Annotated in this window: 53 protein-coding genes (2 of these 53 only partly in view); 33 read left to right on the top strand and 20 right to left on the bottom strand. The window is 67.5% G+C overall.

Annotated features, from left to right (window positions below):
• The 6 genes in view from cyoB to KW843_RS04815 are tightly spaced (at most 8 nt apart) and all read left to right on the top strand, a layout consistent with a single transcriptional unit that may run on beyond the window.
• On the top strand, positions 1 to 680 hold the final stretch of the coding sequence (gene cyoB, locus KW843_RS04840) for a cytochrome o ubiquinol oxidase subunit I (RefSeq protein WP_218293948.1). It extends 1327 nt beyond the left edge of the window; 680 of the gene's 2007 nt are visible here — the last part of the coding sequence; its start codon lies off the left edge, out of view; the stop codon is at positions 678 to 680.
• Positions 673 to 1317: a cytochrome o ubiquinol oxidase subunit III gene (gene cyoC / locus KW843_RS04835; RefSeq protein WP_218293947.1), complete on the top strand. Its 645-nt coding sequence runs from the start codon at positions 673 to 675 to the stop codon at positions 1315 to 1317. Before cyoB ends, cyoC begins: the two co-directional genes overlap by 8 nt.
• Positions 1318 to 1319: 2 nt before the next feature.
• A complete protein-coding gene (gene cyoD / locus KW843_RS04830) occupies positions 1320 to 1739 on the top strand; it encodes a cytochrome o ubiquinol oxidase subunit IV (protein ID WP_218293946.1) in 420 nt (139 codons plus the stop codon).
• A gap of 4 nt (positions 1740 to 1743) precedes the next feature.
• The gene (locus KW843_RS04825; protein ID WP_218293945.1) at positions 1744 to 2559 is read left to right on the top strand and encodes an SURF1 family protein; all 816 of its coding nucleotides are present in this window, start codon (positions 1744 to 1746) and stop codon (positions 2557 to 2559) included.
• A complete protein-coding gene (locus KW843_RS04820) occupies positions 2540 to 3865 on the top strand; it encodes an ATP-binding protein (RefSeq protein ID WP_218293944.1) in 1326 nt (441 codons plus the stop codon). Before KW843_RS04825 ends, KW843_RS04820 begins: the two co-directional genes overlap by 20 nt.
• Positions 3866 to 3873: 8 nt before the next feature.
• A complete protein-coding gene (locus tag KW843_RS04815) occupies positions 3874 to 4425 on the top strand; it encodes a response regulator transcription factor (RefSeq protein ID WP_218293943.1) in 552 nt (183 codons plus the stop codon).
• 39 nt (positions 4426 to 4464) lie between these two features.
• On the opposite strand, the gene KW843_RS04810 is transcribed toward KW843_RS04815, so the two are convergent.
• Positions 4465 to 5259, bottom strand: coding sequence for a sulfite exporter TauE/SafE family protein (locus KW843_RS04810; protein WP_218293942.1), 795 nt, complete (start codon positions 5257 to 5259; stop codon positions 4465 to 4467).
• 194 nt (positions 5260 to 5453) lie between these two features.
• Here KW843_RS04810 and KW843_RS04805 point away from each other — a divergent pair, with 194 nt between their 5' ends.
• On the top strand, positions 5454 to 6344 hold the full coding sequence (locus tag KW843_RS04805) for a LysR substrate-binding domain-containing protein (RefSeq protein WP_218293941.1): 891 nt from the start codon (positions 5454 to 5456) through the stop codon (positions 6342 to 6344).
• 125 nt (positions 6345 to 6469) lie between these two features.
• Here KW843_RS04805 and KW843_RS04800 read toward each other — a convergent pair whose 3' ends face one another.
• From KW843_RS04800 to KW843_RS04780, 5 genes are all read right to left on the bottom strand, one after another.
• The gene (locus KW843_RS04800; protein WP_218293940.1) at positions 6470 to 9061 is read right to left on the bottom strand and encodes an ankyrin repeat domain-containing protein; all 2592 of its coding nucleotides are present in this window, start codon (positions 9059 to 9061) and stop codon (positions 6470 to 6472) included.
• A gap of 192 nt (positions 9062 to 9253) precedes the next feature.
• On the bottom strand, positions 9254 to 11839 hold the full coding sequence (gene acnB, locus KW843_RS04795; RefSeq protein WP_218293939.1) for a bifunctional aconitate hydratase 2/2-methylisocitrate dehydratase: 2586 nt from the start codon (positions 11837 to 11839) through the stop codon (positions 9254 to 9256).
• A gap of 126 nt (positions 11840 to 11965) precedes the next feature.
• On the bottom strand, positions 11966 to 12580 hold the full coding sequence (locus KW843_RS04790) for a hypothetical protein (protein WP_218293938.1): 615 nt from the start codon (positions 12578 to 12580) through the stop codon (positions 11966 to 11968).
• Between the two features lie 32 nt (positions 12581 to 12612).
• Positions 12613 to 13680, bottom strand: a complete 1068-nt coding sequence (locus KW843_RS04785) for a CoA ester lyase (protein WP_255594538.1) — start codon at positions 13678 to 13680, stop codon at positions 12613 to 12615.
• Positions 13681 to 13693: 13 nt separating this feature from the next.
• Positions 13694 to 14680, bottom strand: a complete 987-nt coding sequence (locus tag KW843_RS04780) for a malate dehydrogenase (protein WP_218293937.1) — start codon at positions 14678 to 14680, stop codon at positions 13694 to 13696.
• Positions 14681 to 14894: 214 nt separating this feature from the next.
• On the opposite strand from KW843_RS04780, the gene KW843_RS04775 reads away from it, so the two are divergent.
• From KW843_RS04775 to KW843_RS04735, 9 genes are all read left to right on the top strand, one after another.
• Positions 14895 to 15683 carry a GntR family transcriptional regulator gene (locus KW843_RS04775; RefSeq protein WP_218293936.1) on the top strand — a complete coding sequence of 263 codons (789 nt, stop codon included), beginning with the start codon at positions 14895 to 14897 and terminating at the stop codon, positions 15681 to 15683.
• Positions 15684 to 15817: 134 nt separating this feature from the next.
• Entirely contained in the window at positions 15818 to 16252 is a 435-nt protein-coding gene (gene sdhC, locus KW843_RS04770) for a succinate dehydrogenase, cytochrome b556 subunit (RefSeq protein ID WP_218293935.1), read from the top strand.
• 65 nt (positions 16253 to 16317) lie between these two features.
• Positions 16318 to 16683: a succinate dehydrogenase, hydrophobic membrane anchor protein gene (gene sdhD / locus KW843_RS04765; protein ID WP_124515511.1), complete on the top strand. Its 366-nt coding sequence runs from the start codon at positions 16318 to 16320 to the stop codon at positions 16681 to 16683.
• Positions 16684 to 16708: 25 nt separating this feature from the next.
• A complete protein-coding gene (sdhA, locus tag KW843_RS04760; RefSeq protein WP_218293934.1) occupies positions 16709 to 18517 on the top strand; it encodes a succinate dehydrogenase flavoprotein subunit in 1809 nt (602 codons plus the stop codon).
• A 25-nt stretch (positions 18518 to 18542) separates the two neighbouring features.
• Positions 18543 to 19247 (top strand): succinate dehydrogenase iron-sulfur subunit, encoded by a 705-nt coding sequence (locus KW843_RS04755; protein ID WP_218293933.1) that lies wholly within the window; start codon positions 18543 to 18545, stop codon positions 19245 to 19247.
• A gap of 30 nt (positions 19248 to 19277) precedes the next feature.
• Positions 19278 to 19607: a succinate dehydrogenase assembly factor 2 gene (locus KW843_RS04750; RefSeq protein WP_218293932.1), complete on the top strand. Its 330-nt coding sequence runs from the start codon at positions 19278 to 19280 to the stop codon at positions 19605 to 19607.
• A 63-nt stretch (positions 19608 to 19670) separates the two neighbouring features.
• Complete coding sequence (locus tag KW843_RS04745) at positions 19671 to 20981, top strand: citrate synthase (protein ID WP_218293931.1); 1311 nt, start codon at positions 19671 to 19673, stop codon at positions 20979 to 20981.
• Between the two features lie 257 nt (positions 20982 to 21238).
• Entirely contained in the window at positions 21239 to 21700 is a 462-nt protein-coding gene (locus KW843_RS04740; RefSeq protein ID WP_218293930.1) for a MerR family transcriptional regulator, read from the top strand.
• Entirely contained in the window at positions 21642 to 22043 is a 402-nt protein-coding gene (locus KW843_RS04735) for a carboxymuconolactone decarboxylase family protein (RefSeq protein WP_218293929.1), read from the top strand. Before KW843_RS04740 ends, KW843_RS04735 begins: the two co-directional genes overlap by 59 nt.
• 56 nt (positions 22044 to 22099) lie before the next feature.
• Here KW843_RS04735 and KW843_RS04730 read toward each other — a convergent pair whose 3' ends face one another.
• On the bottom strand, positions 22100 to 23110 hold the full coding sequence (locus KW843_RS04730; RefSeq protein WP_218293928.1) for a GlxA family transcriptional regulator: 1011 nt from the start codon (positions 23108 to 23110) through the stop codon (positions 22100 to 22102).
• Between the two features lie 216 nt (positions 23111 to 23326).
• Here KW843_RS04730 and KW843_RS04725 point away from each other — a divergent pair, with 216 nt between their 5' ends.
• The 3 genes from KW843_RS04725 (at position 23327) to KW843_RS04715 (ending at position 27206) form a co-directional block, all read left to right on the top strand.
• Entirely contained in the window at positions 23327 to 24448 is a 1122-nt protein-coding gene (locus KW843_RS04725; protein WP_218293927.1) for an S-(hydroxymethyl)glutathione dehydrogenase/class III alcohol dehydrogenase, read from the top strand.
• Positions 24449 to 24538: 90 nt separating this feature from the next.
• Positions 24539 to 25405: an S-formylglutathione hydrolase gene (gene fghA, locus KW843_RS04720; protein ID WP_218293926.1), complete on the top strand. Its 867-nt coding sequence runs from the start codon at positions 24539 to 24541 to the stop codon at positions 25403 to 25405.
• 34 nt (positions 25406 to 25439) lie between these two features.
• Positions 25440 to 27206 carry a phosphoethanolamine transferase gene (locus KW843_RS04715; RefSeq protein WP_218293925.1) on the top strand — a complete coding sequence of 589 codons (1767 nt, stop codon included), beginning with the start codon at positions 25440 to 25442 and terminating at the stop codon, positions 27204 to 27206.
• A gap of 72 nt (positions 27207 to 27278) precedes the next feature.
• Here KW843_RS04715 and KW843_RS04710 read toward each other — a convergent pair whose 3' ends face one another.
• Entirely contained in the window at positions 27279 to 28454 is a 1176-nt protein-coding gene (locus KW843_RS04710; RefSeq protein ID WP_218293924.1) for a PA0069 family radical SAM protein, read from the bottom strand.
• Positions 28455 to 28512: 58 nt separating this feature from the next.
• Positions 28513 to 29412, bottom strand: coding sequence for a LysR family transcriptional regulator (locus KW843_RS04705; protein WP_218293923.1), 900 nt, complete (start codon positions 29410 to 29412; stop codon positions 28513 to 28515).
• Between the two features lie 92 nt (positions 29413 to 29504).
• Here KW843_RS04705 and mdlC point away from each other — a divergent pair, with 92 nt between their 5' ends.
• From mdlC to KW843_RS04685, 4 genes are all read left to right on the top strand, one after another.
• Positions 29505 to 31127, top strand: coding sequence for a benzoylformate decarboxylase (gene mdlC / locus KW843_RS04700; protein ID WP_218293922.1), 1623 nt, complete (start codon positions 29505 to 29507; stop codon positions 31125 to 31127).
• Positions 31128 to 31222: 95 nt separating this feature from the next.
• Positions 31223 to 32224 carry a tripartite tricarboxylate transporter substrate binding protein gene (locus KW843_RS04695; RefSeq protein WP_218293921.1) on the top strand — a complete coding sequence of 334 codons (1002 nt, stop codon included), beginning with the start codon at positions 31223 to 31225 and terminating at the stop codon, positions 32222 to 32224.
• A 141-nt stretch (positions 32225 to 32365) separates the two neighbouring features.
• On the top strand, positions 32366 to 32779 hold the full coding sequence (rnk, locus tag KW843_RS04690) for a nucleoside diphosphate kinase regulator (RefSeq protein WP_218293920.1): 414 nt from the start codon (positions 32366 to 32368) through the stop codon (positions 32777 to 32779).
• A gap of 73 nt (positions 32780 to 32852) precedes the next feature.
• A complete protein-coding gene (locus KW843_RS04685; protein ID WP_218293919.1) occupies positions 32853 to 33233 on the top strand; it encodes a hypothetical protein in 381 nt (126 codons plus the stop codon).
• Between the two features lie 65 nt (positions 33234 to 33298).
• Here the strand turns inward: KW843_RS04685 and KW843_RS04680 are convergent, their stop codons facing one another.
• Entirely contained in the window at positions 33299 to 34417 is a 1119-nt protein-coding gene (locus KW843_RS04680) for an acyltransferase (RefSeq protein WP_218293918.1), read from the bottom strand.
• Between the two features lie 188 nt (positions 34418 to 34605).
• On the opposite strand from KW843_RS04680, the gene KW843_RS04675 reads away from it, so the two are divergent.
• The 3 genes from KW843_RS04675 to KW843_RS04665 are packed head-to-tail and all read left to right on the top strand — an operon-like array spanning position 34606 to position 37589.
• Positions 34606 to 35199 carry a GbsR/MarR family transcriptional regulator gene (locus tag KW843_RS04675; RefSeq protein WP_218293917.1) on the top strand — a complete coding sequence of 198 codons (594 nt, stop codon included), beginning with the start codon at positions 34606 to 34608 and terminating at the stop codon, positions 35197 to 35199.
• A gap of 4 nt (positions 35200 to 35203) precedes the next feature.
• The gene (locus KW843_RS04670) at positions 35204 to 36571 is read left to right on the top strand and encodes a cytochrome ubiquinol oxidase subunit I (RefSeq protein ID WP_218293916.1); all 1368 of its coding nucleotides are present in this window, start codon (positions 35204 to 35206) and stop codon (positions 36569 to 36571) included.
• 16 nt (positions 36572 to 36587) lie between these two features.
• The gene (locus KW843_RS04665) at positions 36588 to 37589 is read left to right on the top strand and encodes a cytochrome d ubiquinol oxidase subunit II (protein WP_370628452.1); all 1002 of its coding nucleotides are present in this window, start codon (positions 36588 to 36590) and stop codon (positions 37587 to 37589) included.
• Between the two features lie 94 nt (positions 37590 to 37683).
• Here KW843_RS04665 and KW843_RS04660 read toward each other — a convergent pair whose 3' ends face one another.
• The 8 genes from KW843_RS04660 to KW843_RS04625 all read right to left on the bottom strand — a co-directional run bounded on the left by KW843_RS04660 (position 37684) and on the right by KW843_RS04625 (position 47063).
• Complete coding sequence (locus tag KW843_RS04660) at positions 37684 to 38820, bottom strand: ABC transporter substrate-binding protein (RefSeq protein WP_218293914.1); 1137 nt, start codon at positions 38818 to 38820, stop codon at positions 37684 to 37686.
• 210 nt (positions 38821 to 39030) lie between these two features.
• Positions 39031 to 39984, bottom strand: a complete 954-nt coding sequence (locus tag KW843_RS04655; protein WP_218293913.1) for a nitronate monooxygenase family protein — start codon at positions 39982 to 39984, stop codon at positions 39031 to 39033.
• A gap of 137 nt (positions 39985 to 40121) precedes the next feature.
• The gene (locus tag KW843_RS04650) at positions 40122 to 41912 is read right to left on the bottom strand and encodes an acyl-CoA dehydrogenase (protein WP_218293912.1); all 1791 of its coding nucleotides are present in this window, start codon (positions 41910 to 41912) and stop codon (positions 40122 to 40124) included.
• A 70-nt stretch (positions 41913 to 41982) separates the two neighbouring features.
• Positions 41983 to 42915 (bottom strand): electron transfer flavoprotein subunit alpha/FixB family protein, encoded by a 933-nt coding sequence (locus KW843_RS04645; RefSeq protein ID WP_218293911.1) that lies wholly within the window; start codon positions 42913 to 42915, stop codon positions 41983 to 41985.
• A complete protein-coding gene (locus tag KW843_RS04640) occupies positions 42916 to 43665 on the bottom strand; it encodes an electron transfer flavoprotein subunit beta/FixA family protein (RefSeq protein WP_218293910.1) in 750 nt (249 codons plus the stop codon).
• A 220-nt stretch (positions 43666 to 43885) separates the two neighbouring features.
• Complete coding sequence (locus KW843_RS04635) at positions 43886 to 45214, bottom strand: mechanosensitive ion channel family protein (RefSeq protein WP_218293909.1); 1329 nt, start codon at positions 45212 to 45214, stop codon at positions 43886 to 43888.
• Between the two features lie 11 nt (positions 45215 to 45225).
• Positions 45226 to 46017 (bottom strand): enoyl-CoA hydratase, encoded by a 792-nt coding sequence (locus KW843_RS04630; RefSeq protein WP_218293908.1) that lies wholly within the window; start codon positions 46015 to 46017, stop codon positions 45226 to 45228.
• A 140-nt stretch (positions 46018 to 46157) separates the two neighbouring features.
• A complete protein-coding gene (locus tag KW843_RS04625) occupies positions 46158 to 47063 on the bottom strand; it encodes a histone deacetylase family protein (RefSeq protein WP_255594536.1) in 906 nt (301 codons plus the stop codon).
• A 108-nt stretch (positions 47064 to 47171) separates the two neighbouring features.
• Between KW843_RS04625 and KW843_RS04620 the strand changes: the two genes are divergently transcribed.
• From KW843_RS04620 to KW843_RS04590, 7 genes are all read left to right on the top strand, one after another.
• Positions 47172 to 48092, top strand: coding sequence for a MoxR family ATPase (locus tag KW843_RS04620; protein WP_218294447.1), 921 nt, complete (start codon positions 47172 to 47174; stop codon positions 48090 to 48092).
• 1 nt (position 48093) lies between these two features.
• Complete coding sequence (locus KW843_RS04615) at positions 48094 to 49140, top strand: DUF58 domain-containing protein (RefSeq protein WP_218293907.1); 1047 nt, start codon at positions 48094 to 48096, stop codon at positions 49138 to 49140.
• Between the two features lie 112 nt (positions 49141 to 49252).
• Entirely contained in the window at positions 49253 to 51280 is a 2028-nt protein-coding gene (locus KW843_RS04610; RefSeq protein WP_218294446.1) for a DUF3488 and transglutaminase-like domain-containing protein, read from the top strand.
• 233 nt (positions 51281 to 51513) lie between these two features.
• Entirely contained in the window at positions 51514 to 52590 is a 1077-nt protein-coding gene (gene mltB, locus KW843_RS04605; RefSeq protein ID WP_218293906.1) for a lytic murein transglycosylase B, read from the top strand.
• A gap of 299 nt (positions 52591 to 52889) precedes the next feature.
• Positions 52890 to 53888 carry an ABC transporter ATP-binding protein gene (locus KW843_RS04600; RefSeq protein ID WP_218293905.1) on the top strand — a complete coding sequence of 333 codons (999 nt, stop codon included), beginning with the start codon at positions 52890 to 52892 and terminating at the stop codon, positions 53886 to 53888.
• Positions 53889 to 53893: 5 nt separating this feature from the next.
• Positions 53894 to 54655, top strand: coding sequence for an ABC transporter permease (locus KW843_RS04595; RefSeq protein WP_218294445.1), 762 nt, complete (start codon positions 53894 to 53896; stop codon positions 54653 to 54655).
• Between the two features lie 113 nt (positions 54656 to 54768).
• Positions 54769 to 55005 (top strand): lytic murein transglycosylase, encoded by a 237-nt coding sequence (locus KW843_RS04590; RefSeq protein WP_370628451.1) that lies wholly within the window; start codon positions 54769 to 54771, stop codon positions 55003 to 55005.
• Here KW843_RS04590 and KW843_RS04585 read toward each other — a convergent pair.
• Positions 54945 to 56033: an LLM class flavin-dependent oxidoreductase gene (locus KW843_RS04585; RefSeq protein ID WP_218293904.1), complete on the bottom strand. Its 1089-nt coding sequence runs from the start codon at positions 56031 to 56033 to the stop codon at positions 54945 to 54947. The genes KW843_RS04590 and KW843_RS04585 overlap by 61 nt on opposite strands.
• A gap of 154 nt (positions 56034 to 56187) precedes the next feature.
• A protein-coding gene (locus KW843_RS04580; protein ID WP_218293903.1) for an ABC transporter substrate-binding protein crosses the window boundary here: on the bottom strand, positions 56188 to 56198 show its 3' end. Its footprint extends 934 nt past the window's final position; 11 of the gene's 945 nt are visible here — the last part of the coding sequence; its start codon lies off the right edge, out of view — the gene reads right to left on this strand; its stop codon occupies positions 56188 to 56190.

The following is a 56198-nucleotide window of genomic DNA, read 5'->3' as shown; positions in this document are numbered from 1 at the left end:
TCGCGGGCATCAACTACTGGTACCCCAAGGCCTTCGGCTACAAGCTGGACCGCACCTGGGGCGTGCGCTCCTTCTGGCTGTGGGTGGTGGGCTTCTGGGTGGCGTTCGGCCCGCTGTACGTGCTGGGCCTGATGGGTGTCACGCGCCGTGCCAACCATTTCGAAGACCCGTCCCTGCAGATCTGGTTCGTGATCGCAGCCGTCGGCGCGGCCATGATCGCGGCCGGCATTGCCTGCTTCCTGATCCAGATCGTGGTGAGCTACCTGAAGCGCGAAGAGCTGCGCGACCACACGGGCGACCCCTGGGACGCGCGCACGCTGGAATGGGCCACGTCCTCGCCCCCGCCCGACTACAACTTCGCATTCACGCCCGTGGTGCACGAGATCGACGCGTGGTGGGACATGAAGAAGCATGGCTACCAGCGCCCCCTCGCCGGTTTCCAGCCCATCCACATGCCTGCCAATACCGGATCGGGCGCCGTGATCTCGGCCCTGTCCCTGGTGCTGGGCTTCGCATTGATCTGGCACATGTGGCTGCTCGCAGGCGTGTCGTTCGCGGCCGTGGTCCTGGCGGCCATCATCCACACGTTCAACTACCAGCGCGACTTCCACATCCCGGCCTCCACCGTGGCCAAGACGGAAAACCACCGCACCCAACAACTGCGTGCCAGCCATGTCTGATATCCGATACACCCCCGGCGCGGCAGGCGCCGCCAGCGCGGCGCTCGCGCCGCGCGACTACCACCTGGCGCACGAGCCCCATCCCGAGAACGGCACGGCCCTGGGCTTCTGGCTCTACCTGATGAGCGACTGCCTCATCTTCGCCGCCCTGTTCGCCACCTACGGCGTGCTCGGCCGCAGCTACGCGGCCGGCCCCACCGGCGCGCAGCTGTTCGACCTGACGCTGGTGGCCATCAACACGGCCTTCCTGCTGCTGTCGTCCATCACCTTCGGCTTCGCCATGCTGCGCAAGCAGCTGGGCGACGCCAAGGGCACGCTGCTGTGGCTGGCCGTGACGGGTTTCTTCGGCCTGTGCTTCCTGGGCCTCGAACTCTATGAGTTCGCCCACCTGATCCACCAGGGCGCCACGCCCCAGCGCAGCGCCTTCCTTTCGGCCTTCTTCACGCTGGTGGGCACCCACGGCCTGCACGTGACCTTCGGCCTCGTATGGCTGGTGGTGCTGATGGTGCAGATCGGCAAGCATGGCCTGATCCATGAAAACAAGCGCCGCCTGATGTGCCTGTCGATGTTCTGGCACTTTCTGGACGTGGTCTGGATCGGCGTCTTCACCTTTGTGTACCTGATGGGGGTGCTGTAACCATGAGCGCGCAACACACACACGCACACGATGCCCACGGCCACGGCGATCACCCCCATGAGGTGGGGCCGCACAGCAGCCTGCGCGACTACACGATCGGCTTCGTGCTGTCGGTCGTTCTCACGGCCATCCCCTTCTGGCTGGTCATGGCCAAGGTGATCGCCGACCGCAACACCGCCGTGCTGGTGCTGGGCGCCTTCGCCGTGGTGCAGATCCTGGTGCACATGGTGTATTTCCTGCACATGAACGGCAAGGTCGAGGGGGGATGGACCCTCTTGTCCACCATCTTCACCGTGGTATTCGTGGCCATCGCCATCAGCGGCACGCTGTGGGTCATGTTCCACATGAATGCCAACATGATGCCCGCGCACCCCACTCCCACGCCGCCGGCGCACGAAGCGCCGGGGCATTCGACGCCCTGACACCTTGACGCCAGAGCCCTCCCCCGCGCACGCGCCCTTCGCCCGGCGGCGGCTCCGCCAGGCGGCCCTCGTGCTCGTGGGCATCGCCCTGTTCTCGGCATTTGCCGCCCTGGGCACGTGGCAGGTCCAGCGCCGCGCGTGGAAGCTCGCGCTCATCGAGCGCGTGGAGCACCGGGTGCATGCGGCTCCCGTGGCGGCGCCACCGGCCAGCCAGTGGCCCCGGGTCAACGCGGCAGACCACGAATACCTTGCCGTCACCCTGCAGGGCCGGTGGCTGGCAGACAAGACGGTCCTCACCCAGGCGGTGACAGAGCTGGGCGCGGGCTTCTGGGTCATGGCCCCGCTGCAGCTGGACGACGGCACGCAGGTGCTCGTGAACCGCGGTTTTGTACCGCAGGCGCAGCGCAACCAGTGGCTCACGGGAGGGGCGCAGCCACCCCGGCCCGTGGCCACCGTGGAAGGACTGCTGAGGATCTCGGAGCCTGGCGGCGGTTTTCTGCGGACCAATGATCCCGCGCAGCAACGCTGGCACTCGCGCGACGTGGCCGCCATCAGCCAGGCACTGGGGCTGCCCCGCGCCGCGCCCTTCTTCGTGGATGCGGGCCTGCCCGCCGCTGGCGGCGCGCCTTCCGTGCAGACCTGGCCCCGCCCGGGCATGACGGTGATCCGTTTTTCCAACAGCCATCTGGTGTACGCGGCGACCTGGTACGGGCTCGCGCTCATGGTTGCGGGCGCCGGCTGGTATGTGGCACGCTATGAACGCCGCCGGCATGGCCCTTCCCGCCGCCCCACGACCACCGATGAACCCCCTTCGCCCTGACGCCGCCACCGCCCTGCCGCAGCGCAATGCCCGCTCGGCCGATGCCGCGGCGGGCATCAAGAACCTCCAGCAGCTGATCCAGCTGCGCTGGATCGCCGTGGTCGGACAGGTGTTCACCATCGAGATGGTGCACTACAGCCTGGGCCTGGTGCTGCCGCAGCGCGAAATGCTGCTGGTGGTGGGATGCCTTGCGCTTTTCAACGTGGCCAGCCTGCTGCGCCTGCGCATGGGCCCCGTGGTGGTGCGCAACGTGGAGCTTTTCCTGGCGCTGCTGATCGACGTCGCCGTGCTCACGGTACAGCTCTACCTGAGCGGCGGCACCAGCAACCCGTTCGTGTTTCTGTACCTGCTGCAGATCACGCTGGGGGCCGTGCTGCTGCGCGGCGCCTACATCTGGTCCATCGTGATCACCACGCTGCTGTGCTTCGGCTTGCTGGCCGTCTACCACCTGCCCCTGGAGCTGCCGCAGGACCTGCACCAGGGCCTGTCCAGCCTGTACGTGATCGGGCTGCTGGTCTGCTTCGCGCTCAATGCCACCCTGGTCGTCGTCTTCATCACGCGCATCAGCCTGAACCTGCGCGAGCGCGATGCGCGCCTGGCGGCCGCGCGCCGGCGCCGCGTGGAAGAGGAACACATCGTGCGCATGGGGCTGCTGGCCTCGGGCGCCGCGCACGAGCTGGGCACCCCGCTGTCCACCCTGGCCGTGATCCTGGGCGACTGGCGACGCGATGAGCGCCTGGCGGCCCATGAACCGCTGCAGGAAGACATCGGCGAGATGCAGGCCCAGGTGCAGCGCTGCAAGAGCATCGTGAGCGGCATCCTGCTCTCGGCCGGAGAGACCCGCGGGGAAGCTTCGGTGCAGACCACCGTGCGCACCTTCGTCGATGCCCTGGCAGAGGAATGGCGCAGCACGCGGTCGATGCCGCGGTTCGTGTACGACAACGACTTCGGCGCCGACACGCCCATGGTGTCGGACACCACGCTCCAGCAGATGGTTTTCAATGTGCTCGACAATGCGCGCGACGCCTCGCCGGCATGGGTGCGCCTGGCCATCACGCGCAGCGCCGATGCGCTGCGCATCACCGTCACCGACGCAGGGCCCGGTTTTGCGCCGGGCATGCTGGCAAGGCTGGGAACCCCCTACCAGTCCACCAAGGAGCGCCCCGGGGGCGGGCTGGGCCTGTACCTCGTGCTCAACGTGGCACGCACGCTGGGCGGCAGCGTCACGGCGCACAACCGCCCCGAAGGGGGTGCCGAAGTCACCATAGAGCTGCCTCTGGCAGCGATCGCCTTGCCTGGAGCCTGACGCGCATCATGGATACCGACACAGAAAAAGAAGAACGCCTGTTGCTGATCGTGGAAGACGACGAGGCCTTTGCCCGCACGCTGGCGCGCTCGTTCGAGCGGCGCGGCTACCGCGTGCTGCAGGCCACGGGCCTTCCCGAGGTCGAAACCCTGCTCGCACAGCACACGCCCGGCTATGCGGTGGTGGACCTCAAGCTCAAGGGCGAAGCCTCGGGCCTGGTCTGCGTGCAGAAGCTGCATGCGGCCAGCGAGGCCATGCTCATCGTGGTGCTCACAGGCTTTGCCAGCATCGCCACGGCGGTGGAGGCCGTGAAGCTGGGCGCATGCCACTACCTCGCCAAGCCGTCCAATACCGACGACATCGAGGCCGCCTTCGGGCTCAAGGCGGGCAACACCGACGTGGAGCTGACGAACCGGTCCAGCTCCATCAAGACCCTGGAATGGGAGCGCATCAACGAAGTGCTGGCCGAAACCGGCTTCAATCTCTCGGAAGCGGCAAGGCGCCTGGGCATGCACCGCCGCACCCTCACCCGCAAGCTGGAGAAAAAACAGGTCCGGTAACGGGCCGGCAGGCGAGGAAACAGCGCCCCGCGCAGCGCCCTAGCGCGACGCAAAACCATGCCATGCCAGCACGTCCACCACCATGGCCACGCCCAGGGCCAACAGGCCCAGCATGAGGCTGCGCCGAAACCACACGGGTGACATCCGGGCCCGCAGCCACTGCCCACACGCCATGCCCGCCAGCGCAGGCAGCAGCATCACGACCGACAGCCCCACGGTCGCCACGGGATAGCTCGCGTTGAATGCCAGGCCGGCGGCCAGCGCGAGTGTGGAGACCGTGAAGCTCAGCCCCATGGCCTGCACCAGCGCATCGCGCTGCAGGCCCAGCGCCTGCAGATAGGGCACGGCGGGCACCACGAAAACACCCGTGGCGGCGGCGATGGCACCGGTCGCGAACCCCACCAGGGGCCCCTGCCAGCCCTGGGCCGGCAGGGGCAGCACCCGCCGCGTCCCCGTCAAGCCCCAGGCGCCATACAGCGCGAGGGCCAGCCCCAGCGCCAAGCGCGACCCAGGGCCCGCGGGCGCCCCCAGCCACCACGCGCACAGCCAGGTGCCCAGGCAGATTCCGCATTGCATGCCGCCCAGGCGCCGCACCAGCGGCCACACGGCGGGCCAGGGGCGCATCTGCCAGACATTGGTGACCAGCGAAGGCACCACCAGCAACGCCGCCGCCTGGGCCGGCGGAACCAGCATGGCCAAGAGGGCCATCGCCACCGTGGGCAGGCCCAGCCCCACCACGCCCTTGACCGTGCCGGCCAGCCAGAAAATGGCGGCCGCCCCCGCCAGCCAGCCCGGCGCAATGCCGTGGCCCCACAGCTCGGCAACCCCGTTCATGAGCGCCCCGCCCCGGAAGGCGGCTGATTCATCACAAGTTCCATCGGTATCCCCTGGTCCGAAACCCACCCACCGCATGTCCAGCAACGCAGTGCCAAAGGTCATTGTTTCGGATGGCCCCGCCCCTGGAAATGCGGAAGCCGCGTAGCCCGCCTCAGGCGCGGCCGAAGCCTGCCATGTGGTACGTTTGCCCCATGCGCTTTGACCTCACCGACCTGCGTCTCTTCGTGCACGTGCACGAAGCAGGCACCATCACGGGAGGCGCAGAACGCAGCCACATGGCGCTGGCCTCGGCCAGCGAGCGCATACGCGGCATGGAAGACGCGCTGGGCGTGCCCCTGCTGCTGCGCGAACAACGCGGCGTGCAGCCCACGCCCGCGGGCCACACGCTGCTGCACCACGCGCGGCTAGTGCTGCAGCAGATGGAGCTGCTGCGCGGCGACCTGGGCGAATATGGCGCGGGCCTGGCGGGCCATGTGCGCGTGCTGTGCAACAGCTCGGCGCTGAGCGAGTACCTGCCGCGGGCCATGGCAGGCTTTCTGGCGCGGCACCCGCGCATTTCGGTGGACGTGGAGGAGCGCTCCAGCCAGGAGGTGGCCGACGCGGTGCGCGCCGGGCTGTGCGACATGGGCCTGGTGTCCGACGCGGTGGACCTCGAAGGCCTGTCCACGCGGGTGCTGCGGCCCGACCCGCTGGTGCTGGTGGTGCCCCAGGGGCACGCACTGGCCGCACAACGCAGCGTGGCGCTGGCCGACGTCGCGCACCTGGACTTCGTTGGCCTGGCCGAGGGCAGCGCGCTGCAGGCCCTGGTGGTGCGCCAGGCACAGCGCCAGGGGCGGCGGCTGCGCTACCGCGTGCGGCTGCGCCAGTTCGAGGCGGTGTGCCAGCTCGTGGGGCTGGGCGTGGGCGTGGGCATCATTCCCCGCGCGGCAGCCGCACGCCACAGCCGGGCGCAGCACGTGAAGGCCGTGCGCCTGACCGATGCCTGGGCGGACCGGCAACTGGTGCTGTGCCTGCGCGAGCTCGACGAATTGCCGCAGCATGCGCAGCAGCTGGTGCAGCATTTGCTGCCGGCGCTGGGCTGAAAAGCCTTGGAGCGGCGGCCGACGAAACCCTTCTCGCGCCGCTGCTGCGCCCTGCCGTGCGCCTCGCACCGCCCGCAGTGCGGCGCCCTGGCCGGAACCGCTTCACGGAGCGCGGCCAGCCGCGCCTAGCGCACACGCCCCATCAGCCACCGCTCGGCCTCGGCCTGTTGCTTGAAGCGTGCCCAGTCCAGCGCGGTCTTGCCGTGGGCGTCCGTGCGCGCAAGGTCGATGCCACGGTCGGCGAACCATTGCAGCGCCTCCACGCGGCCCCGGCCTGCGGCCAGCATCGCGGGGGTCTCGCCCCGGCTGGCGGGCGCGGGTTCGTCGAGCGGCTGGCCTTGCGCATCCAGCCATTCGAGGCATGGGATGCAGCCGCCCTGCGCGGCCATGTGCACGGGCCCCCAGTCCCAGCGGTTGCGGGCCGAGAGGCTGGCACCTGCCTGCACCAGGCGCCGTGCCGCCGCCAGATGGCCGCCGTAGAAGGCACGCAGCAGGGCTGTGTCGCCCCGCTCGCTGTCCTTGCGCGTCTGGCGCAGGTCGGGCTGGGCACCCGCGCCCAGCAGCGCCTCGATGTGCTCGAGCTGGCCACGGTGGGCCGCCAGCATGAGCACCGAGGAACCATTGGGCGCGAGCAGGTCGGGATTCGCCCCGGCGGACAGCGCGTCCCGCAGCGCAGGGGCGTCGCCGGCATTCTGTGCATCGAGCAAGCGACCCTCCGCGAGGGAATACGGCACGGCCGGCGCGGTTGCAGCCGAAGCGGAAGCCTCGGCCCCCACAACGCGGCCCACGGTGCGGCCAGCCTGGGGCCCCACGATCCACCAGCCCAGCAGGGCCAGCACCAGCAGTGCCCCCCAGGCCGGGCGGGAATGCTGCGCCCGCGCGGGCCGCTGCATGCCGGCGGCGAAACGGCCCCGCCGGTGCGCCCACGCCTGGCCCAGCGATTGCCCCAGGGCCGTGGCCGCCGCCTCGCCTGCCAGGCCCGGGGTCAGGCGCACCAGCGCACCGCCCGCACCGCGCGCGTACACCGCGTGGTAGCGGTGCTCGCTGCCGCCGCTGCCCGTGGAGTGCAGCAGCTTGTGCACCAGGGTGCGGCTGGCAGCGCCCGGCACCGTGTCGGCGCGCGACCAGAGCCAGGAGTGGCGGCGCGCGGTGATGCCGCCGTCCTGCACGGTCAGGGTCCAGTGGCGGGTGGTCGCATGCAGGGCAAAGGCGGCCAAGGCCATCCACGCGCCGGCGGCAAAGAACCCACGGGGCAGCATCAGCCCCTGCGGGCCCAGCCGGCCATGGATGGCCGACTCCAGCAACAGCGCGGCCAGCACCAGGCCCGCGGCCCAGCGCCAGCCGCCCTGGGCGAATTCGTAGTGCCAGGCCTGCGGGGTTTCCCGCAGCGTGACCGAAGCGGGCAGAGGCCGGGAGCCTTCTTCTTCCTCTTCCTGCTCGCCCAGGGGCACGATGGGAACCTCCTGCTGCCAGGCGGCACGCCGGTCAAAACGATCCGGCAGTTCGTCCCCACCGAAGGTGCGGGGTGCGGCCTGCACGGGAAGGTCGTAAGTCAGCTCGACGGCGCCGTCCGGGTTGTGCAGCAGTTCCACGCGCCAGTCCACGCGCTCTCCCGAGCGCTGGCTGCCGTGCGGGGGCGCATCGGGCGGTACCTCGAAGCGTGCCACCAGCCGCAACCCGCCATCGGACGTGTGCTGCATGCGCGCGGCTTCGGTGAACGACTCCACGCACCGCTCGGGCGAACCGGAGCTCGACTCGTCCACCCGGTACTGGGCCAGGCGCAGTTGCAGGCTGTGCCCCTGCTGGTAGGCGGCGGCGCGCCCGGGGAGCAGCAGGGTCACTTCGAGCGGATGCCCTGCACGCGGTGCTGACGGCAGCAGGACAAGGGTCGCGCCCGCATAGCGCCAGGCCATGTGGGTCTGTCGCACCGCAAGGGCCAGCAGGGCCATTCCGACCAGCACGAACAGGCCGATGAAGGCCTTGGCGAACCAGGGCGACTGCGGGTTGGTCCACAACATGCCGGCCATGGGAAAGGAAATGCCACACCAGAAAAAGGTGAAGAACCAGACGGCGCCCAGCGGGCTGCCGGCAGAGCCCTTGGGCAAGGGGATGGCAGAAACCCCGGCCTGCGGCCCCGGGCGGCCACCGCCCTGCCCCTGCGGCTCCCTGGACGTGCCCAGTCCTGGCAGGGTGGCCAGGAAGACCCAGGCCGCGCCCAGCCCCACCGCAGTGAACACCAGGGCAAAGGGCAGGCGGAACATCAGCAGGGCCCAGCGGATGGAGGGGTCGATGAGGGAACGCGAGGGTTCGCGCGGGTCGACCATGATGGTGATGCGCGCGCCGCGGGCCTGGGCGCCTTGCAGCTGCGAGTGCCAGCGCTGGTGCCAGTCGCCGATGTTGTCGGCCGTCTCCGTGGGGTCGAGCCCGACGCGGGAGCCTTCGTATGGCCGCCCCGCGAATTCATAGCGGTAGCGGGCCCGCACCTGCCAGGTGGTGCCGTCGCCGTCGCTGTGGCGCGCGAGGTCGGCCGCGAGCACCTGGGCCTGCACGGGCTGCCAGCCGCGCACCGCCCACGCTGCCCGCAGGGTCAGGGCCAGCGGCTTGAGCCCGACGAAGTAACCACCCAGGCCAAAGCCCAGGGCGAAGGCGGCGCTGAGCAGCAGCACCGCCAGGCGCGCGCCGAACGTGCCTGCCTTGCCGGTTGTCCCTCTTGCCATGGATGTACCTCCATTTCTTTTGTTGTTGTTATGCGGCAAGCATGCGACTCCATCATGACATTTGCATGACAAAAAAATGTCTGGGCCATGACCACGGCGTGGCAAGCGCGTGGCGCGGCGCACCCGCAACGCCATGAAAAAAGCGGCCCGCAGGCCGCTTTTTGCAATGGATCACTCCCCGGAGGGAAGCAATCAGGCGGCCACGCCGTCTGCCACTTCCTTGAACTCGGCGATCTTGTCGAAGTTCAGGTATTGGTAGATCTTGTCGCCGTTCTGGTTGATGACACCGATGTCGGCCAGGTACTCTTCCTTGGAAGGAATACGGCCCAGCTTGGAGCAGATGGCCGAGAGTTCGGCCGAGCCCAGGTAGACGTTGGTGTTCTTGCCCAGGCGGTTGGGGAAGTTGCGGGTGCTGGTGGACATCACGGTGGCGCCTTCCTTCACCTGGGCCTGGTTGCCCATGCACAGCGAGCAGCCAGGCATTTCCATGCGGGCGCCGGCCGCGCCGAACACGCCGTAGTGGCCTTCTTCGGTGAGCTGGTGCGCGTCCATCTTCGTGGGCGGTGCCATCCACAGCTTGACGGGGATGTCCTTCTTGCCTTCAAGCAGCTTGGAGGCCGCGCGGAAGTGGCCGATGTTGGTCATGCACGAGCCGATGAACACTTCGTCGATAGCGGCGCCGGCCACGTCCGACAGCGTCTTGGCGTCGTCGGGGTCGTTGGGGCAGCAGACGATGGGTTCGGTGATCTCGGCCAGGTCGATCTCGATCACGGCGGCGTAGTCGGCGTTGTCATCGGGTTCGAGCAGCTGGGGATTGGCCAGCCAGGCTTCCATGGCCTTGATGCGGCGGCCGATGGTGCGTGCGTCGGCATAGCCCTGGGCGATCATGTTCTTGAGCAGCACGATGTTCGAGTTGATGTACTCGATCACGGGCTCCTTGTTCAGGCGCACCGTGCAGCCAGCGGCAGAGCGCTCGGCCGATGCGTCGGACAGCTCGAACGCCTGCTCGACCTTCATGTCCGGCAGACCTTCGATTTCCAGGATCCGGCCCGAGAAGATGTTCTTCTTGCCCTGCTTGGCCACGGTCAGCAGACCGGCCTTGATGGCGTACAGGGGGATCGCATGCACCAGGTCGCGCAGCGTGACGCCGGGCTGCATCTTGCCCTTGAAGCGCACCAGCACCGATTCAGGCATATCGAGGGGCATCACGCCCGTGGCGGCAGCGAACGCCACCAGGCCTGAGCCGGCGGGGAAGCTGATGCCGATGGGGAAGCGCGTGTGCGAGTCGCCGCCGGTGCCCACGGTGTCGGGCAGCAGCATGCGGTTGAGCCAGCTGTGGATGATGCCGTCGCCGGGCTTGAGCGAGATGCCGCCGCGCGTGCTGATGAAGTCGGGCAGCTCGTGGTGCATCTTCACGTCCACGGGCTTGGGGTAGGCAGCCGTGTGGCAGAAGGACTGCATCACCAGGTCGGAGCTGAAGCCCAGGCAGGCCAGGTCCTTCAGTTCGTCGCGGGTCATGGGGCCGGTGGTGTCCTGCGAGCCGACCGAGGTCATGCGCGGTTCGCAATACGTGCCGGGCACCACGCCCAGGCCTTCGGGCAGGCCGCAGGCGCGGCCGACCATCTTCTGCGCCAGGGTGAAGCCCTTGCCGGTAGCGGCAGGCACCTGAGGCAGGCGGAACAGGGTGGAAGGCGCCAGGCCCAGGGCCTCGCGGGCCTTGGCCGTGAGGCCACGGCCGATGATCAGCGGAATGCGGCCACCGGCGCGCACTTCGTCGAACAGCACTTCGCTCTTGACGGTGAACTCGGCGATGACCTGGCCGTCCTTCAGTGCCTTGCCGGCGTAGGGCAGCAGCTCGATCTCGTCGCCCATGTTCATCTGGCTCACGTCCAGCTCGATGGGCAGTGCGCCGGCATCTTCCATGGTGTTGTAGAAGATGGGCGCGATCTTGCTGCCCAGGCACACGCCGCCGAAGCGCTTGTTGGGCACAAACGGGATGTCTTCGCCCGTGAACCACAGCACGCTGTTGGTGGCCGACTTGCGGCTGGAGCCGGTGCCGACCACGTCGCCCACATAGGCCACCAGGTTGCCACGGGCGCGCAGGTCTTCGATGAACTTGATGGGGCCGCGCTTGCCGTCTTCTTCGGGCGTGATGCCGTCGCGCTTGTTCTTGAGCATGGCCAGCGCATGTAGCGGAATGTCGGGGCGGCTCCAGGCATCGGGCGCGGGCGACAGGTCGTCGGTGTTGGTTTCGCCGGTGACCTTGAGCACGGTGAGCTTGATGCTCTGGGGCACTTCGGGGCGGCTGGTGAACCATTCGGCGTCGGCCCAGCTTTGCAGCACGGACTTGGCGAAGGTGTTGCCCTTGTCGGCCTTTTCCTTGACGTCATGGAACTGGTCAAACATCAAGAGCGTCTTCTTGAGCGCTTCGGCGGCGACGGAGGCCACGGCCGCGTCGTCCAGCAGATCGATCAGGGGGGTGAGGTTGTAGCCGCCCAGCATGGTGCCCAAGAGCTGCGTGGCGCGCTCGCGGCCGATCAGCGTGCACACCTCGGTACCGTGGGCCACGGCGGCCAGGTAGCTGGCCTTGACCTTGGCGGCGTCGTCCACGCCGGCAGGCACGCGGTGCGTGATCAGGTCCACCAGCGTGGCTTCTTCGCCAGCGGGCGGGTTCTTGAGCAGCTCGATCAGCTCGCCGGTCTGCTTGGCGGTCAGCGGCAGCGGTGGGATGCCCAGCGCGGCGCGTTCGGCCACATGGTCACGGTAGGCTTTCAACATCATTTTTCTCCGGTTGCGTTCTAAAGTGGGGCGGCGCGCGGTGCTGGCGGCTCCCATGGCCGCCACGCCTGCACGCGCAATCGTGTTCGTCGTTCGTTCTTTGCAAAAGGCCTGCCAGGCCCGCGCTTATTTCAGGGGTTCCAGCACGCTCACGGGCGGGTTCTTCTTGATGGCCTCGGCCACCACCAGCTGCTGCGGGCTCATGCACTCATCGGCCAGGCGCTGGCCGAGCTTCTGGTTCATCAGCATGGACTTGTTGGCGATCTGCAGCCAGACCGCGCCGCCCTTCTGGTCTTCCAGGCGCACCGTGCCGGTGGTCGTGGCCACGGGCGACATGAAGTACTTGAAGCCCTTGCCTTCCACATGGAAGTGCCCTGGCGTGGCCGGGTCGGCCGTCACCGTGACGAATGCGCCCAGCTCGCAGGGAATGCGGCCCACGTGCACGCGGTCGGCGATGGCCAGCTCCTCGGGGGAAAGGGCCGCCTCTGCGGCGATGATGCCGGTGGCCACCTGGTTGGTGGCGCTCTTGAGCTGCGTGCGGCTGCTGGTCGCCTCGCTCTTGGCCACGGTGGCCTTCTTGGCGGGGGCCTTGTCCGCCGTCTTGGCGGTTTTCGCTTCGGACTTGGCGGCCGGCTTCGCGGCGGCCTTGGTCCCGGGCTTGGCCTCGGGCTTGGCCGGCGTTTGCGCCATCACGAAGGCTGGGGCCAGCAGCATGAGGGCGGAGGCGATGAAGGATTTCATGGAAGGTCCTGCGGGGAAGCAGTCAGGAATGTTCACGACGGAACGGAGGCCGGGGCGTCAAACCAATGGCGCACGGCGGGAGGAAGCGCACGCCCGGTGCGGTGGGCGCGCTCAAGGACTTGCCAGTAAAAACGGTAGCTGGCACGGTCATGCAAGGTATCGTCAAAACTGATTGGAGCCCAGTCGGAATCTGCGGCAGCAGCTATTATTTTTGCAGCAATTTCGATGTCATCCTGCTGCGGCGCAAATGCCTGCAGGATGGGACGTATCTGCGCCGGGTGGATGCTCCACATCCGGGTGTAGCCCAGCTCGCGCGCCGCCCGGCTGGCTGCGCCCTGCATGGCCGTGGTATCGGTGAATTCGGTCACCACGCAGTGCGACGGCACCTTGCCGTGCGCGTGGCAGGCCGCGGCAATCTCCAGCTTGGCGCGCACGACAAGCGGGTGCGAGAACTGCCCCGAGGAGGTCATGCCTGCCGCAGGGATCGCCCCTCCATGGGCGGACACAAAGTCCATGAGCCCGAAGCTCAGGCTCTGCACGCGCGGGTGGGCGGCAATCTCGAAGGCGCGATGGACCGCGGCGGGCGACTCGATCAGGACATGGATGGGCACCTGGGCGGCGGATGCCTGCTCCAGCGCCCGTTCCACCCGCAGGACATCGTCCACGGACTCCACCTTGGGCACCATGATGTGGCAGAGCCTGTGGCCCGCCGTGCCCGCAATCGTGGCGACATCGTTGGCGAATGCCGGGTGGTCCACCGCATGAACCCGGGCCGCCACGCGCGCCCCGTCCGCAGCGCCCAGGGCGAGGCTGGCGACCAGGCGGGCATGCTCGGCCTCCAGGCCGATCGGAGCGCCGTCCTCGCAATCGAGGGTCACGTCGAAGACGCAGGTGCCGAACTCTCGGGCCAGGTCGGCCTGCAGTTGCAGGCTCTTGCGCATGCGCGCTTCCACGCCGCTGTAGTGGTCGCAGACCGGCAGGAAGCCGGTCTGCGCCTGGGCGCCAAGCAGCACATCGCGCGGATGGGGCAGCGCAGCGCCCTGCCCCTGCGCAGGGACGGGGGCGGCCCGAAGGCCCGATGCCTGTGGCGTCGGCTGCATGGTGGGCCCTGGTTTACAGCAGGTGCTTCACGCCGTCCTGCTCGCCTTGCAGTTCGGCCAGGGTCTTGTCGATGCGTTCTTGCGAGAAGGCGTCGATCTCCAGGCCTTCAACGATCTTGTACTCGCCGTTTTCGCAGGTGACGGGGAAGCCGAACATGGTGTCCTTGGGGATGCCGTACTGGCCGTCCGAGGGGATGCCCATGGTGACCCACTTGCCGTTGGTGCCCAGGGCCCAGTCGCGCATGTGGTCGATGGCGGCGTTGGCGGCCGAGGCAGCCGACGACAGGCCGCGCGCTTCGATGATGGCGGCGCCGCGCTTGCCCACGGTGGGCAGGAAGGTGTTGGCGTTCCATTCCTGGTCGTTGATCATCTTGGCGACGCTTTCGCCGTTGATGGTGGCGAAACGGTAGTCGGCGTACATCGTGGGCGAGTGGTTGCCCCAGACGGTCAGCTTCTCGATGTCAGCCACTGCCTTGCCCGTCTTGGCGGCGATCTGGCTGGCGGCGCGGTTGTGGTCCAGGCGCAGCATGGCGGTGAAGTTCTTGCGCGGCAGGTCAGGTGCCGACTTCATGGCGATGTAGGCGTTGGTGTTGGCGGGGTTGCCGACGACCAGCACCTTCACGTTGCGCGAGGCCACGGCGTTCAGGGCCTTGCCCTGGGCCGTGAAGATGGCGCCGTTGACGGCCAGCAACTCGGCACGCTCCATGCCGGGGCCGCGAGGGCGCGAACCCACCAGCAGGGCGTAGTCGGCGTCCTTGAAGGCGGTCATGGGGTCGCTGTGGGCGGTCATTTCCACCAGCAGCGGGAATGCGCAGTCGTCCAGTTCCATCATCACGCCCTTGAGCGCCTTCTGGGGACCTTCGACAGGGACTTCGAGCAATTGCAGGATGACCGGCTGGTCCTTGCCCAGCATTTCGCCGGAGGCGATACGGAACAGCAGTGCGTAACCGATTTGACCAGCGGCACCGGTGACGGCTACGCGAACAGGCTTCTTGCTCATGGTGAAAACTCCAGGGAAGTGAGGAAAACAGGTGTGTGTGCAACGCAAGCACCAGCGCCTGTTACCAGCAGCCCGTGCCCCGCAAAACAGCCTTGGAGTGTACCGCCGATTGGGCACCCCGGTCAATTTGTCTTATGTCTTATATAAGATATGATTGAAGGCTGGAACAAGCTCGCACACCCCCCGTGCGCAGCGCGCCATTTTTCTGATCGCCATGTCCTCGCTTCCGCTTAACGCCGACACCCCTGCACAGCCTTCGGCGGGCGCAGGCTCTGCCACGCCCGCGTTCAGCCCCCTGTACCAGCAGATCAAGGGTCTCATCCTGCAAAGCCTTCAGCAGGGTGAATGGAAGCCCGGCGAGTCCATCCCGAGCGAGATGGACCTGGCCGCGCGCTTTCGGGTCAGCCAGGGCACGGTGCGCAAGGCCATCGACGAGCTGGCGGCCGAAAACCTCGTGATGCGCCGCCAGGGCAAGGGCACTTTCGTGGCCACCCATGCCGAGCAGCATGTGCAATACCGCTTCCTGAAGCTCATGCCCGACACAGGCGATGCCCGCGTGGAAGGCCGCGCCCAGCGCCAGGTGGTGGACTGCCGGCGCGTGCGCGCCAGCGCGGACGTGGCGCGGGCGCTGGCCCTGCGCAGCGCCGACCCGGTGATCCAGGCCCGCCGGATCCTGTCGTTTGCGGGCGTCCCCACCATCCTGGAGGACATCTGGCTGCCGGGCCAGGCTTTCAAAGGGCTGACGACTGACCAGCTCGCCAGCTACCAGGGGCCCACCTACGCGATGTTCGAGCTCGACTTTGGCGTGCGCATGGTGCGCGCCGAGGAGAAAATACGCGCCGTGCTGCCCGACGCCGACCAGGCGGCCATGCTGCAGATCCCGCAGGCCACGCCGCTGCTGAGCGTGGAGCGCATCGCCTACACCTACAACGACGTTCCCATGGAGTTACGGCGGGGCCTCTACCTCACCGACACCCACCACTACCGTAACGAACTGAGCTGACACCACCCTGGCACCTGAGCGGAAACGTCGAACATTCCACCTGCGACAAACCCATGCTTGTTGCGTTGCAATAGAATTTTGCGTTCTTTGCATCTTCAAATTACAAAGCAGTTACATCCACGAAAGCACACAACATGACAGAACTCGCCAAGAAACGGCCTGAATTCCGCAACATCAATGCCTTCAAGGACCTGACCACCTACCGCATGACGCCTGCAGCGTGGGTTTCGATCCTGCACCGCGGCAGCGGGCTGATCATGTTCCTGCTGCTGCCTTTCATCATCTGGATGTTCGACACCTCGGTGTCGTCCGAAATCTCGTTCGCCAAATTCACCTCGGCGTTCAGCATCGGCATCGGCTTCGTGCCCGGCTGGTTCATCAAACTGGTGGCCCTGGCCCTGATCTGGTCGTACCTGCACCATTTCACCGCCGGCCTGCGCCACCTGTGGATGGATGTGAGCCACAGCGCGGTGAACAAGGAATTCGGCAAGACCTCGGCCCTGACCGTGCTCGCGATCAGCATCGCCCTGGCCCTGGTGCTGGGCGCCAAGCTCTTCGGCCTGTACTGATCGATCAACCCATGAAACGGTGGCTGCTGCCAAGCAGTGCCCGCCGAAAACGATAGGAAATCTCCATGTCCGTCAATTACGGTTCCAAGCGCGTCGTCGTCGGCGCCCACTATGGCCTGCGCGACTGGCTCAGCCAGCGCGTCACGGCGGTCCTGATGGCCCTGTTCACCCTGGCCCTGCTGGCCCAGGTCATCTTCTCCAAGGGCCCCATCGGCTACGACAAGTGGGCCGGCATCTTCTCGGCCCAGTGGATGAAGGTGCTGACCTTCTCCGTGATCATTGCGCTGGCCTGGCACGCGTGGATCGGCCTGCGTGAAGTCCTGATGGACTACATCAAGCCCGTGGGCCTGCGCCTGGCGCTGCAGGTGTTCAGCATCGTCTGGCTGGTCGGCTGTGCTGGCTGGGGTATCCAGGTTCTGTGGCGTCTCTGAATCCCCCGACTGAAGGCAAAAAATAATGAGCTACACCAACGCTAACATCACCAAGCGCAAGTTCGACGTCGTCATCGTCGGCGCAGGCGGCTCCGGCATGCGTGCCGCGCTTGAACTCTCCCGCGCAGGCCTGAACGTGGCCTCGCTGTCCAAGGTGTTCCCCACCCGTTCGCACACCGTGGCGGCACAGGGCGGCGTGAGCGCCTCGCTGGGCAACATGTCCGAGGACAACTGGCACTACCACTTCTACGACACCATCAAGGGCTCCGACTGGCTGGGCGACCAGGACGCCATCGAGTTCATGTGCCGCGAAGCCCCCAAGGTGGTGTACGAGCTGGAACACTTCGGCATGCCATTCGACCGCAACCCCGACGGCACGATCTACCAGCGCCCCTTCGGCGGCCACACGGCCAACTACGGTGAAAAGCCCGTGCAGCGCGCCTGCGCCGCCGCTGACCGCACCGGCCACGCCATGCTGCACACGCTGTACCAGCAGAACGTGAAGGCCAAGACCAATTTCTTCGTGGAATGGATGGCCCTGGACCTGATCCGCGACGCCGACGGCGACGTGGTGGGCGTGACCGCCCTGGAAATGGAAACCGGCGACCTGTACATCCTGGAAGCCAAGACCGTGCTGCTGGCCACCGGCGGTGCGGGCCGCATCTTCGCCGCCTCGACCAATGCCTTCATCAACACCGGTGACGGCCTGGGCATGGCGGCACGCGCCGGCATCGCGCTGCAGGACATGGAGTTCTGGCAGTTCCACCCCACCGGCGTGGCCGGCGCCGGCGTGCTGCTGACCGAAGGCTGCCGCGGCGAAGGCGCCATCCTGCTCAACAGCAATGGCGAGCGCTTCATGGAGCGCTACGCGCCCACCCTGAAGGACCTGGCCCCACGCGACTTCGTGTCCCGCTCGATGGACCAGGAAATCAAGGAAGGCCGTGGCTGCGGTCCCAACAAGGACTACGTGCTGCTCAAGCTCGACCACCTGGGCGCGGACACCATCCACAAGCGCCTGCCATCGGTGTACGAGATCGGCGTCAACTTCGCCAACGTGGACATCACCAAGGAGCCGATCCCCGTGGTGCCCACCATCCACTACCAGATGGGTGGCGTGCCCACCAACATCAACGGCCAGGTGGTGCGCCAGGCCAATGGCATCCACAACGAAGTGGTCAATGGCCTGTACGCCGTGGGCGAATGCGCCTGCGTGTCGGTGCACGGCGCCAACCGCCTGGGCACCAACTCGCTGCTGGACCTGCTGGTGTTCGGCAAGGCCGCCGGCCGCCACATCGTCGAGTTCAACAACAAGAACAAGGAACACAAGCCCCTGCCCAAGGATGCGGCCGACCGCACGCTGGAGCGCCTGAACCAGCTCGACCAATCGAACGAAGGCATCTACGCGCAGAACCTGGCGGGCGACATCCGCGCCACCATGCAGCAGCATGCCGGCGTGTTCCGCACCCAGGTCAGCATGGACGAAGGCGTCAAGAAGATCGCCGAGATCCGCAGCCGCGTCGGCAGCGTGACCCTGAAGGACAAGTCCAAGGTGTTCAACACCGCGCGCATCGAAGCGCTGGAAGTGGACAACCTGATCGAAGTGGCGCAGGCCACGATGGTCTCGGCAGCGGCCCGCAAGGAATGCCGTGGCGCCCACACCGTGTACGACTACGAGCACCCTGCCGACCACGCAGAGTTCCCGCTGGGCCGCAACGACAAGGAGTGGATGAAACACACCCTGTGGTACAGCGAAGGCAGCCGCCTCGACTACAAGCCGGTCAACCTCAAGCCCCTGACGGTGGACAGCGTGCCCCCCAAGGTCCGTACGTTCTAAACAGTAGCCCCACGAGAGAAGAAACATGCAAAAGCGCACATTCCAAATCTACCGCTACGACCCGGACAAGGACGCCAAGCCCTACATGCAGACCATCGAGATCGAACTCGATGGCCACGAACGCATGCTGCTCGACGCACTGGTCAAGCTCAAGGAACAGGATCCCTCCCTGTCGTTCCGCCGCTCGTGCCGCGAAGGCGTCTGCGGCTCGGATGCCATGAACATCAATGGCAAGAACGGCCTGGCCTGCCTGACCAACATGAACACGCTCAAGGGCACCATCGTCCTGAAGCCTTTGGCGGGCCTGCCCGTGATCCGCGACCTGATCGTGGACATGACGCAGTTCTTCAAGCAGTACAACTCGATCAAGCCCTACCTGATCAACGAAGAACTGGCCCCCGACCGCGAGCGCCTGCAGTCGCCTGAAGAGCGCGAAGAGCTCAACGGCCTGTACGAGTGCATCCTGTGCGCCAGCTGCTCCACGAGCTGCCCCAGCTTCTGGTGGAACCCCGACAAGTTCGTGGGACCCGCCGGCCTGCTGCAGGCCTACCGCTTCATCGCCGACAGCCGCGACGACGCGACCGGCGAGCGCCTGGACAACCTGGAAGACCCGTACCGCCTGTTCCGCTGCCACACCATCATGAATTGCGTGGACGTGTGCCCCAAGGGCCTGAACCCCACGAAGGCCATCGGCAAGATCAAGGAACTGATGGTGCGCCGCGCCATCTGACCTGGCAACGCCCCTCCCAGACGCCAGTCCATGGAAATCCTGTCCACTCCATCCATCGCGCCAGCAGCGGGCTCGCCGCTGCTGGACGAGCGCGAATTGAGCAAGCTGCACTGGCGCTGCCGGCGCGGCCTGCTTGAAAACGACTTGTTCATCGAACAGTTCTTTGCCCGCTACGAGCCCACGCTCACCCAGCGCAATGCGCAGGGCCTGCGCGCGCTCATGGACCTGGCGGACAACGACCTGCTGGACCTGCTGCTGCGGCGGCGCGAGCCGCAGGGCGAACAAGACACAGAAGAAGCGCGCGAAGTGCTCGGCATGCTGAGACAAAGCGGTGGCGCGACGACGGCTTTCCACGCCTGACGCGGCCAAGGTGCATGCCCCAAGACCGGATCATTATCGGCAACCTACCCAAGGAAAGTAACAATGAAGCTAGCTGACAACAAAGCCACCCTGTCCTTCAGCAACGGCAGCCCCAGCGTGGACCTGCCGGTCTACCAGGGCAGCATCGGCCCGGATGTCATCGACATCCGCAAGCTGTATGCGCAGACGGGCATGTTCACCTATGACCCGGGCTTCCTGTCGACGGCAGCGACCCAGTCGGCCATCACGTACATCGATGGCGACAAGGGCGAACTGCTGTACCGCGGCTACCCCATTGAGCAGCTGGCCCAGAACTGCGACTTCCTGGAAACCTGCCACCTGCTGCTGTACGGTGACCTGCCCAACGAAGCGCAGAAGACCGACTTCACCAGCCGCGTGACCAACCACACCATGGTCAACGAGCAGATGCAGTTCTTCCTGCGTGGCTTCCGCCGCGACGCGCACCCCATGGCGGTGCTGACCGGCCTGGTGGGCGCCCTGTCGGCCTTCTACCACGACAGCACGGACATCAACAATCCGCAGCACCGTGAGATCGCCGCCATCCGCCTGATCGCCAAGATGCCCACGCTGGTGGCCATGGCCTACAAGTACGGCATGGGCCAGCCCTACATGTACCCGCAGAACAACCTCTCCTACGCAGGCAACTTCCTGCGCATGATGTTCGGCACGCCCTGCGAAGAGTACAAGGTCAACCCCGTGCTGGAACGCGCGCTGGACCGCATCTTCATCCTGCACGCAGACCACGAGCAGAACGCCTCGACCTCGACCGTGCGCCTGTGCGGCTCGTCGGGCACCAACCCGTTCGCGGCCATCGCCGCCGGCGTGGCATGCCTCTGGGGCCCCGCCCACGGCGGCGCCAACGAAGCCGCGCTGAACATGCTGTACGACATCCAGGCCCAGGGCGGCGTGGAAAAGATCGGCGAGTTCATCAAGCAGGTCAAGGACAAGAACTCCGGCGTCAAGCTCATGGGTTTTGGCCACCGCGTGTACAAGAACTACGACCCGCGCGCCAAGCTCATGCAAGAGACTTGCAATGAAGTGCTGGCCGAGCTGGGCCTGGAAAAAGACCCGCTGTTCAAGCTGGCCAAGGAACTGGAAAAGATCGCCCTGGAAGACGACTACTTCGTGCAGCGCAAGCTCTACCCGAACGTGGACTTCTACTCCGGCATCGTGCAGCGCGCGATCGGCATCCCCGTGAACCTGTTCACCGGCATCTTCGCGCTGGCCCGCACCGTGGGCTGGATCGCCCAGCTCAACGAAATGATCGGCGACCCCGAGTACAAGATCGGCCGCCCCCGCCAGCTGTTCACCGGCTCCGAACGCCGCGACGTACCGCCCCTGTCCAAGCGCTGATCGGCCGCGCGCCAGCCGTCCACGGCTGGCTGGCTGGCTGGCGGCGCGGCGCTCCCTGGGGCGCCAATCTGCGACAACCTCCCCAAGCCCGCCATTGGCGGGCTTTTTCTTTGCCTGTGCGCAAACGCCGGGGCCGCCCCTCGCGGCCCAGGCCCCAGGCCCTGCGCCCCGCCGCATGGCGCGCGGGCCCCTCCTGCGCACCTCGGCGCAAGATGCCCCTTGACTTGGAGTGCACTCGAACTTTTAGGATCGCTTTCATGGAATCCCACCTCACCATCAACGATGTCGTACGGCGCACGGGTTTGACGGCGCACACCCTGCGCTACTACGAGCGCGCGGGGCTGATCGCACCAGTGGCCCGCGCGGCGGGCGGCCAGCGCCGCTATGCGGCAGCGGACATGGAGTGGATAGGGTTCCTGCTGCGCCTGCGCGAGACCCGCATGCCCATCGGGCAGATGCAGGCCTTCGCCAGGCTTCGCGGCGAAGGGGATGCCACGGTGCCGCAACGGCGCGCGATGCTGCAAGCGCACCTGAACGACGTGCAGGCCGCCATCGCGGCAATGCAGCAGTCGGCCCAGGTGCTGCAGGCCAAGATCGCGCACTACCGGGCGGTCGAGGTTTCCCTGGACACCGCATCCACCCCTGATGAAAGCCCCCTCCATGCACCACCGCACACGCTACGAACAAGGGCTGGCCAAACTCCGCGAAATCGACGGTGAGGCTGGCGAACAGGTCATCGACAGCCTCGCCGGCATCGCACCGGACTTTGCCCGCTACCTGATCGAGTTTCCCTTCGGCGACATCTATTCACGCCCCGGCCTGGACCTCAGAAGCCGCGAGATCGCCGTCGTCGCGGCGCTCACCGCCATGGGCAACGCCGCGCCGCAGCTCAAGGTGCACCTGCAGGCGGCGCTGAACGTGGGCGTCACGCGCGAAGAAATCGTCGAGGTCATCATGCAGATGGCGGTGTACGCCGGCTTTCCCGCGGCGCTCAACGGGCTGGCGGCCGCGCGCGAGGTTTTCGCGGCACCGCCGCGCAGCACGGCGCAGGCTGCTGCATGAGCGTGGGCCACGCCGGATGCGGGCGTGCTACGGCGGGGCTGCCCGTCCGGCGGCCACTAGCCGCCCGCCCTGCTGAACCGCTCCCGGTACGCCAGCGGCGTGATCCCCAGGTGGCGCACGAACAGATGCCGCAAGGCCTGCTCCGAACCCATGCCCATGCGCGCGGCCACGGTCTTGAGCGGCAGCCCAGCCTGCGACTCGAGCAGGCGCCGCGCTCCTTCCAGCCGCGCGGACTCCACGAAGGCCGAGGGGGTCTGCCCCGTCTCCTGCGTGAACACGCGCCGGAAATGCCGCTCGCTCATCGCCGCGCGTGCCGCCAGGGCCGCCAGCGGCATGGGCTCCGCAAGATGCTCCAGCACCCAGTTCTGCACCGCCTGGATGTCGCGGTGGCCCGTGCCCTGGCTGGCCAGCTGCACGCTGAACTGCGACTGCCCGCCGGGGCGCTTGAGGTACATGACGAGGTCGCGCGCCACCTCCAGCGCCAGGGCGTGGCCAAAATCCTCTTCCACCAGCGCCAGGGCCAGGTCGATGCCCGCGGTGACGCCGGCCGAGGTCCACAGGGGGCCATCGCGCACGTAGATGGCGTCCGGGTCCACCTCGATGGCCGGATAGCGCTGGCGCAGCAGGGCCGCCACGCTCCAGTGCGTCGCGGCGCGCCGGCCGTCGAGCAGGCCGGCGGCGGCCAGGAAGAAGCTGCCCGAGCACAGGGCGATCATGCGGTCCACGCGCGGGGCCACGCTTGCCGCCCAGGCCACGAGTTCGGGAGAGGCCGCCAGCACCTGCTCGATATTGCGCGACCCCACGAGGATCACGGTGCAACCCGCGCCGCCCTGCTCCAGTTCGGCCAGGGTGTGGGTGGCATTCAGCGCCATCAAGGTGTCCGATGGCACCGCGCCCGCCTGCGCGGCCACCACGCGCACCGCGTAGCCGTCGGGCCGGCCATGCTGGCGCAGGTGCACGTTGGCATAGTCGAACACGGACATGGGGCCCACGGCCTCCAGCGCCTTGAAGCCGGGGTAGACCACGAGGTCGACGCGGTGCGGGCTGTTGGCGTGGTGGTGGTCCATGGGGTCGGTCGGCAGAGCGGAAATGAAAGGCGCCCGACTATACGGGAGGCAATGTCCGGCTGCCGCCCATGCCGTCGAATCCGGCCATAACCCCAGGATCTGCGGCCACGGGCTCCACCAGGCCCTGCACATGGCCTACAGTCATGCGGTCCCCCTGCGCGCTGCCGGCCAAAGAGCCTCGCCGCCGCCCTTCCCCGACCAACCCGTTGACCCACCATGACCCTCAAATCCAAAGCCGCCGTGGCCTTCAAGGCCGGAGAACCCCTGCAGATCGTCGAGATCGACGTGGCCCCGCCCCAGAAGGGCGAAGTGCTCATCCGCATCACCGACACCGGCGTGTGCCATACCGACGCCTTCACCCTGAGCGGTGACGACCCCGAGGGCCTGTTCCCCGTGGTGCTGGGCCATGAAGGCGCTGGCATCGTGGTGGAAGTGGGCGAAGGCGTGACCAGCGTGAAGCCCGGCGACCACGTGATCCCGCTCTACACCGCCGAATGTGGCGAGTGCCTGTTCTGCAAGAGCGGCAAGACCAACCTGTGCGTGAGCGTGCGCGCCACGCAGGGCAAGGGCGTGATGCCCGACGGCACCACGCGTTTCAGCTACAACGGCCAGCCCATCTATCACTACATGGGCTGCAGCACCTTCAGCGAATACACCGTGGTGGCCGAGGTGTCGCTCGCCAAGATCCACCCCGACGCCAACCCCGAGCAGGTCTGCCTGCTGGGCTGCGGCGTGACCACCGGCCTGGGCGCGGTGAAGAACACGGCCAAGGTGCAGGAAGGCGACACGGTGGCGGTGTTCGGCCTGGGCGGCATTGGACTGGCGGTGATCCAGGGCGCCAAGCTGGCCAAGGCCGGGCGCATCATCGCCATCGACACCAACCCCTCCAAGTTCGACCTGGCCCGCACCTTCGGCGCCACCGACTGCATCAACCCCAAGGACTTCGACAAGCCGATCCAGCAGGTCATCGTCGAGATGACCACCTGGGGCGTGGACCATTCGTTCGAGTGCATCGGCAACGTGAACGTGATGCGCGCGGCGCTCGAATGCGCGCACCGCGGCTGGGGCCAGAGCGTCATCATCGGCGTGGCGGGCGCGGGGCAGGAGATCTCCACCCGCCCCTTCCAGCTCGTCACCGGCCGCAAGTGGCTGGGCACGGCGTTTGGCGGCGTGAAGGGCCGCAGCGAGCTGCCCGGCATGGTGGAAGACGCGATGGCCGGCAAGATCCAGCTAGCGCCCTTCGTGACGCACACCATGGGCCTCAAGGACATCAACGAAGCCTTCGACCTGATGCACGAGGGCAAGTCCATCCGCTCCGTGGTCAAGTATGCCGCCTGAGCCTGCCCCGCAGGCGATCAATCAAGGTAAAAACAGCCCCCAGCGCTTTTCCTTCATGCGCTGCGAGCTATCAATTTTGAAGCAATCCACATGACCACCTCCCTGGACCTGCTCGGCAGCCACGCCTGCTTTGGCGGCGAGCAGCGCTTCTACCAGCACGCCTCTGCCGAGATCGGCCTGCCGATGAAGTTCTCGGTCTTCCTGCCGCCGCAGGCGCGGCAGCGCCCTGTGCCCGCCATGCTGTACCTGGCGGGGCTGACCTGCACGGAAGAAACCTTCATGGTCAAGGCCGGTGCCCAGCGCCTGGCAGCCGAGCTGGGCCTGGCGCTGGTCGCGCCCGACACCAGCCCACGCGGTGCCAACGTGCCGGGCGAGGCCGAGAGCTGGGACTTCGGCGTGGGCGCGGGCTTCTACCTGGACGCCACGGCCGCGCCCTGGGCGCGCCACTGGCGCATGGAAAGCTACCTGATGAAGGAACTGCTGCCGCAGGTGGCGGCGCAACTGCCCATCGATGGCGAGCGCCTGGGCATCTGCGGCCACTCCATGGGCGGCCATGGCGCGCTCACGCTGGCGCTGCGCCACCCGGGGCGGTTCAAGAGCCTTTCGGCCTTTGCGCCGATCTGCGCGCCCACGCAGTGCCCCTGGGGCGAGAAGGCCTTCACGGGCTACCTGGGGCCAGACCGCACGGGCTGGATCGAGCACGACGCCACGGTGCTGGTGCAGCACCAGCCGGTGGCGCCCTACCCGGCCGGCATATTGATCGACCAGGGCCTGGCCGACAAGTTCTTGCCCACGCAGTTGCACCCGCATCTGTTCGAGGAGGCGTGCCAGGCCGTCGGCCAGCCGCTCACCCTGCGGCGCCACGAAGGCTACGACCACGGCTACTACTTCATCCAGAGCTTCATGGCCGACCACCTGAGGCACCACGCCAGGACCCTGCAGGCCCCCGGACGTTAATGCGGCCTTAAGTCTCGGGCGCCACAGTGCGCCCATGCCTTTGATCCTGCAGCGCCTGCTGCTTTCCCATGCAGCCACGGGCGCCGGGCCCCGGTCTCCAGCCCCAGCTTCCTCCGCACCCGCACCGCGCCACCTGCACCCCGCGTGGGTGGTGGTGCTCATCAGCGCCTGGCTGGCCACGGCCTGCAACGTGCCGCTGTGGCGCGAGGTGGCCGAGCTGCCCGGCCACGGCAGCGCGCGCGGCTGGGCCTTTGCCGTGGCGTTCGTGGTCATCGTGGCCGCCGGCAACGCGGCCCTGCTGAGCCTCCTGGCCTGGCGGGGCACGCTCAAGCCCGCGGCAGTGGTGCTGGTGGTGATGGCAGCCTTCGGGGCCTACTTCATGCTCGCCTACGGCATCGCCATCGATGCCAGCATGCTCGTGAACGTGCTGCAGACCGATGCCCACGAGGCGGGCGACCTGCTCGGCTGGCGCATGGCGGGCACCGTGCTGGCGCTGGCGGTACCGCCGCTGGCGTGGCTCTACCGCACTCCGGTGCAGCGCCTGGGCGGCCTGCGGCACGCGGCCCACAACGGCGCGCTCTTGCTCGGAGCCATCGCGGTCATCGTGGTGTGCCTGCTGATGGTGTTCCAGGACTTCGCATCCACCATGCGCAACCACACCAAGCTGCGCTATCTCATCAACCCGCTCAACAGCGTGTACGCGCTGGGCAACATCGCCACCAGGCCCTTGCGCATCGACACCAGCAAACTGCTGCCGCTGGGGCGCGATGCCAGGCTGGGCGCAAGCTATGCGGGGCAGAAACAACCGCCCCTGCTGGTGCTGGTGCTGGGCGAAACCGGCCGCAGCGGCAACTTCGGGCTCAACGGCTATGGCCGTGGCACCACGCCGCTTCTTTCGGCCCGCACCGACCTCGTGAGCGCCCGCAACGCGTGGTCCTGCGGCACCAGCACCGCCGCGTCGGTGCCCTGCATGTTCTCGCACCTGGGGCGCACCGGCTACGAGGCGCGCGCAGCCAATTTCGAGAGCCTCGTCGATGTGCTGCACCACGCCGGGCTGGCCGTGCTCTGGGTGGACAACCAGTCGGGCTGCAAGGGGGTGTGCGACCGCCTGGGCGACACCAACACGTCGGCACTGCAGGACCCCGCGCTGTGCCCCACCCGGGGCGAATGCCTGGACCGCATCATGCTCAAGGACCTGGACGCCCGCATTGCCGCGCTGCCCGCCGAGCAGCGCCAGCGCGGGACCGTGGTGGTCCTGCACCAGATCGGCAGCCATGGGCCCGCCTACTCCAAGCGCTCGTCACCCGAGCACAAGAAATTCCTGCCCGAATGCACCTCCACGGCGCTGCAGGAATGCGAACGCCAGCAGGTGGTGAACGCCTACGACAACAGCATCGTGGAAACCGACTTTTTCCTCGACTCAGTGCTCAAATGGCTTTCCACGCGCTCCGAACAAGCGCAGACAGCTATGGTTTATGTAGCAGACCATGGTGAATCACTGGGCGAGAACAACCTCTACCTGCACGGCCTGCCCTACGCCATCGCGCCCGACGTGCAAAAGCACGTGCCCTGGATCACCTGGCTCTCGCCCGCCATGCAATCGCGCACGGGTGCGGCCACGGGCTGCCTGCAGCAGGACCTGGCCGAACGGCGCATCACGCACGACAACTACTTTCACTCCGTACTCGGCCTCCTGGACGTGACGACGGGGGCCTACAACCCGGACTTGGACATGTTCACCGCCTGTCGCCACCAGGCACAGGCGATGGCCGCGCCCCCCGGCGGCAGCCGCAGGCTGTGACGGCGAGCAAGCCGGACTTGTGCGTTCCGGCCAGCTCCGGCCACTTCCACTTCCCTCGCAGCCCGGCCTGGCTCAGAACAGGCTGCCCTGCCCGCGCGCAAGCCCCGGCCTGAACTGCGACAGGTCCAGCTCCAGCCGCTCCCGGTTGAGCCCCAGCCGCCGGCACGCCCCCGCGAACCGCTGGCGCAGCATGTCCGCCCACAGGCCGCTGCCCTTCATGCGGGTGGCGAAGCTGCTGTCGTAGCTCTTGCCCGCACTGCGCTGGGCCGCATCGAGATTGTGCAAATCCTGCACCCGCGCCATCACGCGCGCCGCGCGCTGCGGGTAGTGCACCTGCAGCCATTCGCGGAACACCGCGTCCAGCTCCCACGGCAGGCGCAGCACGGTATAGAACGCGCTCCTGGCCCCCGCATCGCGCGCGGCCTCCAGCACCTGCTCCATGTCTTCGGTGATGAAGGGGATCTGCGGGGCCACGCTCACGCCCACCGGAATGCCGGCCTCGGCCAGCGTGCGCAGCGTGCGAAGGCGCCGGTGGGGGGCGGCGGCGCGCGGCTCCATGCGGCGCGCCAGCAGCGGGTCGAGCGTGGTGATCGTCACGTACACCGCGGTCAGTTGCTGCGCTGCCAGCGGCGCGAGCAGATCGAGATCGCGCTCCACCCCGCTCGACTTGGTGATGAGCGAGAACGGGTGCCGTGCATCGCGCATCACCTCGATGAGGCCGCGCGTGAGCCTGAGTTCGCGCTCCACGGGCTGGTAGCAGTCGGTGGCCGAACCGATGTTGAGCAGGCGCGGCACATAACGCGGCTGCGCCAGTTCGCGACGCAGCACCTCGGCGATGTTGTGCTTGGCCACGATCTGGGTCTCGAAGTCGAGCCCGGGCGAAAAATTGAGATAGCTGTGCGTGGGCCGGGCGTAGCAGTACACGCAGCCGTGCTCGCACCCCCGGTAGGGATTGACGGACAGCTCGAAAAAAATGTCGGGGGAGTCGTTGGCGCAGATGGCGCTGCGGGCCGTCTCCAGGTGCACCGTGGTGGCGGGGGCGGGCCCGCCGCCATCATCATCCCCATCCGCCCCTCCCGCGCCCTGCGGGCCGTGGTTCCAGCCATCATCCACCGCCTCGCGCACATCGCGGCTGAACCGGTGCGGCATGGCCGTGGCGGCCCCCCGGCCCCGGATGGCCTGCAGGGGGACGCGCACTTCCGCCGGTGCGTCGGGCAGGTCGGGGTCGGCGGCAGGTTTTGGCTTCATGACTGTATAAATATACAGTTATTTGAAGCGAGGCGCACCGCCCTCCCCCCACCGCACCCTACTCGCTGAAGAGCCTTTCGATCACCCCCCTCAGCCACTGGTTGCCCGGATCGCTCTCGAACCGGCGGCTCCAGTGCAGCGACACCGTGAAATCCCGCAGCGGCAAGGGCGGCTCGATGAGGGTGTAGCCCCCATCGGCCGCGAAGGTGCGCGCGATGTTGCGCGGCATCACCACCGCGAGGTCCGTGGCCCGCACGATGGCGGGCAGCACCATGAAGTGCTCGGTGGTCAGGCGCAGGCGGTCTTCGAGCTGCAGCATCTCCAGGATCCGCAGCGTGTCCGAATGCGTGCGCACGGCCACGAACTCCAGCTGCCGCAGGTCCTTGAGCAGGCCGGCCCCGGCGCGCCTTCGCGCGGCAAAGGGGTGGCCGGCGCGCAGGAGCACCACGTAGCGGTCCTGGATGAGCTCCACGCGCTGCGTGTCCTTCACCGTCGGCAGGAAACCAAAGGCGAAGTCGATGCGCCCGCTGTCCAGCCGCTGCGCGATCTCGCTGCGCGGCACGGGCAGCGTCTCCAGCCGCACGCCGGGTGCCTCGCGCCGCAGCGCCACCATCAGGTCCGGCAGAAAGCGGCCTTCGCCGATGTCGCTCATGTGGATGCGGAACACCTTGCGCGAATTCGCCGGGTCGAACAGCGCGGACTCGTTGAGCGCCTCCTCCAGCAGTCCGAGCGCGCCGCGCACCGCATCGGCCAGCCGGTCGGCCTTGGGCGTGGGCTCCACGCCGCCGCCCGCGCGCACGAACAGCGGGTCCTTGATCAGCAGGCGCAGCCGCGTCAGCGCCTGGCTGGCGGCGGGCTGGGTGAGGTCCAGCAGCTCGGCGGCCCGGCTCACGTTGCGCGTGCGGTAGACCGCGTCGAACAGCCGCAGCAGATTGAGGTCGATGTCCTTGATATGCATTGGATGAATACCGCTTAGTCGTTTCATTGTATTGATGGATGACGCATGCCCGCCGAAGATCAATGCCTTCCTCTTCAGCACCGCCACGCCCCATGCTCCAGGCTCTCCCCAAGAACACGGCCCCTGCCGCGCCCGCCCCCTCCAGCCGCCCCACGGTGCGCGAGGTGGTGCTCGACCTGCTGCGCGGCTTCGAGATCAACACCATCTTCGGCAACCCCGGCTCCACGGAGCTGCCGCTGTTCCTCGACTTCCCCAGCGACTTCCGCTACATCCTGGGCCTGCAGGAATCCGTGGTGGTGGGCATGGCCGATGGCTATGCGCAGGCGAGCCACAACGCCGCCTTCGTGAACCTGCATTCGGCGGCCGGCGTGGGCCATGCGATGGGCAACATTTTCACGGCGCACAAGAACCGCACGCCCATGGTCATCACGGCCGGGCAGCAGGCGCGGTCCATCCTGCCGTTCGACCCGTTCCTGTTTTCGGGCCAGGCCACCGAGCTGCCCAAGCCCTATGTGAAGTGGAGCATCGAGCCCGCCCGTGCCGAGGACGTGCCGCTGGCCATCGCGCGCGCCTACTACATCGCGATGCAGCAGCCGCGCGGGCCGGTGCTGGTGTCCATTCCTGCGGACGACTGGGACAAGCCCTGCGAGCCGCTGCAGGCGCGCACCGTGAGCAGCGAGACGCGCCCCGAGCCGCGCGTGCTGCAGGCCATCGGCGACGCACTCGACGCCGCGCAGCGCCCGGTCTTCGTGGTCGGCGCCGCAGTGGACCGCGACCGCGCCTGGGACGATGTGCTGGCCCTGGCCGAGCGGCACAACGCCGCCGTATGGATCGCCCCCATGTCCGGCCGCTGCGGCTTTCCGCAGGACCACCGCCTGTTCGCGGGCGTGCTGCCGGCCATGCGCGAGAAGATCGTGTCGCTGCTCGGCGGCCATGACCTGGTCTTTGCGCTCGGCGCCGCCGCGTTCACCTACCACGTCGAAGGCTTCGGGCCGCACGTGCCCCCCGGCGCGCATCTGGTGCAGCTGATCGACGACCCCGGCACGGCCGCCTGGACGCCCGAGGGCACCTCGGCCGTGGGCAGCGTGCGCCTGGGCGTGCAGGATCTGCTCGCACGCCCCGCGCCCGCCGGGCGCGACCTTCCCCCCGCGCGCGCCGCACGGCCGCGCGCGGAGCCCTCCGCCCTGATGAGCGTGCCCTATGTGATGCAGACGCTGGCCGAGGTGCGCGAAGCGGCCTCCATCGTGGTGGAGGAAGCCCCCAGCTCCCGCGCGGCCATGCACGCCTACCTGCCCATCCTGCAGAGCGAGACCTTCTACACCATGTGCAGCGGCGGCCTGGGCTACGGCCTGCCCGCCGCCGTGGGCGTGGCGCTGGCCAGGCCCGACCGCAAGGTCATCGGCCTCATCGGCGATGGTTCGGCGATGTACTCCATCCAGGCGCTGTGGAGCGCCGCGCAGCTCGAGCTACCCATCACGTTCATCATCCTCAAGAACCGCCGGTACGCGGCGCTGCAGGAGTTCGCGCCCACCTTCGGCTTCCACGAGAGTGACAAGCTGGAGGGCACCGACCTGCCGGACCTGGACTTCCTGGCGCTGGCCCGGGGCCAGGGCTGCGATGCCGTGCGCGTGAGCGACGCCAGCGAGCTGCCGGACGTGCTGCGCACGGCGCTGGCCCATCCGCGCGCCATCCTGGTGGAGGTGGACGTGGCCTGACACGACCGCCACGGCGAGCCCCGCCATCCCTTGGTTTCACCCCGCAAAAGAAGCACACAAGACCCGGCACGCCCGGGCCACACCTGGAGACAAGCATGCATTCATTTCCCCCTCGCACCACGCGCCGCCTGCTGGGCGCGCTAGCCCTGGCCGGCGCCGCGTCCAGCCTGCTGCTGCTGCCCGCCGCGGCACGCGCAGACACCTGGCCTGGCAAACCCATCAAGGTGGTGGTCAATTTCCCGGCGGGCGGCGCTGCGGACCAGATCGCCCGCGCGGTCACGGTGCCGCTGCAGGCCGCGCTCGGTCAGCCCGTGGTGGTGGAGAACCGGGGCGGCGCCGGCGGCAACATCGGCGGCGAAGCCGTGGCCAAGTCGCCGGCGGACGGCTACACCCTGCTCATGAGCTCGGGCGGCATGGTGTCGGTCAACCCGCACCTGTACCCCAAGATGCCGTTCGACCCCGCCAAGGACCTGGTCCCGGTGGCCGCCGCGGCGCGGGTGCTGGTGTTCCTGGAGGTCCGGCCCACGCTGCCGGTCAACAACATTCAGGAGTTCCTGAAGTACCTCAAGGCCAACCCCGGCAAGCTGACCTTCGGCACGCCGGGCAACGGCAGCTCGCCGCACCTGGCGGCCGAGATGCTCAAGGCCCAGGCCAACGTGTTCGCGGTGCATGTGCCCTATCGCGGCGCAGCCCCCGCCATGCAGGACCTGCTGGGCGGGCAGGTGGACTTCATGTTCGACCCCGGCATCGGCCTGCAGCACGTGAAGGCGGGCAAGCTCAAGCTGCTGGCGGTGGGCAGCTCCAGGCGCTCGCCGCTGTTCCCGGACGTGCCCACGCTCGAAGAGGTGGGCCTCAAGGGCTTCGATGCCGACACCTGGTTCGGCTTCTACGCCCCGGCTGGCACGCCGCCCGAGGTGGTCAGCCGCCTGAACCGCGAGATCAACAAGGTGCTGGCCACACCGGCCGTGAAGGAGCGCATCGCGGCACTCGGAGGCGTTCCCGCACCGATGTCCCCGGCCGACTTCAACGCCCGTGCATCCATCGACAGCACACGGTTTGGAGCGCTGATCAAGGCGCGCAACATCCAGGGGGATTGACCCTCCGGGCCCCCAGCGCCGTCCCCACCGGGGGAAGCGGGCGGGCCGCCGTGGGGCCGCCCCGAATGACCGTGCTCGGCAGTGCGAGATTGGCGATGGTCTACAGTCCCGCGCTTTGCAACACACCACCGAGGTACCGCCATGGCGCGCAAGCCCCAGATCATCCTGTCGTCCCTGGACGTTGACCGCATCGAGGCCCTTCTGGCAGCCATTCCGGCCAGCGTCTTTCCGGGCAAGGCCGAACTGCAGGCGGAGCTGGACCGCGCCGACGTGGTGGCCCCGGAAGAAATCCCGCCGCACGTGGTCACGATGAACTCCACCGTGCAGTTCTCGATCCTGGAGACGGGAAAGGAGTTCTGCCTGACGCTCGTCTACCCCCGCGACATGGACGGCAGCGCGGACCGGATCTCGATTTTCGCGCCCGTGGGCAGCGCCCTGCTGGGCCTGTCCGTGGGCGACGAACTCGCTTGGCCCGGCCCGGGCGGCAAGTCGATGACGGTGCGGGTGAAGGACCTTCTGTACCAGCCCGAAAGCGCGGGCGAACTCCACCGCTGACCGCGCGACGAAACGTCGCCTGGCGGCACCACGCTTGGTGCCACCGCCACATGCAGTGACAATGGCATCCGCCATGACCAGCCCGCCTCCACCCCCCGACAACCCGCTCATCGAAACGTTCGACCCGGACTCGACCGTCGCCTTTCAAAGGCGGATGGAGCGCGCGCCGGAATGGTTCTGCTCGTTCCTGGCCGGCAACAGCCGCGAGAAGAGCCGCCTCAAGCGCGAGATGGCCACGATGAAGGGCTCGGTGGTGTGGCTGGTGCAGCAGCGCCGCCAGGGCAACTGGACCGCCGACGAACGCACGCACCTGCGCGATGTGATGCGGTCGGCGTCTTCCGTCAGCCCCTACCTTTTCATCTGGGTGATTCCTGGATCGATGCTGATCCTGCCCTTCATGGCCTGGTTCCTCGACCGCCAGCGCAAGCGCCGGGAGCGCAAGCTGCGAGGCTGATTGCGCCAGGTGCCGCCGCGCGGCACCTCAGGGGTTTGCTGCGGCCCTCAGAACCTGTTCCTGCCTCATGCCCAGTTGCTGGATACCGCCACCAGCATGCCCGCCCCCACCAGCCCCATCTGCCAGCGCAAGGCCGTGGTCCAGGAGGGCACGTGGCGCTCCACGCGCAGATACAGCTGCCGCCCCGCCGCCAGCGACAGCACGAACGCCAGCAGCATGCCCAGCGCGTTGGGCACCGGCGATGCGGGCCACAGGTGGCTGACCACCGCGTTCACGAGCAGGCACACCGCGAAGTGCACCAGGAACACCGAGTACGACATCTGCCCGAGCTGCACCAGCGGCCCCACCCCGCGCCATGACCGCACGCCTTTTGAGCGCAGGGCAGCCACCAGGCACAGCGCCGTCACCAGGGCCACCAGGATGCGGCCACGGTGGTCAATGGCCAGCGCAACGCCCCCGAGCAGCACCATCGCGGCGAGCCAGCCCCACGCCTGGCGCGCCCGCACGGCCCAGTAGGCCAGCATGCCCAGCCCGTACGCGCCGAAGAAATACACGGCCCACATGTCCAGCTCGGGCATGCGGTTGAACACCCACAGCGACAGGGCCACGCCCGCCACGATCGCGCCCTGCGCCAGCCACGCCGCATGCCGCCGGGCCCAGGCGCCAGGCAACGCGCGCGCTCCGGCCCATGCCAGCACGCTCACCGCGAACAGCTGAAAGTCGATGGCCACGTACCAGACGCCTGCGGAAAGCGCGCTCTCGCCGACGATGTCCTGCAGCAGCAGCGCGTTGGCCAGCAGCTGCGCCAGGGTGGGCTCGTCCGGCACGGAAGCGTGCTCCATCCACGGCCGCACCAGCGCGGCCACCACCACCGTCAGCAGCAGCGCCACGGCATAGGGCACCACCAGCCGCACGAAGCGCTTGGCGATCGCGTGGCCTGCGTGGTCGAAGCGCGGCACGCCCTGCGGCGCCAGGCTGGCGGCGGCCAGGTAGCCGCCGATCACCAGGAACACCTGCACCGCCATGCGGCCGTAGTCGTACAGCCAGGCGATGAGCCCCGGGGCCAGGGGCTGCGCGATGTCCGACATGGGCCCGTAGAAGGCCAGGTGGTGCCAGACGATAGCGATGCATGCCAGGCCTTTGGCCATGTCGATGACGGGCGTGCGGGAAAGGGAAGAGGACATGCTGCGGCAGGTAGTGGGCAAGCCGTGCGCCTACAGGAACACAGCCCAAAACTCTCTATTGTCGCCGTCCTTCGGATTCGATGCTGGTCGCCCAGGTGTCTTGCCGGATAACCCAGCCCTGCAGTCCACAATTTCCTGAATTTTCAGTATTTACTGAAAATTCAGGAAATGAGGCACAATCGGTGTCCATGACCTACATCAATCATCTGCCACCCCTGAACCGCCAGTTCGTCGCCCACTTTGGCGAGATGGGCAGCCGGTGGGGGATCAACCGCACCGTGGGCCAGATGTATGCGCTCATCTTCCTGTCGCCGCGCCCGCTCAACGCGGACGAGATCGCCGAGACGCTGGAGTTCTCGCGCTCCAACGTGAGCATGGGCCTCAAGGAGCTGCAGGCCTGGCGCCTGGTCAAGCTGAGCCACCAGCCCGGCGACCGGCGCGAGTACTTCGAGGCGCCCAAGGACGTGTGGGAGATTTTTCGCGTGCTGGCCGAGGAGCGCCGCCGCCGCGAGATCGAGCCCACGCTGTCGATGCTGCGCATGGCGCTGCTCGAGGAGCCCGGATCGGACGAAGAGCGCCATGCCCAGGAGCGCATGCGCGACATGCACGAACTGATCGACCGGCTCATGACCTGGTTCGACGACGTGCAGCGCCTCGCGCCCGAGACGGCGATGCAGCTCATGGGCATGGGCACCGCCGTCACCCGCGTGCTCGAATTCAAGGACCGGCTGACCGGCAAGGGCGGCCCCGCCAAGGGCAAGAGCAACCACCAGGAAGCCTGAAACCATGGACACCTTCATGCTGTCGCGGATCCAGTTCGCCGCCAACATCAGCTTTCACATCCTGTTTCCCACCATCACCATCGCGCTGTGCTGGTTCCTGGTGTTCTTCCGCTTGCGCCACTCGGCCACGCGCGGCACACCGGCCGCGCCGGGCTGGGAGCAGGCCTACTATTTCTGGACCAAGGTGTTCGCGCTGACCTTTGCCATGGGCGTGGTCTCGGGCATCACGATGAGCTTTCAGTTCGGCACCAACTGGCCGGGCTACATGGAGCACGTGGGCAACATCGCCGGGCCCCTGCTGGGCTACGAGGTGCTCACGGCCTTTTTCCTGGAGGCCACCTTCCTGGGCATCATGCTGTTCGGCCGGGGCCGCGTGTCCGAGCGCATGCACCTCGTCGCGACACTCATGGTGGCGTTTGGCACCACGCTGTCGGCGTTCTGGATCCTGAGCCTGAATTCCTGGATGCAGACCCCCGTGGGCTACGAAATCATCGACGGCAAGTTCCACGCGGTGGACTGGCTGGCGATCGTCTTCAACCCCTCCTTCCCCTACCGGCTGGGCCACAAGCTGCTGGCATCGGCCCTGACCGCGGGCTTTCTCATCGCCGGGGTGAGCGCCTGGCAGCTCGTCAAGGGCACGGCCACCGAAGGCACTCGCAAGGCCCTGCGCACCGCCGTCGCCGCCGTCGCCATGGCGATCCCGCTGCAGATCCTCATGGGCGACATGCACGGCCTGAACACGCTGGAGCACCAGCCCGCGAAGATCGCGGCGATCGAAGGCATCTGGCACACCGAGCGGGGCGCGCCCCTCACGCTGTTCGGGCTGCCCAACGAAAAGGAAGGCCGCACCGACTACGCCCTCCAGATCCCCAAGGCGGCGAGCCTGATCCTGGCGCACGACATCGATGCCGAGCTCAAGGGCCTGAACGAGTTTGCTGGCGCCCATCCCCCCGTGGCGCCGGTGTTCTGGGCGTTCCGCGTGATGGTCGGCGTGGGCATGCTGATGCTCGCGGTCGCCTGGGCGGGTGCTGTCGTGCTGTACCGCCGCCGCAGGCACGACCTGGCCACCCTGCCCCGGCCCATGCTGTACGCGCTGGTGGGCATGACGTTCTCCGGCTGGGTAGCCACCCTGGCCGGCTGGTACGTGACCGAGATCGGCCGCCAGCCCTACCTGGTCTATGGCCTGTTCAAGACCGCCGACGCCGTGGCGGCGCATCCTCCGGCGATGGTGGCCTCCACCCTGGCCGCCTACCTCACCGTGTACGTGCTGCTGCTCGCGGCCTACATCGGGGTGATCAAGTACATGGCGGAGCACTCGGCCATGCCGGTTCCCGCCGTGGCGCCGCCCGCCGCGCCACCCCATCCGCTGTAAGGAGGACACCATGGAAATGACCCTGGCCCACACCCTGCCCCTGGCGTTCATGGCCATCATGGGCCTGGCGCTGCTCGCCTACGTGATCCTGGACGGCTATGACCTCGGGGTGGGCATCCTGCTGCCCTTCGCGAGCGATGCGGAAAAGGACGTCATGGTGTCGAGCATCGGCCCGTTCTGGGACGCCAATGAAACCTGGCTGGTGCTGGGGGTGGGCGTGCTGCTGATCTGCTTTCCGATGGCCCACGGCGTGGTGCTGTCCGCCCTGTACCTGCCCGTGGCCGTGATGCTGGTGGGCCTGATCCTGCGGGGGGTGGCGTTCGACTTCCGCGTGAAGGCCCGCGATTCGCACAAGACGGCCTGGAACCGCCTGTTTGCCGCGGGCTCGCTGGTCACCACCCTGGCCCAGGGCTGGATGCTGGGCGCCTATGTCACCGGCTTCCAGAACGACACCTGGGGCCTGCTGTTTTCCACGGGCATCGCCATCACCCTGCCCGCGGCCTACGCCATGCTCGGCGCCGGCTGGCTTCTCATGAAAACCGACGGCGCATTGCAGCGCAAGGCTGCCCGCTGGGGCCAGGGGGCCCTGTGGCCCATGGGGTTTGCGCTCATGGGCATCTCGCTGGCCACGCCGCTGGTCAGCCACACGGTGTTCGCCAAGTGGTTCGTGCTGCCCGAACTGTTCGCCCTGCTGCCGATACCGCTGGCCTGCGTGGCCGCCTTCTTCGCCATCCGCCACGTGCTGGCCACGCCTCGCGTGGTCGAGGCGGGCTATGGCTGGATCGTGTTCGCGGCCACGGTGCTGATCTTCGTGCTGGCCTTTTTCGGGCTGGCCTACAGCATCTATCCGTACATCGTGATCGACCGCCTCACGGTGTGGCAAGCCGCCAGCGCGCCGGAGTCCCTCGCGGTGATCGGCATCGGGGTGGCCATCACGCTGCCGGCCATCATCGTCTACACGGTCTTCATGTACCGGGTGTTCTGGGGCAAGGCGCGGGAGCTGACCTACGGGCTGTGACACGCGCCCAGGCCCGCTGCCAGGGCGCCGTGGCCCGCCCGCAGCACGGGCGGCTTCCCCCTGGAGGCGGGCGCGCTGCGCCCTAGATATGGGATCAATACCGCAAGCTGCCCTCGGCATCCACGATGGCCAGCTCCACATAGGTGGAGCCGTTGTGGCTCCTGGGCGAATACTTGACGTTGAAGCGCCCGAACGAGATATCGCCCGCATCCTCCATGGTCTTGATGAAGGACTCCGTGCTCAGGTTGCGCCCGGTGCGGCGCAGGCCCTCCACCAGCAGCCGGGCGTGCACGAAGCCCTCGAACTGCGAGGCCGACGGCTGGGCGCTTGGTGACTTGGCGCGCAGAAGGGCCAGGTACTCGGCCACCACGGGCACCGTGGTGCTGCGCAGCGACGGCATGATCTGCGCCAGGATGATGCCGCGCGCCTTGTCCTTGAGCTCGCGGTGGATCACGTCCATGCTGGCCACGGAAAACCCGTAGTACGCGGGCCGCGCCGCCGTGGACTGCACCGCCTTGATGTAGCTGGTGAACGTGGTGCCCGCCGTCGCCACGATGACGGCCTGGGGCTGTGCCTTGTCGGTGGCCTGCGCGGCGGCCGCGAAGTCGGGCTGCTTGGGGTCGACCTTGATCTCGGCGACGAAGGCGAGCTTTTCCTCCTCGGAGGCTTTCTTGAGCTCGGCCAGCAGCGTCTTGCCCAGGCCGTCGTCCTGGTAGAACACCGCCACGCGGCTGATGCCCTGGTGGCGCAGCTGCGAGACGATCTTGCCGGCCTCGCTGGCGTAGCCGGCCCGCACGTGAAAGACATAGGGATTCAAGGTTTCCCGAAACGCCGAGGCCCCCGTGACCGGCCCGAACAGCAGCGTGCGGTGTTCCTTGACCAGGGGCAGGATGGCCGCCGTCTGCGCCGTGCCCGTGCTGTTGTAGATCATGAAGACCTTGTCGTTCTCCAGCAGCTGGCGCGTGTTCTCCACGGCTTTCTGGGTGTCGAAGCCGTCGTCCAGCGTGGTGTAGCGGATCATGCGGCCGTGCACGCCACCCTGCGCGTTCACGGCGTCGAACATCAGCCGCGACCCTTCCCCATACTGCGCGGTCTGAGCGCCGAGCGGCCCGGAGAGCACGGCGGACGCGCCCAGGCGGATCTCGTCGCCGGTCACGCCCTCATTGCGGGCGTGCGCCCCCTGGCTGGCACAGAGGGCCAGCATCAGCCCCAGCAAACATGAACGAAGCATGGCACCTTCCCCGCGACGATGACGGACGGCGCCACACGATGTGGCACCCATCTGGTTATTAATCATCATCATTGTCCACGGCCTGCGCTGCCGTCCATTGGGGGTTTGCCCTGTCGCGACCAGCCCACACCCGCCCCACGGGGCCGCACAAACGGCGGCGCCCGCAGCGCATGGCACGCTGCGGGCGCACAAGGCAGACCTCGCCGGGGATCAGAGCTTCAGGCGCGCCCGGGCAGCCTCGTACTCCGCGCGCAGCCGGGCCACCAGCTCGGCGGTGCTGGTCACCGCATTGATCGCGCCAATGCCCTGGCCGCAGCCCCAGATGTCCTTCCAGGCCTTCTTCGCGTCGCCGCCGAAGTTCATCTTGCTCGGGTCCGATTCGGGCAGGTTGTCGGGGTCCATGCCCGCCGCGCGGATCGACGGCGCCAGGTAGTTGCCGTGCACGCCGGTGAACAGGTTGCTGTAGACGATGTCGTCCGAGCTGCCTTCCACGATGGCCATCTTGTAGTCATCGCTGGCGCGGGCCTCGTGCGTGGCGATGAAGGCCGAGCCGATGTAGCCGAAGTCCGCGCCCATGGCCTGCGCCGCCAGCACCGCGTCGCCGCTGGCGATGGAGCCGCTGAGCGCGATGGGGCCGTCGAACCACTGGCGGATCTCCTGGATCAGCGCAAACGGGCTCTTCACGCCCGCATGGCCACCCGCACCGGCGGCCACGGCGATCAGGCCGTCGGCGCCCTTTTCAATCGCCTTGTGCGCAAACTTGTTGTTGATGATGTCGTGCAGCACCACGCCGCCCCAGGCGTGCACGGCCTGGTTCACGTCCTCGCGCGCTCCCAGGCTGGTGATGATGATCGGCACCTTGTACTTGGCGCACACCTGCATGTCGTGCTCCAGCCGGTCATTGCTCTTGTGCACGATCTGGTTGATGGCGAAGGGCGCGGCGGGCTTGTCGGGATGGGCCTTGTTGTAGGCCGCCAGGGTCTCGGTGATCTCGGCCAGCCATTCATCGAGCAGTTCGGCGGGGCGGGCATTGAGCGCGGGCATGGAGCCCACCACACCCGCCTTGCACTGCTCGATCACGAGCTTGGGGTTGCTGATGATGAACAGCGGCGAGCCGATGACGGGGAGCGACAGGTTTTGCAACACGGGAGGCAGTTTGGACATGGCAACAACTTCCTGAACAGGTTTTTGGATGAAATAGGGCTCTAGCGCTTATTCATCAAGCGCTAGCAGCTATCATTTTTATATCAATGAGCTGCCCGCTCTGCGGGCAGTCAGTCTCCTCACAACACGCTCAACCTTCAAAAGGCGTCCAGCGCCAGTTCGGTCACGCTGGCGGCGCCGTCCACGATGCTGTCGCGCAGCCCCGGTGCCTTCACCAGGATGTGCTCGGCATAGAACTGGGCCGTGGTGATTTTTGCGCGCATGAAGGCTGCGTCCTGTCCCTTGTGCAACAGGTCCTGTGCCACCAGCAGGCTGCGCGCCAGCTGCCAGCCCGCCACCACGTTGCCTGCCAGCATCAGGTAGGGCACGCTGCCCGCGAACACGGCGTTGGGCTGGGCCTTGGTGCCACCGGCCACGAAGTCGATCACGTCGAGCAGCGCCTTGCGCGCGGCCGTCAGGCGCCTGGCCACGGCCAGTGCGGCCGGGGTGCCGCTGGCCAGCAGCTCGCCTTCGGTGGTCTCGATCTGCGCGGCGATGCCCTTGGCCACCTGGCCCCCATCGCGTGCCGTCTTGCGGCCCACGAGGTCATTCGCCTGGATGGCGGTGGTGCCTTCGTAGATGGTCAGGATCTTGGCGTCGCGGTAGTACTGCGCCGCGCCGGTTTCTTCGATGAAACCCATGCCGCCATGCACTTGCACGCCCAGGCTGGTCACCTCCAGGCTGGTCTCGGTGCTGTAGCCCTTGACCAGCGGCACCATGAATTCGTAGAAGGCCTGGTTCTGCTTGCGCGTCTCGGCATCGGGGTGGTGGTGGGCGGCATCGAACGCAGCAGCCGCCACCGTGGCCATGGCGCGGCAGCCCTCCACGGTGGCGCGCATGGTCATGAGCATGCGCTTCACATCGGGATGGTGAATGATGGCGGCGCTGGCGTTGATGCTGCCGTCCACGGGGCGGCTTTGCACGCGGTCCTTGGCGTACTGCACGGCCTTCTGGTAGGCGCGCTCGGAGATCGCGATGCCCTGCATGCCCACGGCGTAGCGGGCTGCGTTCATCATGATGAACATGTATTCGAGGCCCCGGTTTTCCTGCCCCACCAGGTAGCCCACGGCGCCGCCGTGGTCGCCGAACTGCAGCACCGCCGTGGGCGATGCCTTGATGCCCAGCTTGTGCTCGATGCTCACGCAATGGGCGTCGTTGCGCGCGCCCAGGCTGCCGTCCTGGTTGACCATGAATTTGGGCACCACGAACAGGCTGATGCCCTTCACGCCATCGGGCGCGCCCGCCACCCGTGCCAGCACCAGGTGCACGATGTTCTCGGCCATGTCGTGTTCACCATAGGTGATGAAGATCTTGGTGCCGAAGATCTTGTAGGTGCCGTCGGGCTGGGGTTCGGCACGCGTGCGCACCAGGGCCAGGTCCGAGCCCGCCTGGGGTTCGGTCAGGTTCATGGTGCCGGTCCATTCGCCCGTCACCAGCTTTTCCAGGTACGTGGCCTTGAGCTCGTCACTGCCGGCCGTGAGCAGCGCCTCGATGGCGCCGTCGGTGAGCAGCGGGCACAGCGCGAAGCTCATGTTGGCGCTATTGGTCATCTCGATGCAGGCCGCGCCGATGGTCTTGGGCAGGCCCTGGCCGCCAAAGTCGGCCGGATGCTGCAACCCCTGCCAGCCGCCTTCGCCGTACTGGCGGAAGGCTTCCTTGAAGCCGGGGGTGGTGGTGACGACACCGTCTTTCCAGCTCGACGGGTTCTTGTCGCCTTCGAAATTGAGCGGAGACAGCACCCCTTCGTTGAACTTGGCGCACTCTTCCAACACGGCGGCGGCCGTGTCCAGGCCTGCGTCTTCAAAGCCGGGGATCTGCGCGATCTGTTCAATGTTGGCCAGGTGCTCGATGGCGAACAGCATGTCCTTGAGGGGGGCGGTGTAGCTCATGGGTGTCTCCGGGGAATTTCGTCAAAAAAAAGGCATCGCGAGCGATGCCTTTGTGTGCACGGTGGCGTTCTTACAGGGCCTTGACCAGCTCTGGCACGGCCGTGAACAGGTCGGCTTCCAGGCCGTAGTCGGCCACGCTGAAGATCGGTGCCTCGGGGTCCTTGTTGATCGCCACGATCACCTTGGAGTCCTTCATGCCCGCCAAATGCTGGATGGCGCCCGAGATGCCGGCGGCGATGTACAGCTGCGGCGCCACGATCTTGCCGGTCTGGCCCACTTGCCAGTCGTTGGGGGCGTAGCCGGCGTCCACCGCGGCGCGGCTGGCGCCCAGGGCGGCACCCAGCTTGTCGGCCAGCGGGGTCATCACTTCGTCGAACTTTTCCTTGCTGCCCAGCGCCCGGCCACCGGAGACGATGATCTTGGCGGCGGTCAGTTCGGGGCGGTCGCTCTTGGCGATCTCGCTGCCCACGAAGCTGCTCTTGCCTGCATCAGCGGTAGCAGCAGCGGTTTCGACGGCGGCCGAGCCACCGGTGGCGGCTGCGGCGTCAAAGCCGGTGGTGCGCACGGTGATGATCTTCACGCTGTCGGCGCTTTGCACGGTGGCGATGGCGTTGCCCGCGTAGATGGGGCGCTCGAAGGTGTCGGCGGCGACCACCTTGGTGATGTCGCTGATCTGGGCCACGTCGAGCTTGGCGGCCACGCGGGGCGCCACGTTCTTGCCGCTGGCGGTGGCGGGGAACAGGATGTGGCTGTAGTTCGAGGCGATGGCCAGGACTTGCGCGGCGACGTTTTCTGCCAGGCCGTGTTCCAGGCCGGGCGCGTCAGCATGGATGACCTTGGCGACGCCAGCGATCTGGCCCGCGGCGGCAGCGGCAGCGCCTGCATTGTGGCCGGCGACCAGCACGTGCACGTCGCCACCGCAGGCCACGGCGGCGGTCACGGTGTTCAGGGTGGCGCCCTTGATGGACGCGTTGTCGTGTTCAGCAATAACGAGTACCGACATTTAGATCACCTTCGCTTCGTTCTTGAGTTTCTCGACCAGGGCGGCCACGTCGGCCACCTTCACGCCCGCGCCACGCTTGGCGGGCTCGGTGACCTTCAGGGTCTTCAGGCGCGGAGCCACGTCCACGCCGAGGTCTTCGGGCTTGACGGTATCGAGCTGCTTCTTCTTGGCCTTCATGATGTTGGGCAAGGTGACGTAGCGGGGCTCGTTCAGGCGCAGGTCGGTCGTGATGACCGCTGGAAGGGTCAAGGCCAGGGTTTCCAGGCCGCCGTCCACTTCACGCGTCACGCTGACCTTGTCGGCCGACAGCTCGACCTTGCTGGCGAAGGTCGCCTGGGGCAGGTCGGCCAGGGCCGCCAGCATCTGGCCGGTCTGGTTGGCGTCGTCGTCGATGGCTTGCTTGCCCAGGATCACAAGGCCGGGCTGCTCCTTGTCCACCAGGGCCTTCAGGATCTTGGCCACGGCGAGAGGCTGCAACTCGACGTCGGTTTCCACCAGGATGGCGCGGTCGGCGCCGATGGCCATGGCGGTGCGCAGGGTTTCCTGGCACTGGGCCACGCCACACGAGACAGCGATGACTTCGGTCACCAGGCCTTTTTCTTTCAGGCGCACGGCCTCTTCGACGGCGATTTCGTCAAAGGGGTTCATGCTCATCTTCACGTTGGCGATGTCCACACCCGTGTTGTCCGACTTCACGCGGACCTTCACGTTGTAGTCCACCACGCGCTTGACAGGGACCAAGACCTTCATTGCTGCGGCTCCTAGATAGAGTTGGTTGAATTGACGTTTACGTAAACTAGAACATTCTATGCCGCACTGCAACGAAAGCGCTACGGGGCCGGAACACAGACCTCACGATTCCAAAAAAAGAACGATCGTGCTTTTTGTCGATTATAGGCGAGTGCACCGGGCGCCTGTCTAGAGTCTGCTGTCGCATGCGGCACCCCCGTTCGCGGCCCCCGGGGCCCGGTCACCGCGCGGTGGCAGCCCCAGGCGCCGCTGGCGCGCCGGGTGACAGAGCCGCCGCCAGCCCCCCTTCGACCTGCACGTGCATGACCCGCTGGGGGTAGGGAATCTCGATCTGGTGGGCGCGCAAGGCGCTCAGGATGGCGCGGTTGATCTCCGAGCGCAGGCCCAGTGAGCCGTTCTCGGGGTCGGCGATCCAGAAGCCGACCGTGAACTCCAGCCCGTCGGCCCCAAACGCCGAGAGGGCCACGCTGGGGGCGGGATCGCGCAGCACCCGGCTGCTGGCCAGCGCGGCGTCCGCGAGAAGCCGGGTCACCAGGTCCACATCGCTTTCGTAGGCCACGCTCACCACGGTCGACAGCCACACGCGGGGGTCGGCCAATGACAGGTTTTCCACCCGCTGGGTGATCAGCATTTCATTGGGCACGATGGACTCGCGCCCCGTGGACGAACGCACCACGGTGTAGCGCGCATTGATGTTGGTGATGCGGCCTTCGAAATTGTCGACGCGCACGTTGTCGCCGATGCGCATGCTGCGCTCGGCCAGGATGACGAACCCGCTCACGTAGTTGGACGCCAGCTTCTGCAGGCCAAAGCCGATGCCCACGCCCACGGCACCACCCAGCACCGACAGCGCCGTCAGGTCGATGCCCACGGCCGACAGCGCCATGATGAGCCCGACGAAGATCAACAGCGCCCGCACGGCATTGCTCACCGCCTTGCGCAGCGACAGTTCCGCCCCCGTGGCCGAGCGCAGAAGGCGCGACTCGATGGCGGCGGAGATCCACAGCGCGATGAGCAGCACCGCACCGGCGGTCAGCGCGCCTTCGATGATGGTGCGCACCGACAGCGTCGCGCCCCCTACCTTCCAGTGGATCTGGTCCAGCTCCTCCAGCACCAGCGGCAGCAGTCCCGTGACCCAGAGCACCATGCCCAGCCAGGCCAGCCAGGAGATGGAGCGTTCGATGGGCCGCACCCAGGCAGCGTCCGGGTATGCCACCTGCAGCACCTTCACGCCAATGCGGATCACCACCAGCGCCACCAGCACCGGGATCGCCAGCTTGAAGGCGGCCAGCGCCACCCAGTGGTGCAGCAGCGTGCGCGCCACATAGGCCAGGCTCAGCAGCACCAGCGGAAACAGCGCGCCATCCACGATGCGGGTGCCAAACAGAATGGAGCGTGGATCGCCCCGGTGCAGGCCCCGCTGCAGCAGCGAGACCAGGCCCCAGGCCAGGGCGACGCACCCCGCCAAGGCCGCCAGCTCCACCAGCACCGTCGGGCTGAGGAAGGACTGCACCCACAGGCCCACATCGTCGAGCATCGGCTTGTCCATCGTGGCGATCCTCAGCGCTTCCAGCGGGGCTGGCGTTTTTCCGCAAAGGCGCGCGCGCCCTCCTGCGCGGCCTCGTCCATCATGTTGGTGGCCATGGCCTGGCCCGCCAGCTGGTAGGCGGCATCCATGCCCAGCTCGCGCTGCTGGTACACCAGCGCCTTGCCCATGGCCACGGCCACGCGGGGCTTTTGCAGGATGGACTGCACCAGCATCTCCACCTCGGCGTCCAGCGCATCGGCGGGCACCACGCGGTTCACCAGGCCCTGTGCCAGCGCGGTGGGGGCATCGATGAAATCGCCGGTGAGCAACATTTCCATCGCCCGCTTGGCGGGCACATTGCGCACCAGCGGCACGCTGGGCGTCGCGCAGAACAGGCCGTAGTGGATGCCGCTGGTGGCAAAACTCGCGCTGTCGGCCGCCACCGCCAGATCGCACTGCGCCACCAGCTGGCAGCCCGCCGCCGTCGCCATGCCCTGCACCCTGGCGACCACGGGCACGGGCAGCTTGTGGATGGTGAGCATCATGCGGCTGCATTGGGCAAACAGCTTCTGGTAGTACGCCAGCTCCGGGTTCGCCGCCATGTCCTTGAGGTTGTGCCCGGCACAGAAGGCCTTGCCCGCTGCGGCCAGCACCACCACGCGCACAGATTCGTCGCGGTGCGCTTCGTCCAGCGCCTGTTGCAGGGCTGTCAGGATTTCAGAGCCCAACGCATTGAAGCGTGCAGGGTCGTTCAAAGTGAGGGTGATCACACCGCGCGTATCACGGGTGATCAGCAGCAGCTCGTCAGAATTCGGAATCGTCATGTTGTTTCTCCTGTGCACAGCAATGCGAGGGGCGTTTGAAACAGGCGCGCATGAGGCCAGTGCCACCGTGGAACTGGCTTCGCCAGGCCACGGGTGGCGTCCCCCTCAGGGGGAAGACGCCGCAGGCGGCTCAGGGGGAGTCAAAGATCAGCCAGGACGCGCAGATGCGCCTCCACGCTGCGCGCCAGCGGCCCCATCACATAGCCGCCCTCCAGGCACGACACGATGCGGCCCTGGGAATAGCGCCGCGCCACGTCCTTGACCCGGTGGGTGATCCAGGCGTAGTCCTGCTCGGTCAGGCCCAGCTGGCCCATGTCGTCCTCGCGGTGGCCGTCGAAGCCGGCGGAGACGAAGATCATCTCGGGCTTGAAGGCTTCCAGGCGCGGCATCCACATCATCTCGATGATCTCGCGGATGTCCATGCCACGGGTGTACGCTGGCACGGGCACGTTGACCATGTTGGGGGCCGGGTCCTGGTCGCCGCTGTACGGGTAGAACGGGTGCTGGAAAATGCTGACCATCAGCGCGCGCGGGTCGCCCGCCAGGATGTCCTCGGTGCCATTGCCGTGGTGCACATCGAAGTCCACCACCGCCACGCGCTGCAGGTTGTAGCGCTGCAGCGCATATTTGGCGGCCACCGCCACGTTGTTGAAGAAGCAAAAACCCATGGCCTTGTCGCGGCACGCATGGTGCCCGGGCGGACGCACGGAGCAAAACGCGTTCTCGACCTCGCCGGCCATCACCGCATCCGTGGCGGCCAGCGCGGCACCCGCGGCGCGCAGCGACGCCTTCCAGGTGTGGGCGTTGATGGAGGTGTCGGTGTCGATCTGCGCGTAGCTCGGGCCGCCCGCCATCAGCTCTTCGTTGAGCCGGTCGGACAGGCCCCGCAGCGCCGCGATGTGCATGCGGCCATGCGCCAGCTCGATGTCGGCCAGCGAGGCCTCGGGGGCCTCGTAGCGCTCCAGCGCATCGCCCACCCCGGTGACCAGCAAGCGGTCTTCGATGGCATCGAGCCTTTCGGGGCATTCTGGGTGGCCCGGGCCCATCTCGTGCTTCCAACAATCCCGATGGGTGAAATAGCCCGTCTTGCTCACAGTCAATCCCCGTGTCTCGTATTTTTTTGGATAGTTTTCGGATAACGTCGCGCCATGACAATGAATGCACAGCACAAGATCAAATCGCTTCTGGATCAGCTTAACACGGTGATCGTGGGCAAGCAGGCCCAGGTACAGGACTGCGTGGCCTGCCTGCTGGCCGGCGGGCACCTGCTCATCGAGGATGTTCCGGGGGTGGGCAAGACCACCCTGGCCCATGCGCTGTCGCGCACTTTCGGCCTGCAGTTCTCGCGCGTGCAGTTCACGGCCGACCTGATGCCCAGCGATCTGACGGGCGTCTCGGTCTACGAGCGCGGCAAGGAAGCCTTCGTGTTCCACCCCGGCCCGGTGTTCGCCCAGGTGCTGCTGGCCGACGAAATCAACCGCGCCAGCCCCAAGACGCAAAGCGCGCTGCTCGAAGCCATGGAGGAAAAGCAGGTGTCGGTAGAGGGCGAGACGCGCGCCCTGCCCCACCCCTTCTTCGTGATCGCCACCCAGAACCCGCACGACCAGCTGGGCACCTTCGCGCTGCCCGAATCGCAGCTCGACCGCTTTCTGATGCGCATCTCCATCGGCTACCCCGACCGCGCGGCCGAGCGCGTGCTGCTGGCGGGCGCGGACCGGCGCGACATGGTGGACACCATGCTGCCCCTGCTGTCCGACGAGGAACTGGCCGAGCTGCAGCGCCAGGTGCAGGCCATCCATGCGGCCGACCCGCTGCTCAACTATGTGCAGGACCTCATCGCCGCCACGCGCTCGGGCCGGTGGTTCCTGCAGGGCCTGTCGCCCCGCGCGGGCATTGCCCTGGTGCGTGCGGCCAAGGCGCAGGCCCTCATCAGCGGGCGCGACTACGTGGCGCCCGACGACGTGCAGGCCGTGCTGCCCCAGACCATCGCCCACCGCCTGGTGCCCGTGGGCGATGCCGGACGCGGCGCGGTGGAACAGGTGCGCGCCATGGTCGAGGCCGTGCCGCTGCCGTGAAATGACAGCCGCCCATCCCCCCGCCACGCTCCGCCCGACCGGGGGCTGGCGCGCCATCCTGGCCCGGGTGAGCCCGCTTGCGCCACTGCGCCGCCGCTTCCAGCGCTGGTGGCAGGCGCGCCTGCCGCTGAGCGACACGCTCGCGCTCACGCAGCGCAATGTCTACATCCTGCCCACCGGCTCGGGCTGGATGCTGGCATTGACGCTCATCGTGCTGCTCATCGCGTCCATCAACTACCAGCTCAACCTGGGCTACCTGCTGACCTTTCTGCTGGCGGGCAGCGCCGTGGTGGGCATGCACATCTGCCACGCCAACCTGCGCGGGCTCACGCTGCACCTGAAGGCGCCCGAGCCACACTTCATGGGCACCAGCACGGCGTTTGACATCCAGCTGTCCAGCGAGCGCAAGACGCCGCGCTACGGCATCGCCCTGTCGGTGCACGGCACGGGCAAGGAGGCACACCACTGGGCCTGGACCGACGTGCCCGCGCAGGGCCAGTCGAGCGTGCAGGTCGCTTTCAAGCCCCCGCGCCGGGGCCTGCACCGCGTGCCCACGCTGACGGCCGAGACGCGCTTTCCGCTCGGCACCTTCCGCGTCTGGACCTACTGGCGGCCCGCGGCCCAGGTGCTGGTCTACCCCGCGCCCGAGACCCCGGCACCGCCGCTGCCGACCGGCGAACCGCGCGCGGGCGGCGCCGGCAACACGCCCACGCAGGGCATTGGCGAATTCGACGGCGTGCGCGCCTACCGCCGGGGCGACCCGCTCAAGCTCGTGGTCTGGAAGAAGGCCGCCAAATCGCTGGGCACCGGCACGGACGACCTGGTCAGCCGCGACGCCCAGCAAGCCCAGCGGCACGAACTGTGGCTGGACCTGGCCCGCGCCTCGCTGCCCGACCACGAAGCCCGCCTCTCACGCCTGGCCGCCTGGGTGCTGCAGGCCGACCGGCTGGGGCTGGACTATGGCCTGCGCCTGCCGGGTGTCGAGATCGCCCCGGACACGGGTGCGGCGCACCGACGAAATTGCCTGGAGGCACTGGCGCTGTGCTGAACCCCGCTTCAAAATCCGTATCCAGTGGGCCCCTGTCGCATACAGGCAAGGCGCAGGGAGCTATATTTTTTATAGCATGTCCACCACTCCAAGCCGGGCCTGGACCGTTGCCATGAACCTGCGCCAGACCCTTGTTTCCCTGCCGCGCGACGCCCGCGACACGCTCTTTCTGCTGTTCGTGATCGTCTGGGTCATCGCACCGCAGGTGTCCAACCTGCCGGTGTGGACCAGCCTGCTGGCCGGCGGGCTGCTGCTGTGGCGCGGCTGGCTCGCCTGGAAAGGCCGGCCCCTGCCCGGGCGCTGGACCGTGGGCGCCCTGCTGGTGGTGGCGGTGGCGGGCACGCTGTTCACGCACCGCACCATCCTCGGGCGCGATGCGGGCGTCACCCTGGTCGTCATGCTGCTGGCGCTCAAGATGCTGGAGCTGCGCGCGCGCCGCGACGCGATGGTGGTGTTCTTCCTGGGCTTCTTCACGATGCTCAGCAACTTCTTCTTCTCGCAGTCGCTGCTCACCGCCGCCGCCATGCTGGTGGCGCTGCTGGGCCTGCTCATGGCGCTGGTCAATGCCCACATGCCGGTGGGGCGCCCGCCCCTGGCGCAGACCTTTCGCATGGCGGGCACCATGGCGCTGCTGGGGGCGCCCATCATGGTGGCGCTGTTCATGCTGTTTCCGCGCATGGCGCCGCTGTGGGGCATGCCCGGGGAGAACCTCACGGGGCGCAGCGGCCTGTCGGGCACCATGAAGATCGGCGAGATGGCCGAGATCGCGCTCGACGAACGCGTGGCCATCCGCCTGCGCTTCGCGGGGGCGCCCACCGATGTCCCGCCCCAATCGGCGCTGTACTTCCGCGGCCCCGTCATGACGGCGTTCGATGGCCGGCAATGGCAGGCCGAGCCGTTTCGGGAAGACAGCGCCTGGGCCGCACGCGCGGCCCTGCCAGCCAACCTGCAGGTCAGCGGACCGGCCGTGCGCTACGAAGTGACGCTTGAGCCCCAGCGGCAACCCTGGCTGATGGTGTTGGAAGCCACCCCCGAGGCGCCCGAGCTGCCCAACAACATGCGGGCCTACATGACCCAGGACCTGCAGTGGATGACCTCACGCCCCATCACCGAGGTGATGCGCTACCAGGCCGTGAGCTACCCCGAGTACCGCCATGGCCCCCAGCAGTCCGTGCGGCAGCTGCGCGTGTACACGGAGCTCCCCCCCGGCTTCAACCCCCGCACCCTGGCTTTGGCCGCGCAAATGCGCGCAGACCCCGCGCTGGCCAGCGGCGGAACAAGCGCGCTGGTCAATGCGGCCCTGCAGCGCCTGCGCACGGGCGGCTACACCTACACCCTCGATCCCGGCGTCTATGGCGAACACACCGCCGACGAGTTCTGGTTTGACCGCAAGGAAGGTTTTTGCGAACACATTGCCTCGGCCTTCGTGGTGCTGATGCGCGCCCTGGATGTGCCCGCACGCATCGTCACGGGCTACCAGGGGGGTGAACGCAATCCCGTGGATGGCTACTGGACCGTGCGCAATGCCGATGCCCACGCCTGGGCCGAGGTGTGGATGGAAGGCCGCGGCTGGGTGCGCGTGGACCCCACGGGCGCCGTCTCGCCAGGCCGCGTGGGGGCGTTCCAGCGCCTGCAGGCGCCCCAAGGCGCGTTCGCGGCAGCGATGGGCGCGCTCAGCCCGGGCATGGTGCAGAACCTGCGCGCCGTGTGGGAAGCCGTCAACAACAGCTGGAACCAGTGGGTGCTCAACTACACGCAGAGCCGCCAGATGGACCTGCTCAAGGCGCTGGGTTTTGAATCCCCCAGCTGGCAGGACCTCACCACCGTGCTGGGCACCCTGGTCATCGCGGCCGCGCTGGGCGGCATGGGCTGGAGCCTGTGGGAACGCAGCCAGCACGACCCCTGGCTGCGGCTGCTGGCCCGCACGCGCCAGCGCCTGGCGCGCGCGGGCCTGCCGCTGCCGGAAACCCTGCCACCGCGCGCGATGGCCGAACGGGTGCGGGCACAATTCGGGGCGCCAGCCGACGCAGTGGCAGACTGGCTGCTGCGGCTGGAGCGACTGCGCTACGCCCCCCACCCCGACACCGAACTGGGCACGCTGCGGCGCGAATTCCGCACCCTGCCCTGGCCCAAGAAATGAATCATCCCCCTGAGCGGCTTCGCCGCTCCGTGCAGCCGCCAGAGACGGCAGCCCTTCGGGGCCGTCCCAGCCTGCGCAGGCAGGCCTGGAGCCGCGGCCCCCAGCTCCTTCTCTCGGCTCCGCCAGGAAGGGGGACGCCGCCAGCGCGGCGGGGCGGCCCTTGCGCGATGACGCTGGCCCGGGCCGCGCCGGTTGCGCGGCGCAGGGACACAACAGAGTAACGAACAACCGACATGAAGAAGACAGCCCGATGGGCCAATATTGCTATATTTTTAATAGCATCTTGCGCAATAGCAGCAAGCGCCAGCCCCCAAAAACCCTCTAAACCCACCGCCACGAAGCAAAAGCCCGCGGTGCCCTATGCATCGCGCCCCGAGGCCCTGCAGTTTGCCGACGACCTGGCCGCACGCCGCGACCTGGACCGCGAATGGGTGCGCCAGGCCATCGGGCAGGCGCACTTCCTGCCACAGGTCCCCCGCCTCATGCTGCCGCCAGCCAAAGGCACCGCCAAGAACTGGCGCGTGTACCGCAGCCGCTTCATCGACCCCATCCGCATCCGCGCCGGCCAGCGGTTCTGGCAGGAGAACGAGGCCACGCTGGAGCGGGCCGAGCGCGAGTACGGCGTGCCCGCCGAGATCATCGTGGGCATCATCGGCGTGGAGACCATCTACGGCCAGCAGATGGGCACGTTCCGGGTGATGGACGCGCTGGCCACGCTGGCGTTTGATTTCCCGTCAACCCACCCGCGTGCCAAGGAGCGCACCGCATTTTTCCGCGGTGAGCTGGAGCAGTTCCTGAGCCTCACCAACCGCAGCGACACCGACCCGTTCGAGCCCCGTGGCAGCTACGCCGGTGCCATGGGCCTGGGGCAGTTCATGCCGTCGAGCTGGGTGCGCTATGCGATTGACTTCGATGGCGACGGCCGCGTGGACCTGTTCAAGAGCCCGGCGGACGCCATCGGCTCGGTGGCCAACTACTTCCGCGGCCATGGCTGGACGCCAGGCATGCCCACGCACTTTGGCGTGCAGTTCGACGCCGCGCGCCTGCAGCTCGACGACCTGCTGGCACCCGACATCCTGCCCACCTTCAGCGTGGCCAGCATGACAGCCAAAGGCGCGGTGCTGGATGCCCAGGGCGCGCAGCACACCGGCCCGCTGGCACTGGTGGAACTGCAAAACGGCGGCGAGCCCGCCAGCTATGTGGCAGGCACCGAGAATTTCTACGCCATCACGCGCTACAACTGGTCCAGCTACTACGCGATGGCCGTGATCGAGCTGGGCCGCGAGGTGGCGGCGGCGCGAACGCGCTGATCCTGGCGCTGAGGCGGCCGGAGCAGGCGCACAGGGTCGACCGAGGGGCCGAGCACCGGATGGCCCGCAATACCCTTCGCGAGCCGAACTGCCTGGTGGGGCTGCGGATCGGAGCCAGCTGTGCTACCCGCACCGCACGCATCCGGTGGCGAAGGGGAAAGACCTGTCCTGGCCGCAGGGCCAAAGCGGGGTTTGCCAGCGCCTGCCAGCGCGGTTGCGCAACTCAAGCCACAATGCGTCGCTCCCCCGCTTGCCCGGCAACCGCCGCGGCGGCATGCACTATTCCTGACCACCATCCCATGCCTGCATCACCTTCTTCCATGCCCGCTGCGGACGCGATCGTCCGTGTGCGCGGCGTGAGCAAAACCTACGCTGGCGGTTTCCAGGCACTCAAGAACATCGACCTGGACATCCGGCGCGGCGAGATCTTTGCCCTGCTCGGGCCCAACGGCGCGGGAAAGACCACGCTCATCAGCGTGATCTGCGGCATGAGCAATGCCACGGCGGGCTCCATCAGCGCCGATGGCCATGACACCGTGCGGGACTACCGCGCCGCCCGCGCGGCCATTGGCCTCGTGCCCCAGGAGCTGCACACCGATTCGTTTGAAACCGTGTGGGCCACGGTCAACTTCAGCAGAGGGCTGTTCGGCAAGGCTCCCGACCCTGCGTTCATCGAAAAGATCCTGAAGGACCTGTCGCTGTGGGACAAGAAGGACAGCAAGATCCTCGCGCTCTCGGGCGGCATGAAACGCCGCGTGCTGATCGCCAAGGCGCTGTCGCACGAGCCCAAGATCCTGTTCCTCGACGAGCCCAGCGCGGGCGTGGACGTGGAGCTGCGCCACGACATGTGGCGCCTGGTGCGGGCGCTGCGCGATGCGGGCACCACCATCATCCTGACCACGCACTACCTGGAGGAAGCCGAGGACATGGCCGACCGCATCGGCGTGATCCGCAAGGGCGAGCTGATCGTGGTGGAGGACAAAGATGTGCTGATGCGCAAGCTGGGCAAGAAGCAGCTTGCACTCACGCTGCAGCAACCGATGCAGCAGATACCCGCGTCGCTGGCCCGCTGGCCACTGGTGCTTAGCCAGGGAGGCACCATGCTCACCTACACCTTTGACACCCAGCAAGAAGACACAGGCATTGCCGCACTTTTGCGCGCGCTGGCCGAACACGGGATTGACTTCAAGGACCTGCATTCCAGCGAGAGTTCGCTCGAAGACATTTTTGTGGGCCTGGTGCACCAGGACAAGGACCAGGACCACGCCCCGTCGCAACAGAAAGCATCCCGAGCATGACCGGCCTGAACCTGCATGGCGTGCGTGCCATCTATCGCTTCGAGATGAACCGGGCCTTTCGCACCTGGATGCAAAGCCTGATCGCACCGGTGCTGTCCACAGCGCTGTACTTCATCGTCTTTGGCTCGGCCATTGGCTCGCGCATGGGCGACATCGGCGGCGTGAGCTATGGGGCTTACATCATCCCCGGCCTGCTCATGCTGTCGCTGCTGTCCGAAAGCATTTCCAACTCGGCTTTTGGCATCTACATGCCCAAGTGGTCCGGCACCATCTACGAGTTGCTCAGCGCGCCGGTCAACTGGGTCGAGGTGCTGCTGGGCTATGTCGGCGCCGCAGCCACCAAGTCGCTGCTGGTATCGGTGCTCATCCTCACCACCGCCAGGGTGTTTGTGCCGTACGAAGTGGCGCATCCAGTGTGGATGGTGGGCTTTCTGGTGCTCACCGCCGTCACGTTCTGCCTGTTCGGATTCATCATCGGCCTCTGGGCTGACAGCTTTCAAAAGCTGCAGGTGATCCCGCTACTGGTCATCACACCGCTGACGTTTCTCGGCGGTGCGTTCTACAGCATCAGCATGCTGCCGCCGTTCTGGCAGACCGTTTCGCTGTTCAACCCGGTGGTCTATCTCATCAGCGGGTTGCGCTGGGCGTTCTACGGCCAGGCCGATGTCCACATCGGCGTGAGCGCGGGCATGACGTTCGTGTTCATGGCCCTGTGCCTTGTCGTGGTGTGGTGGGTGTTCAAGACGGGACGGCGCATCCGGCGCTGAACGCACCGCAAGACCTGGGCTGGGCGGTGCTTCATAGAGTCAGCATTTTGAACTTGAAACAACCCGTTCGGTCTGAGCCTGCTGCAACTGGATGACCTCTTACCGCAAGACTCCTGCCCACCTTCAGCGCCGCCAGCATACAAGCGAAGGGGCGGCGTGCTGGATGGCACCGCCGCGCAGCATCTGGGGCCCCTGGCCTCGTCGAACTACACAACGGCGGCGATACGCCGAGCTACGTGCCGGGCACCGAAAATCGCTACGCCATCACCCGCTACAACTGGTCGATCTACTACGCCATGTCGGTGATCAAGCTGGGCAGCGAAGTCGCGGCTGCGCGGTCCACGCAGTAGCCGTCGACAGTCGGGCCGGCCGCCGCTGGAACCCAGCCCAGCTCCGGCGCAATGTACTGCGCGGTGTCGCTCAGGATCTGCGCGTACTCGTGCACGTTGAAGTCATATGGCAGCTCCAGCCGCAGCTCCTGCACGCGCGGCACGATCGGGTCCTGGCGCAGGCTTTCCAGGATCTCATCGGACGTCCCCACCAGATCGCGCGCAAACAGCGTACGGCGCTCGCCCTGGGGTGCCATCGTGCGAACCTCGCGCAGCGCCGCCCAGGCTCGGTAGCGCGCCCGGCTCGCAGCATCTGCGCTGTCCAGCGGCACGACGACCCGACCCAGCGCCACACGCGGGGCGTGGGGAGCCGACCAGTGGGCATGAAACAGTTCGAGCTGGCTGCGCTGCGCCGCGAAGAAATCGTCTGTCTGCTCACCGCGGTTGAGATTGCCAATCAGCAGGTGGTAGCCCTGCGCCCCCGCCCACTGCGCAGACTTCAGCGACCCGCCGCCGTACCACAGCCGCTCCACCAACCCCGCCGCATGCGGCTGCACCCGCGGGCGCTGGCGTCCTGCGGGCGACTCCACGAAAAAGTCGTCGTCGCCGAAATAATCACCGCGCAGGTTGCTGCGCAGCCGCTCCACCCGCGCGTGCGAAAAATCGATGGCCTGCGCATCGCCGTCGAACAAGCGCCCGCCTAGCAGCGGCCCGTAGGGTGGCGCCCCCGCACTCAGCCCCACCTGCAGGCGCCCGCGCGACAGCACGTCCACCGTCGCCAGGTCCTCGGCCAGCCGGAAAGGGTTCTCATACCCCATCTGGATCACCGCCGTGCCCAGCGCGATGCGCCCCGTGCGCTGCGTGGCGGCGGCCAGCAGCGTGGCCGCGGACGACACCGCCCGCTCCAGATGCCGCTGGCGCACCCAGGCGCCCTGGTAGCCCAGCGCTTCCCCCAGCTCGAACAGGCGCAAGGTGTCCTCCAAACCCTGCAGGGGGCTGTCCTCGGCATAGTTGCCCGGCGTCAAAAATGCAAGGTGAGAAATGGCCATGATGAAAAGAAGAGGATCAACAGACTCGGTCAAAACGCTGCCCACAGCGCCCGCAACCGGCGCGCCCCCATACCAGCGCACCCGTGGATCTGGCTCCGCCAGTCCACCGGGTGCGTCCCCCGGAGGGGGAAGTCGCGCAGCGGCTCAGAGGGCTTCAGAACTTGG

It is taken from the genome of Acidovorax sp. sif1233 (assembly GCF_019218755.1).
GTDB lineage: Bacteria > Pseudomonadota > Gammaproteobacteria > Burkholderiales > Burkholderiaceae_C > Acidovorax.
The sequence above is the reverse complement of the archived record's forward strand: the minus strand, read 5'-3'. Positions and strand labels throughout refer to the sequence as shown.

Coding starts and splice junctions, on each gene's coding strand:
- cyoC (WP_218293947.1), top strand. CDS start 673: ATGTCTGATATCCGATACACCCCCGGCGCGGCAGGCGCCGCCAGCGCG.
- cyoD (WP_218293946.1), top strand. CDS start 1,320: ATGAGCGCGCAACACACACACGCACACGATGCCCACGGCCACGGCGAT.
- KW843_RS04820 (WP_218293944.1), top strand. CDS start 2,540: ATGAACCCCCTTCGCCCTGACGCCGCCACCGCCCTGCCGCAGCGCAAT.
- KW843_RS04815 (WP_218293943.1), top strand. CDS start 3,874: ATGGATACCGACACAGAAAAAGAAGAACGCCTGTTGCTGATCGTGGAA.
- KW843_RS04810 (WP_218293942.1), bottom strand. CDS start 5,259: ATGAACGGGGTTGCCGAGCTGTGGGGCCACGGCATTGCGCCGGGCTGG.
- KW843_RS04805 (WP_218293941.1), top strand. CDS start 5,454: ATGCGCTTTGACCTCACCGACCTGCGTCTCTTCGTGCACGTGCACGAA.
- KW843_RS04800 (WP_218293940.1), bottom strand. CDS start 9,061: ATGGCAAGAGGGACAACCGGCAAGGCAGGCACGTTCGGCGCGCGCCTG.
- acnB (WP_218293939.1), bottom strand. CDS start 11,839: ATGTTGAAAGCCTACCGTGACCATGTGGCCGAACGCGCCGCGCTGGGC.
- KW843_RS04790 (WP_218293938.1), bottom strand. CDS start 12,580: ATGAAATCCTTCATCGCCTCCGCCCTCATGCTGCTGGCCCCAGCCTTC.
- KW843_RS04785 (WP_255594538.1), bottom strand. CDS start 13,680: ATGCAGCCGACGCCACAGGCATCGGGCCTTCGGGCCGCCCCCGTCCCT.
- KW843_RS04780 (WP_218293937.1), bottom strand. CDS start 14,680: ATGAGCAAGAAGCCTGTTCGCGTAGCCGTCACCGGTGCCGCTGGTCAA.
- KW843_RS04775 (WP_218293936.1), top strand. CDS start 14,895: ATGTCCTCGCTTCCGCTTAACGCCGACACCCCTGCACAGCCTTCGGCG.
- sdhC (WP_218293935.1), top strand. CDS start 15,818: ATGACAGAACTCGCCAAGAAACGGCCTGAATTCCGCAACATCAATGCC.
- sdhD (WP_124515511.1), top strand. CDS start 16,318: ATGTCCGTCAATTACGGTTCCAAGCGCGTCGTCGTCGGCGCCCACTAT.
- sdhA (WP_218293934.1), top strand. CDS start 16,709: ATGAGCTACACCAACGCTAACATCACCAAGCGCAAGTTCGACGTCGTC.
- KW843_RS04755 (WP_218293933.1), top strand. CDS start 18,543: ATGCAAAAGCGCACATTCCAAATCTACCGCTACGACCCGGACAAGGAC.
- KW843_RS04750 (WP_218293932.1), top strand. CDS start 19,278: ATGGAAATCCTGTCCACTCCATCCATCGCGCCAGCAGCGGGCTCGCCG.
- KW843_RS04745 (WP_218293931.1), top strand. CDS start 19,671: ATGAAGCTAGCTGACAACAAAGCCACCCTGTCCTTCAGCAACGGCAGC.
- KW843_RS04740 (WP_218293930.1), top strand. CDS start 21,239: ATGGAATCCCACCTCACCATCAACGATGTCGTACGGCGCACGGGTTTG.
- KW843_RS04735 (WP_218293929.1), top strand. CDS start 21,642: ATGCACCACCGCACACGCTACGAACAAGGGCTGGCCAAACTCCGCGAA.
- KW843_RS04730 (WP_218293928.1), bottom strand. CDS start 23,110: ATGGACCACCACCACGCCAACAGCCCGCACCGCGTCGACCTCGTGGTC.
- KW843_RS04725 (WP_218293927.1), top strand. CDS start 23,327: ATGACCCTCAAATCCAAAGCCGCCGTGGCCTTCAAGGCCGGAGAACCC.
- fghA (WP_218293926.1), top strand. CDS start 24,539: ATGACCACCTCCCTGGACCTGCTCGGCAGCCACGCCTGCTTTGGCGGC.
- KW843_RS04715 (WP_218293925.1), top strand. CDS start 25,440: ATGCCTTTGATCCTGCAGCGCCTGCTGCTTTCCCATGCAGCCACGGGC.
- KW843_RS04710 (WP_218293924.1), bottom strand. CDS start 28,454: ATGAAGCCAAAACCTGCCGCCGACCCCGACCTGCCCGACGCACCGGCG.
- KW843_RS04705 (WP_218293923.1), bottom strand. CDS start 29,412: ATGCATATCAAGGACATCGACCTCAATCTGCTGCGGCTGTTCGACGCG.
- mdlC (WP_218293922.1), top strand. CDS start 29,505: ATGCTCCAGGCTCTCCCCAAGAACACGGCCCCTGCCGCGCCCGCCCCC.
- KW843_RS04695 (WP_218293921.1), top strand. CDS start 31,223: ATGCATTCATTTCCCCCTCGCACCACGCGCCGCCTGCTGGGCGCGCTA.
- rnk (WP_218293920.1), top strand. CDS start 32,366: ATGGCGCGCAAGCCCCAGATCATCCTGTCGTCCCTGGACGTTGACCGC.
- KW843_RS04685 (WP_218293919.1), top strand. CDS start 32,853: ATGACCAGCCCGCCTCCACCCCCCGACAACCCGCTCATCGAAACGTTC.
- KW843_RS04680 (WP_218293918.1), bottom strand. CDS start 34,417: ATGTCCTCTTCCCTTTCCCGCACGCCCGTCATCGACATGGCCAAAGGC.
- KW843_RS04675 (WP_218293917.1), top strand. CDS start 34,606: ATGACCTACATCAATCATCTGCCACCCCTGAACCGCCAGTTCGTCGCC.
- KW843_RS04670 (WP_218293916.1), top strand. CDS start 35,204: ATGGACACCTTCATGCTGTCGCGGATCCAGTTCGCCGCCAACATCAGC.
- KW843_RS04665 (WP_370628452.1), top strand. CDS start 36,588: ATGACCCTGGCCCACACCCTGCCCCTGGCGTTCATGGCCATCATGGGC.
- KW843_RS04660 (WP_218293914.1), bottom strand. CDS start 38,820: ATGCTTCGTTCATGTTTGCTGGGGCTGATGCTGGCCCTCTGTGCCAGC.
- KW843_RS04655 (WP_218293913.1), bottom strand. CDS start 39,984: ATGTCCAAACTGCCTCCCGTGTTGCAAAACCTGTCGCTCCCCGTCATC.
- KW843_RS04650 (WP_218293912.1), bottom strand. CDS start 41,912: ATGAGCTACACCGCCCCCCTCAAGGACATGCTGTTCGCCATCGAGCAC.
- KW843_RS04645 (WP_218293911.1), bottom strand. CDS start 42,915: ATGTCGGTACTCGTTATTGCTGAACACGACAACGCGTCCATCAAGGGC.
- KW843_RS04640 (WP_218293910.1), bottom strand. CDS start 43,665: ATGAAGGTCTTGGTCCCTGTCAAGCGCGTGGTGGACTACAACGTGAAG.
- KW843_RS04635 (WP_218293909.1), bottom strand. CDS start 45,214: ATGGACAAGCCGATGCTCGACGATGTGGGCCTGTGGGTGCAGTCCTTC.
- KW843_RS04630 (WP_218293908.1), bottom strand. CDS start 46,017: ATGACGATTCCGAATTCTGACGAGCTGCTGCTGATCACCCGTGATACG.
- KW843_RS04625 (WP_255594536.1), bottom strand. CDS start 47,063: ATGGGCCCGGGCCACCCAGAATGCCCCGAAAGGCTCGATGCCATCGAA.
- KW843_RS04620 (WP_218294447.1), top strand. CDS start 47,172: ATGAATGCACAGCACAAGATCAAATCGCTTCTGGATCAGCTTAACACG.
- KW843_RS04615 (WP_218293907.1), top strand. CDS start 48,094: ATGACAGCCGCCCATCCCCCCGCCACGCTCCGCCCGACCGGGGGCTGG.
- KW843_RS04610 (WP_218294446.1), top strand. CDS start 49,253: ATGAACCTGCGCCAGACCCTTGTTTCCCTGCCGCGCGACGCCCGCGAC.
- mltB (WP_218293906.1), top strand. CDS start 51,514: ATGAAGAAGACAGCCCGATGGGCCAATATTGCTATATTTTTAATAGCA.
- KW843_RS04600 (WP_218293905.1), top strand. CDS start 52,890: ATGCCTGCATCACCTTCTTCCATGCCCGCTGCGGACGCGATCGTCCGT.
- KW843_RS04585 (WP_218293904.1), bottom strand. CDS start 56,033: ATGGCCATTTCTCACCTTGCATTTTTGACGCCGGGCAACTATGCCGAG.